General features: G+C 70.5%; 56 protein-coding genes and 2 pseudogenes (2 of these 58 running past the window's edge). 32 read left to right on the top strand and 26 right to left on the bottom strand.

All coding sequences use genetic code 11. The annotated features are described in order from the left end of the window. On the bottom strand, positions 1-488 hold the 5' portion of the coding sequence (locus ACZ7M7_RS21435) for a hypothetical protein (RefSeq protein WP_472119175.1). 115 nt of this gene lie to the left of the window's left edge; 488 of the gene's 603 nt are visible here — the first part of the coding sequence; it begins with the start codon at positions 486-488; its stop codon lies off the left edge, out of view. A gap of 578 nt (positions 489-1,066) precedes the next feature. On the opposite strand from ACZ7M7_RS21435, the gene ACZ7M7_RS21430 reads away from it, so the two are divergent. Then, positions 1,067-2,584, top strand: coding sequence for a glutamate-cysteine ligase family protein (locus ACZ7M7_RS21430; RefSeq protein ID WP_472119172.1), 1,518 nt, complete (start codon positions 1,067-1,069; stop codon positions 2,582-2,584). A 41-nt stretch (positions 2,585-2,625) separates the two neighbouring features. Here ACZ7M7_RS21430 and ACZ7M7_RS21425 read toward each other — a convergent pair whose 3' ends face one another. Next, complete coding sequence (locus tag ACZ7M7_RS21425) at positions 2,626-4,419, bottom strand: substrate-binding and VWA domain-containing protein (RefSeq protein WP_472119169.1); 1,794 nt, start codon at positions 4,417-4,419, stop codon at positions 2,626-2,628. A gap of 194 nt (positions 4,420-4,613) precedes the next feature. Between ACZ7M7_RS21425 and ACZ7M7_RS21420 the strand changes: the two genes are divergently transcribed. Further along, the gene (locus ACZ7M7_RS21420) at positions 4,614-5,414 is read left to right on the top strand and encodes a CPBP family intramembrane glutamic endopeptidase (protein WP_472119166.1); all 801 of its coding nucleotides are present in this window, start codon (positions 4,614-4,616) and stop codon (positions 5,412-5,414) included. Positions 5,415-5,523: 109 nt separating this feature from the next. On the opposite strand, the gene ACZ7M7_RS21415 is transcribed toward ACZ7M7_RS21420, so the two are convergent. Beyond that, entirely contained in the window at positions 5,524-6,333 is an 810-nt protein-coding gene (locus ACZ7M7_RS21415) for a PhzF family phenazine biosynthesis protein (protein ID WP_472119163.1), read from the bottom strand. 209 nt (positions 6,334-6,542) lie between these two features. Here ACZ7M7_RS21415 and ACZ7M7_RS21410 point away from each other — a divergent pair, with 209 nt between their 5' ends. Next, positions 6,543-7,169, top strand: coding sequence for a PadR family transcriptional regulator (locus ACZ7M7_RS21410; RefSeq protein WP_472119160.1), 627 nt, complete (start codon positions 6,543-6,545; stop codon positions 7,167-7,169). A gap of 106 nt (positions 7,170-7,275) precedes the next feature. On the opposite strand, the gene ACZ7M7_RS21405 is transcribed toward ACZ7M7_RS21410, so the two are convergent. Next, a complete protein-coding gene (locus ACZ7M7_RS21405; RefSeq protein WP_383599614.1) occupies positions 7,276-7,707 on the bottom strand; it encodes a type II toxin-antitoxin system Rv0910 family toxin in 432 nt (143 codons plus the stop codon). Positions 7,708-7,976: 269 nt separating this feature from the next. Between ACZ7M7_RS21405 and ACZ7M7_RS21400 the strand changes: the two genes are divergently transcribed. The 3 genes from ACZ7M7_RS21400 to ACZ7M7_RS21390 all read left to right on the top strand — a co-directional run bounded on the left by ACZ7M7_RS21400 (position 7,977) and on the right by ACZ7M7_RS21390 (position 10,777). After that, positions 7,977-8,537: a peptidase gene (locus ACZ7M7_RS21400; protein WP_472119157.1), complete on the top strand. Its 561-nt coding sequence runs from the start codon at positions 7,977-7,979 to the stop codon at positions 8,535-8,537. 111 nt (positions 8,538-8,648) lie between these two features. Then, complete coding sequence (locus tag ACZ7M7_RS21395; protein WP_383599608.1) at positions 8,649-9,641, top strand: EamA family transporter; 993 nt, start codon at positions 8,649-8,651, stop codon at positions 9,639-9,641. Between the two features lie 179 nt (positions 9,642-9,820). After that, complete coding sequence (locus ACZ7M7_RS21390; protein ID WP_383599606.1) at positions 9,821-10,777, top strand: DMT family transporter; 957 nt, start codon at positions 9,821-9,823, stop codon at positions 10,775-10,777. Between the two features lie 71 nt (positions 10,778-10,848). Here ACZ7M7_RS21390 and ACZ7M7_RS21385 read toward each other — a convergent pair whose 3' ends face one another. Together ACZ7M7_RS21385 and ACZ7M7_RS21380 are read right to left on the bottom strand one after the other, a co-directional pair. Beyond that, complete coding sequence (locus ACZ7M7_RS21385) at positions 10,849-11,481, bottom strand: FMN-binding negative transcriptional regulator (RefSeq protein WP_472119153.1); 633 nt, start codon at positions 11,479-11,481, stop codon at positions 10,849-10,851. Beyond that, the gene (locus tag ACZ7M7_RS21380; RefSeq protein ID WP_472119150.1) at positions 11,481-12,164 is read right to left on the bottom strand and encodes a pyridoxamine 5'-phosphate oxidase family protein; all 684 of its coding nucleotides are present in this window, start codon (positions 12,162-12,164) and stop codon (positions 11,481-11,483) included. The genes ACZ7M7_RS21385 and ACZ7M7_RS21380 overlap by 1 nt, the downstream gene beginning before the upstream one ends. Positions 12,165-12,223: 59 nt before the next feature. On the opposite strand from ACZ7M7_RS21380, the gene ACZ7M7_RS21375 reads away from it, so the two are divergent. Beyond that, a complete protein-coding gene (locus ACZ7M7_RS21375) occupies positions 12,224-13,555 on the top strand; it encodes an aminotransferase class I/II-fold pyridoxal phosphate-dependent enzyme (RefSeq protein ID WP_472119147.1) in 1,332 nt (443 codons plus the stop codon). Between the two features lie 25 nt (positions 13,556-13,580). On the opposite strand, the gene ACZ7M7_RS21370 is transcribed toward ACZ7M7_RS21375, so the two are convergent. Beyond that, on the bottom strand, positions 13,581-14,630 hold the full coding sequence (locus ACZ7M7_RS21370; protein WP_472119144.1) for a DMT family transporter: 1,050 nt from the start codon (positions 14,628-14,630) through the stop codon (positions 13,581-13,583). A gap of 74 nt (positions 14,631-14,704) precedes the next feature. On the opposite strand from ACZ7M7_RS21370, the gene ACZ7M7_RS21365 reads away from it, so the two are divergent. Further along, positions 14,705-15,613 (top strand): LysR family transcriptional regulator, encoded by a 909-nt coding sequence (locus ACZ7M7_RS21365; RefSeq protein WP_472119141.1) that lies wholly within the window; start codon positions 14,705-14,707, stop codon positions 15,611-15,613. Positions 15,614-15,625: 12 nt separating this feature from the next. On the opposite strand, the gene ACZ7M7_RS21360 is transcribed toward ACZ7M7_RS21365, so the two are convergent. After that, the gene (locus ACZ7M7_RS21360) at positions 15,626-16,087 is read right to left on the bottom strand and encodes a pyridoxamine 5'-phosphate oxidase family protein (protein WP_383599588.1); all 462 of its coding nucleotides are present in this window, start codon (positions 16,085-16,087) and stop codon (positions 15,626-15,628) included. Positions 16,088-16,222: 135 nt separating this feature from the next. Here ACZ7M7_RS21360 and ACZ7M7_RS21355 point away from each other — a divergent pair, with 135 nt between their 5' ends. Next, positions 16,223-16,873, top strand: coding sequence for a cysteine hydrolase family protein (locus ACZ7M7_RS21355; protein WP_427842079.1), 651 nt, complete (start codon positions 16,223-16,225; stop codon positions 16,871-16,873). Here the strand turns inward: ACZ7M7_RS21355 and ACZ7M7_RS21350 are convergent. Next, on the bottom strand, positions 16,860-17,345 hold the full coding sequence (locus ACZ7M7_RS21350) for a Rieske (2Fe-2S) protein (protein WP_472119137.1): 486 nt from the start codon (positions 17,343-17,345) through the stop codon (positions 16,860-16,862). The genes ACZ7M7_RS21355 and ACZ7M7_RS21350 overlap by 14 nt on opposite strands. 220 nt (positions 17,346-17,565) lie before the next feature. Between ACZ7M7_RS21350 and ACZ7M7_RS21345 the strand changes: the two genes are divergently transcribed. Together ACZ7M7_RS21345 and ACZ7M7_RS21340 are read left to right on the top strand one after the other, a co-directional pair. After that, complete coding sequence (locus ACZ7M7_RS21345) at positions 17,566-18,330, top strand: HipA family kinase (RefSeq protein WP_451165715.1); 765 nt, start codon at positions 17,566-17,568, stop codon at positions 18,328-18,330. Then, entirely contained in the window at positions 18,327-18,743 is a 417-nt protein-coding gene (locus ACZ7M7_RS21340; RefSeq protein WP_472119134.1) for a DUF3037 domain-containing protein, read from the top strand. The genes ACZ7M7_RS21345 and ACZ7M7_RS21340 overlap by 4 nt, the downstream gene beginning before the upstream one ends. A gap of 35 nt (positions 18,744-18,778) precedes the next feature. On the opposite strand, the gene ACZ7M7_RS21335 is transcribed toward ACZ7M7_RS21340, so the two are convergent. Next, positions 18,779-19,342 carry an excalibur calcium-binding protein gene (locus tag ACZ7M7_RS21335; protein ID WP_472119132.1) on the bottom strand — a complete coding sequence of 188 codons (564 nt, stop codon included), beginning with the start codon at positions 19,340-19,342 and terminating at the stop codon, positions 18,779-18,781. A 297-nt stretch (positions 19,343-19,639) separates the two neighbouring features. Between ACZ7M7_RS21335 and fabG the strand changes: the two genes are divergently transcribed. The 5 genes from fabG to ACZ7M7_RS21310 all read left to right on the top strand — a co-directional run bounded on the left by fabG (position 19,640) and on the right by ACZ7M7_RS21310 (position 24,366). After that, on the top strand, positions 19,640-20,401 hold the full coding sequence (gene fabG / locus ACZ7M7_RS21330) for a 3-oxoacyl-ACP reductase FabG (protein WP_328429133.1): 762 nt from the start codon (positions 19,640-19,642) through the stop codon (positions 20,399-20,401). Between the two features lie 19 nt (positions 20,402-20,420). After that, positions 20,421-21,182: an SDR family oxidoreductase gene (locus tag ACZ7M7_RS21325; RefSeq protein WP_383599571.1), complete on the top strand. Its 762-nt coding sequence runs from the start codon at positions 20,421-20,423 to the stop codon at positions 21,180-21,182. 202 nt (positions 21,183-21,384) lie between these two features. Continuing rightward, positions 21,385-22,965 (top strand): ABC transporter substrate-binding protein, encoded by a 1,581-nt coding sequence (locus ACZ7M7_RS21320; protein ID WP_472119129.1) that lies wholly within the window; start codon positions 21,385-21,387, stop codon positions 22,963-22,965. A gap of 120 nt (positions 22,966-23,085) precedes the next feature. Continuing rightward, entirely contained in the window at positions 23,086-23,769 is a 684-nt protein-coding gene (gene ung, locus ACZ7M7_RS21315; protein ID WP_383599566.1) for a uracil-DNA glycosylase, read from the top strand. A gap of 120 nt (positions 23,770-23,889) precedes the next feature. Further along, positions 23,890-24,366, top strand: a complete 477-nt coding sequence (locus ACZ7M7_RS21310) for a hypothetical protein (RefSeq protein ID WP_383599564.1) — start codon at positions 23,890-23,892, stop codon at positions 24,364-24,366. A 112-nt stretch (positions 24,367-24,478) separates the two neighbouring features. Here ACZ7M7_RS21310 and ACZ7M7_RS21305 read toward each other — a convergent pair whose 3' ends face one another. The 3 genes from ACZ7M7_RS21305 to ACZ7M7_RS21295 form a co-directional block, all read right to left on the bottom strand. Continuing rightward, positions 24,479-24,979 (bottom strand): hypothetical protein, encoded by a 501-nt coding sequence (locus tag ACZ7M7_RS21305; protein ID WP_472119126.1) that lies wholly within the window; start codon positions 24,977-24,979, stop codon positions 24,479-24,481. A gap of 112 nt (positions 24,980-25,091) precedes the next feature. Further along, a complete protein-coding gene (locus tag ACZ7M7_RS21300; RefSeq protein WP_472119122.1) occupies positions 25,092-25,601 on the bottom strand; it encodes a DinB family protein in 510 nt (169 codons plus the stop codon). Between the two features lie 57 nt (positions 25,602-25,658). Continuing rightward, entirely contained in the window at positions 25,659-26,249 is a 591-nt protein-coding gene (locus ACZ7M7_RS21295; protein WP_383599555.1) for a TetR/AcrR family transcriptional regulator, read from the bottom strand. A gap of 104 nt (positions 26,250-26,353) precedes the next feature. On the opposite strand from ACZ7M7_RS21295, the gene ACZ7M7_RS21290 reads away from it, so the two are divergent. Both ACZ7M7_RS21290 and ACZ7M7_RS21285 read left to right on the top strand, forming a co-directional pair. Continuing rightward, complete coding sequence (locus ACZ7M7_RS21290; RefSeq protein WP_472119119.1) at positions 26,354-27,580, top strand: FAD-dependent monooxygenase; 1,227 nt, start codon at positions 26,354-26,356, stop codon at positions 27,578-27,580. After that, positions 27,552-28,457, top strand: coding sequence for a Gfo/Idh/MocA family protein (locus tag ACZ7M7_RS21285; RefSeq protein ID WP_472119116.1), 906 nt, complete (start codon positions 27,552-27,554; stop codon positions 28,455-28,457). The genes ACZ7M7_RS21290 and ACZ7M7_RS21285 overlap by 29 nt, the downstream gene beginning before the upstream one ends. Here the strand turns inward: ACZ7M7_RS21285 and lnt are convergent. Both lnt and ACZ7M7_RS21275 read right to left on the bottom strand, forming a co-directional pair. Continuing rightward, positions 28,381-29,961, bottom strand: a complete 1,581-nt coding sequence (gene lnt, locus ACZ7M7_RS21280; RefSeq protein WP_451165731.1) for an apolipoprotein N-acyltransferase — start codon at positions 29,959-29,961, stop codon at positions 28,381-28,383. The two genes, ACZ7M7_RS21285 and lnt, sit on opposite strands and share 77 nt — an antisense overlap. A 109-nt stretch (positions 29,962-30,070) precedes the next feature. Continuing rightward, positions 30,071-30,556 carry a nuclear transport factor 2 family protein gene (locus ACZ7M7_RS21275; protein ID WP_383629302.1) on the bottom strand — a complete coding sequence of 162 codons (486 nt, stop codon included), beginning with the start codon at positions 30,554-30,556 and terminating at the stop codon, positions 30,071-30,073. 92 nt (positions 30,557-30,648) lie between these two features. Here ACZ7M7_RS21275 and ACZ7M7_RS21270 point away from each other — a divergent pair. Then, positions 30,649-30,830, top strand: a pseudogene (locus tag ACZ7M7_RS21270) (DUF4291 family protein); the annotation flags it as partial. Positions 30,831-31,028: 198 nt separating this feature from the next. On the opposite strand, the gene ACZ7M7_RS21265 reads toward ACZ7M7_RS21270, so the two are convergent. Beyond that, positions 31,029-33,638: a tetratricopeptide repeat protein gene (locus ACZ7M7_RS21265; protein ID WP_472119113.1), complete on the bottom strand. Its 2,610-nt coding sequence runs from the start codon at positions 33,636-33,638 to the stop codon at positions 31,029-31,031. A gap of 675 nt (positions 33,639-34,313) precedes the next feature. Between ACZ7M7_RS21265 and ACZ7M7_RS21260 the strand changes: the two genes are divergently transcribed. Continuing rightward, positions 34,314-34,586 (top strand): hypothetical protein, encoded by a 273-nt coding sequence (locus ACZ7M7_RS21260; protein ID WP_451165735.1) that lies wholly within the window; start codon positions 34,314-34,316, stop codon positions 34,584-34,586. Between the two features lie 120 nt (positions 34,587-34,706). Here ACZ7M7_RS21260 and ACZ7M7_RS21255 read toward each other — a convergent pair whose 3' ends face one another. Then, positions 34,707-35,906 carry a hypothetical protein gene (locus tag ACZ7M7_RS21255; RefSeq protein ID WP_472119110.1) on the bottom strand — a complete coding sequence of 400 codons (1,200 nt, stop codon included), beginning with the start codon at positions 35,904-35,906 and terminating at the stop codon, positions 34,707-34,709. Positions 35,907-36,147: 241 nt separating this feature from the next. On the opposite strand from ACZ7M7_RS21255, the pseudogene ACZ7M7_RS21250 reads away from it, so the two are divergent. Next, positions 36,148-36,594 (top strand): annotated as a pseudogene (locus ACZ7M7_RS21250) (DUF4291 domain-containing protein); the annotation flags it as partial. 55 nt (positions 36,595-36,649) lie between these two features. Here the strand turns inward: ACZ7M7_RS21250 and ACZ7M7_RS21245 are convergent. The 4 genes from ACZ7M7_RS21245 to ACZ7M7_RS21230 form a co-directional block, all read right to left on the bottom strand. Then, on the bottom strand, positions 36,650-36,829 hold the full coding sequence (locus ACZ7M7_RS21245; RefSeq protein WP_328883049.1) for a hypothetical protein: 180 nt from the start codon (positions 36,827-36,829) through the stop codon (positions 36,650-36,652). A 135-nt stretch (positions 36,830-36,964) separates the two neighbouring features. Next, the gene (locus tag ACZ7M7_RS21240; protein WP_472119107.1) at positions 36,965-37,483 is read right to left on the bottom strand and encodes a DUF1877 family protein; all 519 of its coding nucleotides are present in this window, start codon (positions 37,481-37,483) and stop codon (positions 36,965-36,967) included. Between the two features lie 14 nt (positions 37,484-37,497). Next, a complete protein-coding gene (locus tag ACZ7M7_RS21235; protein WP_383599533.1) occupies positions 37,498-38,373 on the bottom strand; it encodes an undecaprenyl-diphosphate phosphatase in 876 nt (291 codons plus the stop codon). 150 nt (positions 38,374-38,523) lie between these two features. Next, on the bottom strand, positions 38,524-38,994 hold the full coding sequence (locus tag ACZ7M7_RS21230; RefSeq protein ID WP_472119104.1) for a winged helix-turn-helix transcriptional regulator: 471 nt from the start codon (positions 38,992-38,994) through the stop codon (positions 38,524-38,526). 140 nt (positions 38,995-39,134) lie between these two features. Between ACZ7M7_RS21230 and ACZ7M7_RS21225 the strand changes: the two genes are divergently transcribed. Further along, positions 39,135-40,304 (top strand): thiolase family protein, encoded by a 1,170-nt coding sequence (locus ACZ7M7_RS21225; protein ID WP_383599527.1) that lies wholly within the window; start codon positions 39,135-39,137, stop codon positions 40,302-40,304. Positions 40,305-40,329: 25 nt separating this feature from the next. On the opposite strand, the gene ACZ7M7_RS21220 is transcribed toward ACZ7M7_RS21225, so the two are convergent. Beyond that, complete coding sequence (locus tag ACZ7M7_RS21220; protein WP_472119101.1) at positions 40,330-41,124, bottom strand: TVP38/TMEM64 family protein; 795 nt, start codon at positions 41,122-41,124, stop codon at positions 40,330-40,332. Between the two features lie 49 nt (positions 41,125-41,173). Here ACZ7M7_RS21220 and ACZ7M7_RS21215 point away from each other — a divergent pair, with 49 nt between their 5' ends. The 3 genes from ACZ7M7_RS21215 to ACZ7M7_RS21205 all read left to right on the top strand — a co-directional run bounded on the left by ACZ7M7_RS21215 (position 41,174) and on the right by ACZ7M7_RS21205 (position 44,317). Further along, positions 41,174-41,896, top strand: coding sequence for a DNA alkylation repair protein (locus ACZ7M7_RS21215; RefSeq protein WP_472119098.1), 723 nt, complete (start codon positions 41,174-41,176; stop codon positions 41,894-41,896). A 288-nt stretch (positions 41,897-42,184) separates the two neighbouring features. Next, positions 42,185-43,354: an elongation factor Tu gene (tuf, locus tag ACZ7M7_RS21210; protein ID WP_451165748.1), complete on the top strand. Its 1,170-nt coding sequence runs from the start codon at positions 42,185-42,187 to the stop codon at positions 43,352-43,354. 117 nt (positions 43,355-43,471) lie between these two features. Further along, positions 43,472-44,317, top strand: coding sequence for a spermidine synthase (locus ACZ7M7_RS21205; protein ID WP_383599515.1), 846 nt, complete (start codon positions 43,472-43,474; stop codon positions 44,315-44,317). Here the strand turns inward: ACZ7M7_RS21205 and ACZ7M7_RS21200 are convergent. Beyond that, the gene (locus tag ACZ7M7_RS21200; RefSeq protein WP_472119094.1) at positions 44,279-45,580 is read right to left on the bottom strand and encodes an MFS transporter; all 1,302 of its coding nucleotides are present in this window, start codon (positions 45,578-45,580) and stop codon (positions 44,279-44,281) included. The two genes, ACZ7M7_RS21205 and ACZ7M7_RS21200, sit on opposite strands and share 39 nt — an antisense overlap. A gap of 199 nt (positions 45,581-45,779) precedes the next feature. Between ACZ7M7_RS21200 and ACZ7M7_RS21195 the strand changes: the two genes are divergently transcribed. The 4 genes from ACZ7M7_RS21195 (at position 45,780) to ACZ7M7_RS21180 (ending at position 50,925) form a co-directional block, all read left to right on the top strand. Continuing rightward, positions 45,780-46,217, top strand: a complete 438-nt coding sequence (locus ACZ7M7_RS21195; RefSeq protein WP_472119290.1) for a DUF4442 domain-containing protein — start codon at positions 45,780-45,782, stop codon at positions 46,215-46,217. A 388-nt stretch (positions 46,218-46,605) separates the two neighbouring features. After that, on the top strand, positions 46,606-48,474 hold the full coding sequence (locus ACZ7M7_RS21190) for an RICIN domain-containing protein (RefSeq protein ID WP_472119091.1): 1,869 nt from the start codon (positions 46,606-46,608) through the stop codon (positions 48,472-48,474). A 174-nt stretch (positions 48,475-48,648) separates the two neighbouring features. Beyond that, a complete protein-coding gene (locus tag ACZ7M7_RS21185) occupies positions 48,649-50,208 on the top strand; it encodes a carboxylesterase/lipase family protein (protein ID WP_472119088.1) in 1,560 nt (519 codons plus the stop codon). Positions 50,209-50,280: 72 nt separating this feature from the next. Further along, positions 50,281-50,925: a DedA family protein gene (locus tag ACZ7M7_RS21180; protein WP_472119085.1), complete on the top strand. Its 645-nt coding sequence runs from the start codon at positions 50,281-50,283 to the stop codon at positions 50,923-50,925. A 67-nt stretch (positions 50,926-50,992) separates the two neighbouring features. Here the strand turns inward: ACZ7M7_RS21180 and ACZ7M7_RS21175 are convergent, their stop codons facing one another. Then, positions 50,993-51,523, bottom strand: a complete 531-nt coding sequence (locus tag ACZ7M7_RS21175) for a gamma carbonic anhydrase family protein (RefSeq protein WP_369269695.1) — start codon at positions 51,521-51,523, stop codon at positions 50,993-50,995. A gap of 115 nt (positions 51,524-51,638) precedes the next feature. On the opposite strand from ACZ7M7_RS21175, the gene ACZ7M7_RS21170 reads away from it, so the two are divergent. Further along, positions 51,639-52,493 (top strand): acyltransferase, encoded by an 855-nt coding sequence (locus ACZ7M7_RS21170; RefSeq protein ID WP_383599501.1) that lies wholly within the window; start codon positions 51,639-51,641, stop codon positions 52,491-52,493. 1 nt (position 52,494) lies between these two features. Here ACZ7M7_RS21170 and ACZ7M7_RS21165 read toward each other — a convergent pair whose 3' ends face one another. After that, complete coding sequence (locus ACZ7M7_RS21165) at positions 52,495-53,352, bottom strand: EamA family transporter (protein WP_383599498.1); 858 nt, start codon at positions 53,350-53,352, stop codon at positions 52,495-52,497. Positions 53,353-53,459: 107 nt separating this feature from the next. Here ACZ7M7_RS21165 and ACZ7M7_RS21160 point away from each other — a divergent pair, with 107 nt between their 5' ends. Both ACZ7M7_RS21160 and ACZ7M7_RS21155 read left to right on the top strand, forming a co-directional pair. Continuing rightward, positions 53,460-54,032: a helix-turn-helix domain-containing protein gene (locus ACZ7M7_RS21160; protein WP_383599496.1), complete on the top strand. Its 573-nt coding sequence runs from the start codon at positions 53,460-53,462 to the stop codon at positions 54,030-54,032. Positions 54,033-54,096: 64 nt separating this feature from the next. Then, complete coding sequence (locus tag ACZ7M7_RS21155; RefSeq protein ID WP_427842106.1) at positions 54,097-54,654, top strand: YbaK/EbsC family protein; 558 nt, start codon at positions 54,097-54,099, stop codon at positions 54,652-54,654. 10 nt (positions 54,655-54,664) lie between these two features. Here ACZ7M7_RS21155 and ACZ7M7_RS21150 read toward each other — a convergent pair whose 3' ends face one another. Continuing rightward, positions 54,665-54,923 carry the 3' portion of a cation diffusion facilitator family transporter gene (locus ACZ7M7_RS21150; RefSeq protein ID WP_472119080.1) on the bottom strand. 845 nt of this gene lie beyond the right edge of the window, so 259 of the gene's 1,104 nt are visible here — the last part of the coding sequence; the start codon falls outside the window, past its right edge; it ends in the stop codon at positions 54,665-54,667.

Below are 54,923 nucleotides of genomic sequence, written 5' to 3'. Positions count from 1 at the left end.
GGCGGGGCGGGGGCCAGCGGCACCAGGAGGTCCGTGGCGGCCGGGTGGCCGGTGGTGGCGTCCGCGGTGCAGTCGCCGTGCAGCCAGAGGGTGAGCATGTAGAGGCCGGGGAACGACAGCAGGCGCGGCTGGTAGGGCTGTGCGATCGTCTCGGCCTGGCGCAACGCCCGTTCGGTGGAGGCGATGTACGGGCCCTCGAAGAAGTGCGAGAAGGTCCAGCCGTCCGGGGTCAGCCGGGTCTCGGCCGCCGCCACCGCTCGTTCGCCGCACCGGATCAGGAAGCGCCAGCCGGCCAGCCGGGTCGCGGTCACGCCTGCCGGGGTGATTTCGTCCACGACGTGCACGGGCAGCGGGAGTTCGGGTGTGGCGGGGCCCTGGGCGGCGCGCAGGGAGGGCGTTCGGGCCTCGCGGACCGCGGTGGGCGAGCCGAGTGCGGTCAGGACGGAGCGAAGTGCGGGCGCGGGAGCCGGGGGAACATGCAGCGGCATGGTGGGTCGCCTCTCATTGACAGGCACGGTGGCGCGAGGGCGTGGCGGGGGCGGACGGCGCTGTCTGCTCACGGAGGTCAGAGAGGCGGGGGCCGGGGTCTGGGAGCGCGAGGGGGGATAGCGAGGCCTGCCGTACGTCACCTGACGGCAGGTCCCTGGACCGTGGGCGCCAACCCTCTGCCTTGATTGCGGAGTTTATACGACGAGTGTTCAGACGATGTTTCATCTAGCCGCTTTTGGTGCACCCGGCAAGGGCCCAATCGGCCGGTGATTTGCGGGAATCATCCCGATTGCCGACCGGCCAAACGTCCATGACCTCGAAAAATACCCCGGGTGCGGTCGGCCAATTCTCGTCGGCGTTTTTCACGACTTCCTTGAGCCGTCCGCAACTGCATAGTGCCCCATGCCCGGTGAATGTGCCGCCGGTCACGTCCGACAGAGTAGCGGCCGCCGGGGCGCCGCGGGACGTTATCGATCGCTTCCGCTGGGCATCATCCCACCTGACCCGGGACCGGCGGTCGGATCCAGGGTCCGCCGAGCGGGCCTCACAGCCCGGCCATCCGAGGAGGGAAGCGTCGATGGGGGAGAAGGTCGTGGCAGGTCGGTTCGATCTGTCCGATCGCCAGCACTACCGCGAGAAGTTGCGGCAGTGTCTGACGGGCCTGGAGCGGCTGCTGGAGGAGAAGCGGTTCGACCGCCCCAAGAACCTCATGGGGCTGGAGATCGAATTGAATCTCGCCGGCGCCGACGGCATGCCGAAAATGTTGAACATGCAGGTACTGGAGCGGATCGCGAGCCGCGATTTCCAAACAGAACTCGCCATGTTCAATCTGGAAGTCAACATCGCCCCGCACCGGCTTCAGGAGCGGGTATTCGACCGGCTGGCCGAAGAACTTCGTACGTCGCTGGCATATGCCGACCGAAAAGCGGGTGAGCTCGACGCGGGAATCGTGATGATCGGCATTCTGCCGACGCTGGACCGGGACGACCTGGTCTCCTCGAACCTTTCCGCCGTCGACCGCTACACCCTGCTCAACGACCAGATCGTGGCCGCCCGCGGTGAGGAGTTCACGCTCGACATCGACGGTGTGGAGCGCCTGACGTGCACCTCGGGCTCCATCGCCCCGGAAGCCGCCTGCACCTCCGTGCAGCTGCACCTCCAGGTCACCCCAGGGCGCTTCGCCGACGTCTGGAACGCGGCCCAGGCGGTCGCCGCCGCACAGGTCGCCGTGGGCGCCAACTCGCCGTTCCTCTTCGGGCGCGAGCTGTGGCGGGAGTCGCGGCCGCCGCTCTTCCAGCAGTCCACCGACACCCGCCCGCCCGAGCTCCAGGCCCAGGGCGTGCGGCCCCGCACCTGGTTCGGGGAGCGGTGGATCTCCTCGGCGTACGACCTCTTCGAGGAGAACCTGCGGTTCTTCCCGGCCCTGCTGCCGATCTGCGACGACGAGGACCCCCTCGAGGTCCTGAACGCCGGCGGCACACCGTCGCTCGCCGAACTCGTCCTGCACAACGGCACCGTGTACCGCTGGAACCGGCCGGTCTACGGCATCGCCGACGGCGTTCCGCACCTGCGTGTGGAGAACCGTGTGCTGCCCGCCGGGCCGACCGTCACGGACGTCGTCGCCAACGCGGCCTTCTACTACGGCGTCGTCCGCGCCCTGGCCGAGGAGTCGCGGCCCGTGTGGACCCGGCTGCCCTTCGAGGCGGCGGCCGCCAACTTCGACGAGGCGTGCAGACACGGCATCGACGCGCGGCTGCGCTGGCCCCGGCGGGGGCGCTACGGCGGGACGACCGAGGTCGACGCGGTGAGCCTCGTACGCGACGAACTGCTGCCGCTCGCCGAGGCCGGACTGGACGCGTGGGGCGTCGAGCCGGCCGACCGGGACTTCTACCTGGGCGTCATCGAGGAGCGCTGCCGCAGGCGCACGAACGGCGCGTCCTGGCAGGCGGCCACCTTCCACCGGGCCCTGGAGTCCGGCCTGTCCAGAGAGGCGGCCCTGGCGGCGACGACGCGCCGGTACCGCGAGTTGATGCACCGCGGGGACCCGGTGCACACGTGGCCGGTGGGGTTGCCGGAGCCGGTGCCGTTGCGGTGACGGCCTTGAGGGGACGGGCGCGGTTGGCGGGGGTCGGCCTCTCACCTGCTGGGGGCGCCCGGTGACGCCGCCCCCACGATGGCCTTCAGGATCACCGAGTGGATCTGGGACGGGTCGGTCACCTCGTGGCCCGAGCCTCCCGTCGCCCTGGCGATGCGGTCGGCCTCCTCGCGGTCCGCGTCGGGGCCGACGGCGATCATGATCAGGGGGACCGGGCGCTCGGGGTTGGTGAGGCGTTCCAGGCGGGTGACGAGGTCGGCGCGCGCGATGCTGCCCGGGTCCTCGTTCCGGCCGTCGGTGAGGACGACCAGGGCGTTGAACCTGCCCTTGGCGTAGGAGTCGGTCGCCGCCCGGTAGGCGGCGAGCGTGGTGTCGTACAGACCGGTCGCCCCGTCCGGCACCGGCTCCAGGTCGCCGAACGCCGTCGACAGCCTTTCGCGTTGCGCGCCGCCACCGTTCCCGTCGCCGAGCCGCTCGGTCGGCACCAGGACGCGGTAGTCCTTGTCGCCGTCCAGCTCGGTGGCGAAGTCCCACAGGCCGATCTCGTCGTCCGCCGTGAACGTGGCGAGAGCCTGCAGCAGCGACGCCTTGGTGACGTCCATCCGCGACTGCTCGGTGCCCGGCACCGGCTCGGCCATGGACGCGGAGGCGTCCACGACCGTGGTGATCCGCGCACTCTGCACGGTGATCGTCCACACGCCGAGCGTCTCCTGGACCGCGACCGCCGAGGCCGGCCGGCCCGCCGGCTCCGCGTACGGCTGGGGACTGCTGCCGCCTGCCCGGGTGACCAGCGCGTCGGGCGGCGCCGCGTCGTCGGACGTCCGGAAGCCGTGCCGCTCCAGCAGCCGCCGCTGTCGAGCGTCGCCGAGGTAGCTCATGAACCGGATCGCGGCCCGGCTCTCGTCGGTCGTCAGCCCTGTCTGGTCGCGGAGGGCGTACGGGTAGTCGAGGCGGGGCGAGCCGTCCTTCGGATAGAAGAAGTCCAGGCTGCTGCCGCCGTCCGCCCCGGAGTTGTACATGTGCGCCGCCTGTTCGCTGACGACCAGCGCCTGGTTGCGTTTCGGGTTGCCCAGTTCGGTGCCCGAGGAGTCGCGCGGCAGGGTCTCCAGCACCTGGCCGTCACTGTCGGAGACGCGCTGCGACAGCGCCTTCATCATCGCCGCGGCCTGCGTGTCCCCGCTTTCGCCCGCGCCGGCCGCCGTGCTCAGCTGCGTGAGGGCGAGCAGTCCGCTCGCGCTGCGCGCGGGGTCGGCCGCGCCGAGCCGGAGCGAATCGTCGCGCAGGCGGGCGCCGGCCAGCTCCAGCCAGCTGTACGTCTTCCTCGGCCACCCCAGCGACTTGGCGGCCGCGGGCACCATCGCCACCCCGACCGGGGTGGAGGCGACATGGCCCACCGTGGAGATCGCGGCCGCGCCGCCGTCCGCCGTGAGCCGCTGGAGCCACAGCTCCGAGTCCGGCACCCACACCTCGGCGTCGGGGTCCTCGCCCGCCAGGAGCGTGTCCGCGACCTCGTACGACTCGCGAGCGCTCACCGTCACGGCGACGCACCGCCCGTCCGAGGTGAGGTCGGCCTCCCTGGCCTGTTTCGCCGCCGTTTGCAAGGCGGGGGCCAGGTCGGGGGAGGCGGCCAGGGTCAGCCGCACCGGGTCGTCCTGGCAGGAGGAGCCGAAGGAGAACAGCCCGCCGCCGACTGCGGCGGCCGTACCGCCGGCGACGGTGAGGACGAGGGCGGTCGCGATGACCACCGTGCGGCGGCGTGCGCCTCGACGGAGGCCGCGTCGACGGGGGTCGCTGCCGCCCGCCCCATACTGATCGGGCAAGCTGTGACGTCCCATGACGGTGGTGCCCCTCCCTGTTGCCCTGCTGAACCACGTGCCGGAGTCCGGCCGTATGGCAGGCAAAGGGGCGGTACGCCCCGTACGGCGCCCGTCCCCCCAACGGCCTGTCGCGCACGGTCTTCGTAAGTGCATTCGAGACCCTAGCGGGATGGCGATGAGGATGAGGCGGGATTACTCAACTGGAGGCAGGTGTGCAGGGCGAGGCAGGCCCCGTGGCCGATTCTTTTCCGCATGAGCGGCCCTCGCGGCGGATCTTCCGTGATGAGACGCTGCTCGTTCTGGGGCTGTCGCTCGGTGCGAGTGGTGTGTCCGCGCTGATCAGTTTTGTCGGCTCGGTCACCAAACCGGGAGGCCTCAAGGATCAGGCGGCCACGCTCAACGCCTCGGCCGCGCCGGGCCGTCCCTGGCTGGATCTCGCCTGGCAGCTGTTCGGGATCACGACCGCCCTGATCCCCGTCGCGCTCGTCGCGCACTTCCTGATGCGCGAGGGGCGGAGCCTGCGCACCCTCGGCTTCGACCGCACCCGCCCCTGGCCGGACCTCGGCCGTGGCGCGGGCATCGCGGCCGTGATCGGCAGCACCGGAATCGCCTTCTACCTGGCCGCGCGCGGACTCGGCTTCAACCTCACCGTGGTGCCCGAGGCGCTGCCCGACGTGTGGTGGAAGTACCCGGTGCTCATCCTCTCGGCGATGCAGAACGCGATCGTCGAGGAGGTCATCGTCGTCGGGTATCTGCTGCGCCGACTGGACCAGTTGGGCTGGACGCCCGGCGCCTCGCTGATGGCCAGTTCCGTACTGCGCGGCTCGTACCACCTCTACCAGGGCATCGGCGGCTTCCTCGGCAACATGGCGATGGGCGTGGTGTTCGTCTACCTGTACCGGCGCTGGGGCCGGGTGGGCCCGCTGGTGGTGGCCCATTCCCTGCTCGACATCGGGGCGTTCGTGGGGTACGCGGTCCTGGCCGGGAAGGTGGGGTGGCTGCCTACGGCGTGACGCCGGTCGGCAGTCGCCAGGAGCGTGCCGAAGGGGGCGTACGAGATCGTCGTACGCCCCCTTCGGCATGCCCGGCCGGTCTGCTCGCCGCGCGGACCGGCCGACGCGTCTAGGCGATCAGCTCCCCGTCGATCACGGTCACCGCGCGGCCGCTCAGCAGCGTGCGGTCGCCGCGCAGTTCCGTGCAGACGTGGCCGGAGCGGCGGGAGGCCTGCAGGCCGGTGAGGTCCGTGCGTCCGAGGCGTGCGGACCAGAAGGGCGCGAGGGCCGTGTGGGCGCTGCCGGTGACGGGGTCCTCGTCGATGCCGACGTTCGGGAAGAAGCAGCGGGAGACGTAGTCGTGGCCGCGGGTGGGGTCCTCGGCGCGGGCGGTGGCGATGATGCCGCGCTCGGAGTAGGCGCCCAGGGCCTTGAGGTCGGGGCGCAGCGAGTGGACCGTCTTCTCGTCGGCGACCTCGAGGAGCAGGTCGCCGACGTTCGGGCCGGTGTCGAAGGCGACGAGCGGATCGGTGCCCAGCGCCTGTGCGACCCCGTCCGGTACCTCGACCGGTGTGAGCGGGGCCGTCGGGAAGTCGAGCGTGATGGAGCCGTCCTCGCGGGGCGTGGCGACGAGGACGCCACTGCGGGTGGCGAACCGTACGGGTCCCTCGTGGACGCCGGTGCTGTGCAGTACGTGGGCCGTGGCGAGCGTGGCGTGCCCGCACATCGCCACCTCGGCGACGGGCGTGAACCACCGCAGCGCCCAGTCCGCCTCCCCGCCCTCCTCCAACGGGTGCGCGAACGCCGTCTCGGCGTGATTGACCTCCATGGCCACGTTCTGAAGCCGGCCGTCCTCCGGGAAGGCGTCCAGGAGGAGGACCCCGGCCGGGTTGCCGCCGAAGGGGCGGTCGGTGAAGGCGTCGACGATTCGAATCCGCATGCCGCGACGGTAGAGGGCGTGCGGAGAGGGCGGCCAAGGCCAATTCGTGGGTGCTGGACCGATTTGGGGGCGGGTGGCCCATGTGCCGCACCTCAGCGCCCCTCAGTGCCGGCGCCGCCCGCGCATCTCCCTCCACCCTTGCTTAACGGACTCTTCCGATATATCGTTGAGGCATCGCGACAGATCAACGATGGAATGGAGTGATTGCGATGCGTTCCCATGGATTCGAGCGTGGACACGGTGGACACGGTCATCACGGCCGAGGTGGCTTCGAGGGGCTTCGCGGCGCCTTCGGGCCGTTCGGGCCCGGTGGTCCTGGCGGCCCCGGTTTCGGTGGGCCCGGATTCGGGCCCGGCCCCTGGGGGCCGAGGGGAGGTCGAGGCGGACCTCGAGGGAGGGCGCGGCGCGGCGACGTGCGCGCGTCGATCCTCGCCCTGCTGAAGGACCGCCCCATGCACGGCTACGAGATGATCCAGGAGATCGCCGAGCGCAGCGGCGGGGCGTGGAAGCCCAGTCCCGGCTCGGTGTACCCCACCCTCCAGATGCTGGAGGACGAGGGCCTGATCGCCAGCGAGAGTGAGGGCGGCAAGAAGCTGTTCGCGCTCACGGAGGCGGGCCGCGAGGCGGCCGAGGCCGGGCCCGAGGCGCCCTGGGAGGAAGCCTCCCGCGGTGTCGACTGGGAGGCCCTCGGCGAGATCCGCCAGGCCGGTTTCGGTCTGATGGAGGCCTTCGGTCAGGTCTGGAAGACGGGCAGCAAGGAGCAGCGCGAGAAGGCGCTGACCGTCATCAACGACGCCCGCAAGCGGCTGTACCTGATCCTCGCCGACGAGGACTGACGTACGGCGACCGGCGTGCGGCGACTGACGTACGGCCTCCCCGCCGTCGGTGAAGGCGCCCCGTGGAGTGATCCGCGGGGCGCCTTCGTGCGCGCGGCGAGGGTCTTCAGGCCACCAGTCCCGCCAGCTTCCGCAGCGACTCGTTCAGGGCTGCCGTCGCCGAATCCTTGAGCTTGCCCGCCATCAACGACACCGCCGCGCCCGTGAACTCCCCGTCGATGCGCACGGCCGTGGCGCTGTCGCCGTCCGGGGTCAGTGTGTAGCGGGTGGCCACGGTCACCGCCATCGGGCCCTTGCCGCGAATGGCGAGCACTCGTGCCGGCTCCAGTTCCTCGATGGTCCACTCGACCTCGGCCGGGAACCCCATCAGCTTCATGTTCTCCTGGAAGGTCCCGCCCACTTCGAGGGCCGCGGGGCCGCCGCCCGGGAAGCTGGTGTGGGTGGCGTTCCACTGGCTCCACGACGACCAGTCCGTCAGCTGCGCCCAGACCTTTTCGGCCGGTGCCTCGATGCGTGCCTCCGCGCTGACTTCGGCCATGCGACCACCCCTTCGTCTCGGGCTACGGTGTCGCGGAACGTAGCTGTGGGGCGTGGAACATTCAATACTGATGAACCGTCAGAAAATGTGGAGACGCCGGACAGGTCGACCGAGGCGCACGGCAAGGCGGCGCGCGCCCACCAGGGTCGTTCGGCCTGATCTCATCCGTAAGGAGGAGATTCCAGCCGCCCGAGTCCACTCTGTGTGGGACGCGCAAATGCTTCCCCTCGGGGATGACTCGGCTCGAAGTGGTTGATGAGGTAGGGGATGTGCAACCCCGTATCCCCCGGCAGTCGGCCCAGGAGCAGGACTGCCGGCGCCCGGACGCCGCGGCGGACGATGCCAGGCTCAGCGAGCAGCTGGCAGCGGTGATCTCCGGCGCCCGCCGCCGGGCGGTCAGGGACGGGGACCGGCAGATCGACACGGCCCATCTGCTGCACTCGCTCCTCGAGCACGACCGGGATGTGTACGCCGTATTCGGCGAAGGACCCCAGATCGCGCGCCTCCTCGGCTACCTCGTCCAACGCACCATCGGCTACGGCCTGCGCTGGCAGGGCAGCGTCGAGGACTCCGGGCGCGTACCCGTGGCCATGGAGGGTGAGGGGTTCTCCCCGCTGGCCGCGAGCGCGATGGAGAACGCCTGCCGACGTGCCACCTCGCGCGGCGACACACAGGCCCGCGGCATCGACCTCCTCGCGGCGATCGTCGTGGACCCGCAGGCACGCGCCGTCGAGGTGCTCGCCCGCGCCGGAATCGACGCGAACGCCCTGCGCGCCCGCATCGAGGACCACCGGGACGAATACGTCGGCGGCACCGAAACCGCCCGCTAGACCCACCCACCCCCTGACTCCTTCGCGAGGCGGCCCCGCCGTCCACTCGTTGAGACAGGTGTCATTGGGGGTGACGCTCATGTCATCCCCTGTCATCATGTGCCGGTGCGTATGTCTGAAAACAGTCAGGCCGGCCGCGGCAAGGGCGTCGGGCTCGGTCTGGCGCTCGGTTCCGCGGTCGCCTTCGGAGGGTCCGGTGTCGCAGCCAAGCCACTGATCGAGGCGGGGCTCGACCCGCTGCACGTCGTGTGGCTACGGGTCGCCGGCGCGGCCCTCGTGATGCTGCCGCTCGCCGTGCGCCACCGCGCGCTGCTGCGCCGCCGCCCCGCCCTGCTCGCCGGGTTCGGACTGCTCGGCGTGGCCGGTGTGCAGGCCTTCTACTTCGCCTCGATATCCCGTATCCCGGTCGGGGTCGCGCTGCTCGTCGAGTACCTCGCCCCCGCCCTCGTCCTCGGCTGGGTGCGGTTCGTGCAGCGGCGGCCGGTCACGCCCGCCGCCGCGGTCGGGGTCGTCCTCGCGGTCGGCGGGCTGGCCTGTGTCGTCGAGATCTGGTCCGGGCTGAGCTTCGACGCGCTCGGACTGCTCCTCGCTCTCGGCGCCGCCTGCTGCCAGGTCGGCTACTTCGTCCTGTCCGACCAGGGCAGCGACTCCGGCGCCGACGCCCCCGACCCGCTCGGCGTGATCGCCTACGGCCTCCTCATCGGCGCCGGCGTGCTCACCGTGGTCGCCCGCCCCTGGACGATGGACTGGTCCGTGCTCGGCGGCACCGCGCACATGGACGGCACCCCGGTCGCGGCCGTCCTGCTGCTGTCCTGGATCGTCCTGGTCGCCACGGTCATTGCGTACGTCACCGGAGTTGTCTCCGTACGCCGGCTCTCGCCGCAGGTCGCCGGCGTCGTCGCGTGCCTCGAAGCGGTCATCGCGACCGTCCTGGCCTGGTTCCTGCTCGGTGAGCACCTCTCCGCGCCGCAGATCATCGGTGGAGCGGTTGTCCTGGCCGGTGCGTTCATCGCGCAATCGTCGGCGCCCGCGAAGGGTTCCCCGGAGCCGGTGGCGAGCGGCGGTCCGGAAAGGGATTTGTCGGCCCGCGAGCCGGCCGCATAGGGTGCCGATCATGCACTCCACGGCACTCGTTCTTCCGCCTCCGGCCGCCTGAGGCGGGCCCTCCGGATCGCCTGCCCGGCGTCACGCCGGGTGGAACGGTGCTGCCCGCAGACGAAGTCCACGGATCCCGCCGAGCCGGGCTCCTTCCAGCACTTGTGCATGTCTGCGGAGAAAAACTCGTGTCGAACACCGCTGTCTCCGGCCTGCCCATCGGGCGTGGCCTTCTCTATCTGATCGTCGCCGGTGCCGCCTGGGGCACCGCGGGCGCCGCCGCCTCCCTGGTCTACCGCGCCAGTGACATGGGACCGGTCGCCCTCTCCTTCTGGCGCTGTGCGATCGGGTTCGTGCTGCTGCTGGCCGTCCGTCTCCTGCGGCCGCGCGTGCGTGTGCAGGCGCAGGTGCGGTCCGTCGCACCCGAGCCCTTCGGCCGCAAGGCGCTGCGGGCCGGGGCCACGGGCGTCGGGCTCGCCGTGTTCCAGACGGCGTACTTCGCTGCCGTCGACGTCACCGGACTCGCGGTGGGCACGGTCGTCACCCTCGGCGCCGGCCCCGTGTTCATCGCGCTCGGCGCCCGGCTGACGCTGGGGGAGCGGCTCGGCCGTGGCGGCGTCGCGGCCGTGGCCGGTGCGCTCATCGGGCTCGCGGTGCTGGCCCTGGGCGGCGAGGGGGCGACCGTACGGCCGTGGGGCGTGCTGCTCGCGCTCGTGGCCGCGGCCGGGTACTCCGTGATGACCCTGCTGACAAGGAAGTGGGGCCGCGACGGCGGAGCGGACGCCGCCAGTACGTCCGTGCGGTCCTTCGCGGTCACCAGCCTGTGCCTGCTGCCGTTCGCCCTCGCCGAGGGACTCGTGCCGCACACGGCCGAACCCGTGCAGCTGGGCTGGCTGCTCGCGTACATCGCGGCCGTCCCCACCGCCCTCGCGTACGCCCTCTACTTCGCGGGCGCCGCCGCCGTACGGTCGGCCACCGTGTCCGTGATCATGCTGCTGGAGCCGGTCAGCGCGGCGGTGCTCGCCGTCCTCCTGCTCGGCGAACACCTGACGGCACCGACCCTCACCGGCACCCTGCTGATGCTCGGCTCCGTCACAGGGCTGGCGGTGGCGGAGGCGAGGGGCGCGCGGCGGCTGCCGGCGTGAGCGCAAGGGGCCCCGCACCGCCCGGTGCGGGGCCCCTTGGGCCGGCGGAGGGTCGTTGAGCGCCCGTTCGCTCAGGCCGGGCGGCGACGCAGTATGTGCTCGCGAGCCGCCGCGTCACCCGGACCGGCCCGTTCCGTCAGCTTCGCGGCGATCCGGTCCTGCACCTGCGCCGTGCGCCTGCCCGCGTACTTGAACTTCGCGCGGACGCCGGTGACTTCGAGCCGCAGCCCGCGGACACCGGACAACAGCCTGCCGAACGGTGCCTCGCCGACCGCCACCACCGCCGAGCCTCCCTCCGGCTGGAAGTGACCGACCTGGCGGTTGAGCAGCTCGGCCTTCTCGGCCGGGTCGTCCACGACATGGGCCCGGCAGCGGAGTTGGACCGCCGCGTAGAAGCTGGTCGGTTCGCCGTGCTCGGGCGGCGCGTCCGGTGCCGCCTGCCACGGCCCGGGCACATACGCGTAGTCGTCCACCACGCTCAGCACGACCTCGGGGTGCGCCAGCAGCGCGGGCCACATCGGGTTGGGGCGGGCCAGGTGGGTGACGACCTCGCCGCGCTCGGCGTGGTACGCGAAGTGCAGTGGCTGGGCGAACGGCGGCTCGCCGTCCGGGCCGTTGACGACGAGGTGCCCGAAGTCGTGGACGGCCAGCCACCGCTGCCACTCGGTGTCGTCGCGAGGCGCGTCCCAGGGGTGTATCAGCATCACGGCGCCCTGAGGTAGTCGGGGAGTTCGGTGCCGGGAGCCAGGTCGGGGTCGTCGACGGGCGCGTCGTAGCCCTTGCGCAGGGGGACGACGCCGGCCCAGTGGGGGAGGGCGAGGTCCTCGGGCTCGTCGTTCACGCCACCCGTGCGGAGCTTGGCGGAGACCTCGCCGAGGTCGAGGCGGATGACGGCGGTGGCGGCCAGTTCCTTCTTGTTGGCGGGCCGGGAGTCTTGGGACCGGCCCGCCACGACGTGGTCGACGAGCGCGTCGAGGGCGGTCCGCTTCTCCTGCGGGTCCGTCACGTCGTACGCGGTGCCGTGCACCACGACGGACCGGTAGTTGATCGAGTGGTGGAAGGCCGAGCGGGCCAGGATCAGCGCGTCGACATGCGTGACCGTCAGGCACACCGGCAGGCCCGGGTCGGCCCGGCCGGTCATCCGCAGCGGGCGCGAACCCGTCGAGCCATGGACGTAGAGCGTCTCGCCGACCCGGGCGAACAGCGTGGGCAGCACGACCGGTGCGCCGTCGCGGACGAAGCCGAGGTGGCAGACGTAGGCCTCGTCGAGTATCGCGTGCACGAGCTCCTTGTCGTACGAGGCCCGGTCCGGGGAGCGTGTGGGGACCGTGCGGTCGGTCGCCGGATAGGCGGCGGGCTGCTGCGTCGGCTGTGTGGTCCCCTGCATGTCGGTCTCCCTTGCGATGTGTCTTGCGATCTCTATTGCACTAGTGCATAATCTGCTTTGTGCTAGGAGGATATCGGATCGAAGGGCGTCGCGCAGCTGACATTGCGTCGAGCGTCGAGCGTGCGGTGGGTGCCGGTGACCTGGAGCCGGGTCAAGTCCTGCCACCCATGCGGGAGTTGGCGGTGGAGCTGGGCGTCAATCCCAATACCGTCGCGGCCGCCTACCGGATCCTGCGGGAGCGCGGGGTCATCGAGACGGCCGGGCGCCGGGGCAGCCGGGTGCGGCCCAAGCCGGTCACAACCGGACGCGAGTCCATCCGGGTGGACGTCCCGGAGGGCGTACGGAACGTGGCCGGAGGCAACCCGGACCCTGCACTGCTGCCGCTCCTGGCCAAGGCGTTCGCCGGGGCCGCCGAGCACAACGACCGGGAGCCCGTCATGTACGGGGACGCGGCCGTGGAACCGGAGCTGGCGCGCAGTGCGCGGGCCGCATTCGACGCCGACGGCGTCCCGGACGGGCCGATCGCCGTCGCCTCCGGCTCGCTGGACGTGATCGAACGGGTCCTCGCGGCCCATCTCAAGCCCGGCGACACCGTCGCCGTCGAGGACCCCGGCTGGGGCAGCCTGCTCGACCTCGCGCCGGCCGTCGGACTGCGGACGGCCCCCGTCGGCGTGGACGACGAGGGCCCGCTGCCGGACGACGTGCGCCGGGCCTTGGAGGCGGGGGCGCGCGCCCTGATCGTCACCGACCGGGCGCAGAACCCGACGGGCGCGGTCGTGACCGCCGCACGCGCGCGTGCCCTGCGCTCCGTACTCACGGACCACCCGGACGTCCTGCTCATCGAGGACGACCACGGGCACGGCATCGTCGACCTGCCCCTGCACGCCCTCGCCGGCACCACCCGCAGCTGGGCCTTCGTCCGCTCGGCCGCCAAGGCCTACGGCCCCGACCTGCGGCTCGCCGTCTTCACCGGCGACCCCGTCACCGTCGACCGGGTACGCGGCCGCCAGCGCCTCGGTCCCGGCTGGGTGAGCCGCCTCGGCCAGCGGGCTCTGGTGCGGCTGTGGGCCGAGGGCGCCGTCGACCCCAAGAGGGTGGCAGCGGCGTACGCCGCACGGCGCGACGCGCTGATCGCCGCACTGGCGGAGCGGGGGATCGCGGCGCACGGCCGCAGCGGTCTGAACGTGTGGGTCCCGGTACCCGACGAGACGGGTGCGGTGGCCCGACTGCTGCACGCCGGCTGGGCGGTGGCACCGGGCGCACGATTCCGCATCAGCGCTCCACCCGGAATCCGCATCACGGTCGCGACGCTCGCCCCGGACGAGGTCACCCCGCTGGCGAACGCGGTGGCGACGGCGGTGGCGTCGACGCCGGCGAGGGGCTACGCATGACACGGCCGGGCCCGGCCGACCTCCTTCAGGTGCCCCGCTTCACCTGAGTGAGGGCCGCCCCCACAAGAACGATCACCGCCCCGACCGGTGTGGTCCAGGTCAACGACTCGCCGAGCACGGCAACACCGGCCACCGTGGCGATGACAGGAATGAAGTACGTCACCATTTGGGCCGTGGTCGGCCCGACCTCCGCGACGAGCCCGTACTGAATCAGAACCGCGAGCCCCGTCCCGAGTGCCCCCAGCGCCACGATCGCGAGCAGGGGCAGCATCGGAAAGCTGGTCGGCACGGAGGTGAACACCGGCGTCACAATGGCAAGTTGCACTGCGGCCAGCAGCAACTGCGCACCGGTGAGCGACAGATGGGACTCGCCTGAGCCGGCCAGCGTACGCCGGATGTATATCCAGCCGATCGGGTAGCTCAAGGAGGCCAGCAGAGCCATCGCCGTCCCCGTGGCATCCAGTCCGTGAAAGCCCTGCCACGCCCCGAGCACGGTCAGAACGCCCAGGAAGCCGACGCCGAGCCCGGCGACCCTGACCCGAGTCGGCCGGTCCTCCGAGAGGGCGACCAGGGACAGGGCCATGCCCCACAGCGGCGAGGTCGCGTTGCAGATGCCCGCGAGTGTGGACGGGATCGTCAGCTCGGAATACGCGAACAGGGAGAAAGGCAACGCGTTGAGCAGGAACGCGGCGACCGCCAGATGCCGCCAGGTCCGTATCCCCCGCGGCAACCGCTCCCGCTTCACCGCCATCGCGACCGCGAGCACCGCCGTGCCGAACACCAGTCGGCCCAGCGTGACCTGGAAGGGGGCGTAGCCGTCGGTGCCCACCTTGATGAGCAGGAAGCTGAAGCCCCAGATCAGGGACAGCGCGGCGAAGCGCAGCCGCCAGTCGAGGCGGGGGCGCGGCGCGGCCTCGGCCGGTTCGCGGGAGCCGGGGGAGGCGGGGCCGGTCGAGACGGAGTCAGTGGAAGCGGGGCTGGTGGAGACGGGGCCGGTGGAGACGGGGCCGGTGGAGACGGGGCCGGTGGAGACGGGGCCGGTGGGGACCGAGCCGGTGGAGGAGGCGATGCTCATGGAAGCAACGATCCGCCACACAATCTCGTAGCACAATCGAGTTTTTAGGTGCAGTATCTCGTAGTATTGCTTACATGTTGAACCTGGAGCGCCTGCGCACCCTGGACGCCCTCGCCCGGCACGGCTCGGTCAGCGGTGCCGCCGAGGGCCTGCACATCACGACATCGGCCGTATCGCAGCAGATGTCCAAGCTGGAGCGGGAGGTCGGCCAGCAGCTCCTCGCCAAGAACGGCCGGGGTGTGCGGCTCACGGACGCCGGGCGGCTGCTCGCCGAGCATGCGGCCCGCATTCTGTCGCAGGTCGAGCTCGCCCAGTCCGATCTGGAGGCACAGCGCGGCCAGGTGGTCGGTGAGCTGCGGCTGGTCGCGTTCCCCACCGCACTGCGGGGCCTTTTCCCCGCCGCGCTCACCACGCTGCGGGCCGGCCACCCGGCGCTGCGCCTGCGGTCGAGGGAGCTGGAGCCCGAGGACGGAGTCGCCGCGGTGATCCGGGGGGACGCGGACGTGGCCGTCGTCCTGGACTGGTATAACAAGCCGCTGCCCATGCCGGACGGGCTCGCCAAGGCCGCGATCCTCGACGACCGCGTGGAGATCGCCATGCCCGAGGGGCACCCGCTCGCCGACCGGCGGGAGGTCGACCTGGAGGACTTCGCGGACGACGAGTGGGTCGCCTGGCCCGAGGGCGAGTTCTGTCACGAGTGGTTGGTCTACACGCTGCGCACCAAGGGCATCGAGCCCCGTATCGCCCATCGCGCGGAGGAGCATCACACCCAACTCGCCCTGGTCTCCTCCGGGTTGGGCGTCTGCGTCGCGCCCCGGCTGGGCCGTGACCCGATGCCGCCCGGGGTGCGGGCCGTGCCCGTGCGCCATCGGGTCCACCGGTACGTGTACGCGGTGTGGCGCGCGGACGCAGACCGCCGCCCGTCGATCCGGGCGGCGGTGGAGGCCCTGCAGGCGGCGGCCGAGAAGATCGCCGGAGACTGAAGGTCCCTGGCGCTACCCCAGTTTCCGGAAGTCCCAGGACACGATCTTCTGAGGCGTCAGCCGCATCCAGGCGTGTCTGCCGTCGTGCGGCATCTCGTCGAGACCGAAGTTCTTGCGCGCGAACAGCGTCTCGGGGACGTCGAGTTCGGCGCGCAGCTCGCCGACGCGCGGGATCTCGCCCACGAACTCGACGGTGCCGGACAGCTCCACCCCGCGCAGCTGCTCGTACTGCTCACCCGTGTCGATCACGACGGCGATCCGCGGATCGCGGCGCAGCTCGGTCCACCGCTTGCTGCGGACCACCGAGTACAGCCACAGCGAGTTGCCGTCCCAGGCGAACCACAGCGCGCTGACGTGCGGGAAGCCGTCGGCGGACACTGTGGCGACCCGGCAGGTGCGCTGCGTGGCGAGGAACTCGTCCAGCTCACCGGGCGTCATCATGATCTTCCGGCCCCGGCGTTGAGTGACGGTCATGCGGCCCCCTCTTCTCTCACGTCGTGCCAGAGGAGAGATCCTCTGACATCACGTCAGAAAAGGATGAGTCGTCTTCCGTCCACAAGCAATGGTGGCTACGCTCGCCCGCCCACGCCGTCGGTCACAGGGGGAACCATGCCGTCGCCCGCAGAGCTCAGTGAACTCCTCGACCCCGCGACCACCGTCCTGCTCACCGTCGAATGCCAGCAGGGCGTCGTCGGACCGGACAGTGCGCTGCCCGAACTCGCCAAGGAGGCCCGCTCCTCGGGCGCCCTCGGCAACGTCGCCCGGCTGGTCGCCGCCGCCCACGAGAGCGGCGTCCAGGTGATCCACGCGATCGCCGAACGCCGCCCCGACGGCCGCGGGGCCAACCACAACGCCCGCCTCTTCCGCGCCGCCGAACGGCTCCCCGTCCAGCAGCTCTCCGGCACGACGGCAGTCCGTGTGGCGGCGCCGATCGAGGTCACCGAGGAGGACCTCGTCGTACGACGCCTGCACGGCCTGTCCCCGATCCAGGGCACCGACGTCGACGCACTGCTGCGCAACCTCGGCTGCCGCACGCTCGTCGTCACCGGTGTCTCGGCCAACGTCGCGATCCCCAACACCGTCTTCGACGCGGTGAACCGGGGGTACGTCGTGGTCGTGCCACGGGACGCCATCGCCGGGGTGCCCTCCGACTACACCGCGGCGATGATCCGCCACACCCTCGCATTGGTCGCCACGGTCGCGACCACGGACGAGGTACTGGGCGGCCTCAAGCGTCCGTCCCGGGTCAGGCGAGCGTGATCGAGTCTCCCGACACGCTGATCTGTTTGGCGGCCAGCGGCTGGGTCGCGGGGCCCTTCTTCACGCTGCCGTCGAGAACGGAGAACTGGCTGCCGTGACAGGCGCAGGAGAGGGTGTCCTCCTTGAGGTCCGTCATCGGGCAGTTCTGGTGGGTGCAGATCGTGGAGAAGGCCTTGTAGTCGCCCGTCGCGGGCTGCGAGACCACGACCTTCTCGTCGCTGAAGACCTTGCCACCGCCCTCCGGGATGTCGGCGGTCTTCGCGAGCGCCGCACCGCCCGCCCCGGCCCCGCCGGACGAGCCGCCCGCTTCGGTGGTCGCGCCGGCACCGGCGCCCTGTTCGGTGGACGAGCCGGACGCGTCGTCGTCCGATCCGCACGCGGTCAGCGCAACGGCGAGCCCCGCCGCGCCGACCGCCGCCACGACGGTACGGCGGCTCGGACCCGACACGGGCTGAACTGATTCGCTGGTCATGCTGACGTTCCTTCCGGTCATTCGTGATCTGCCGAGAGGTACGGTCCATTCGGACCGGCTGTTCAGACGCTGTCGAAATCCTGACCCGGTCCCGACTGGGCGTGGGTAAAGCGGAGCTGTCGGTTCCCTGTCGGGGGCTGTCGGTTTGCTGTCGACGCGGCGGCGCACCACACCCACGGGCCGCCCCCGGACGCCGTCCCCGCGCCAGTAACCTGGGGCGATGCTCAAGGAAGTCATCGCGACCCGCTACATCACGCCGCTGCGTGAGGGCGGCTCGCTGCCGGGACTCGTCGAGGCCGACGACTTCGGGACGTACGTCATGAAGTTCACCGGCGCCGGACAGGGCCGCAAGACGCTCATCGCGGAGGTCGTCTGCGGTGAACTCGCCCGCAGGCTGGGCTTCCGGGTGCCCCGGCTGGTGACGGTGGAGCTCGACACGGTGCTCGGGCTCGGCGAACCCGACCAGCAGGTACAGGAGTTGCTCAGGTCCAGCGGCGGCACCAATCTCGGCATGGACTTCCTCTCCGGCGCGCTCGGCTTCGACCCCCTCGCCTTCGAGGTGAGCTCCGAGGACGCCGGCCGAGTCGTCTGGTTCGACGCCCTCGTCAACAACGTGGACCGGTCCTGGCGCAACCCCAACCTGCTGATGTGGCAGGGCGAACTGTGGCTCATCGACCACGGCGCGACCATGATCTGGCAGCACAACTGGCCCGGCGCACAGGCCTCGGCGGAGCGCCCGTACGACGCCTCCGACCACGCCCTCGCCCGCTTCGCCCCCGACGTGCGGGCAGCCGCCGCCGAGTTGGCGCCGCTGGTCACCGAGGATTTGCTGACCGAGGTGACCGCCGAGATCCCGGACGCCTGGCTTGCCGCCGAGCCCGGCTTCGACACCGCGGACGACCTCAGGCGGGCCTACGCGCGCCCGTTGCTGGCACGGGCAGCCGTCGTCCACGAGCGCGTCAACGGAATCGAGGGGACCAAGTGAGCGACCGCCACTTCATCAAGCCGGGCCAGGGCGGCGACCGCGACGTCTTCGAGTACGCCGTCCTGCGCGTCGTACCCCGCGTCGAGCGCGGCGAGTGCATCAACGCCGGAGTGCTCGTGTACTGCCGGGCGAAGTCCTACGTCGCTGCCCGGACCCACCTGGACGAGACCAGGCTGCGCGCGCTGGACCCCGATGCCGACGTCGCCGGGGTGCGGGCCGCACTGCGTGCCGTCGAGGGCGTCTGCGCGGGCGACGACGCGGCGGGGCAGGCCGCGGGCGACGACCCGGGGCGACGCTTTCGCTGGCTGATCGCGCCCCGCTCGACGGTCGTGCAGCCCGGACCCGTACACACGGGGCTGACCGCCGATCCGGCGGCCGAGACGGAGCGACTGCTGGACCTGCTGGTGCGGTGACCGCCCCCGGGTCGGCACCGCACGCGCGCCCGGCGTCAGCCCCTGCGCCGCTTCAGCACGTAGCCGGCGGCGAGCGCGGAGCCCGTGACGAAGGCCAGGCCGACAGCGATGTCCCAGCCACCGGGGCCGGACGTCGTGGCGCCGCCGACCCCGCCTCGCGTGCCGCGGGTCGGGGTGGCGGTGGCACGAGGAGCGGCAGGTGTGGCGGTGGCACGAGGAGTCGCAGGCGGGACAGGAGCGGCCGAGGTGGCCGGTGTGGCAGGAGTGATGGCCGCGGCTGGAGTCTCGGGCGTCACGGGCGCCGAGGGGCGGTTCCTGGGGCGCGTCGTGGACGAGGTGAGGCCCCCGTCGTCCCCGTTGCCGCCGCGGTCCCCGTTGCCACCGCGGCGGGGCAGCGTCTCACAGGCGATCCCGTCGTTCCGTCCCTCATCCTCGTCGAGCCGATGAGGATCGTTGCGGTCCGAGTCGAAGAGAGCCTGCGCGTCCTCCTGGTAGGTGAAACTGCGGCAGTCCAGTTCCTGTGCGTGAGCGGGTTCGGCGAACGGCACAATCGCGGCGATCACGAACAGCGTGCCGACGGCACCGGTGCGACGGCGCATGGAGCGCCTCCTTTCCGGCCATCGATGACTTCGCGCTTCGACGCTAGGTGCCCTTGCGCTCGGCGGCTCGCAGCCGTAGGCCGTTCGGGTGTGCACGGCGGGACACGGCCGAGCGGGGACCATGGCTGGGTACGCCCGGTTCGCGCCGGTCGTACGGGGAATCGATCACACGCAGCCGGTCGGCCGTTGACACCGGGTGCCAGGGCTTCTAGCGTCACGTCTGCTGAAGGTACTAAGCGGTCGCTCACCATCGGGCGCGCCGCACGAGCCGCATCTCGAGGGCGAGGAGAACCAGCAATGTCCACCACTGAGCAGCGGGTCGCCGTGGTTACCGGCGGAGCGCGTGGCATCGGTGCCGCCACCGCCGTACGACTGGCCGCAGAGGGCCGCGCGGTCGCCGTGATCGACCTCGACGAGGCCGCCTGTAAGGACACCGTGGAGAAGATCACCGCGGCCGGCGGCAAGGCCATCGCGGTCGGCTGCGACGTCTCCGACGAGGCACAGGTCGAGGCGGCCGTCGCGCGGATCGCCGAGGAGCTCGGCGCTCCGACGATCCTGGTCAACAACGCGGGTGTGCTCCGCGACAACCTGCTGTTCAAGATGAGCGTCGCCGACTGGGACACCGTCATGAACGTGCACCTGCGCGGCGCCTTCCTGATGTCCAAGGCCTGCCAGAAGCACATGGTCGACGCGGGCTTCGGCCGGATCGTCAACCTCTCCTCGTCCTCCGCGCTCGGCAACCGCGGCCAGGTCAACTACTCGGCGGCCAAGGCCGGTCTCCAGGGCTTCACCAAGACCCTCGCCAAGGAGCTCGGCAAGTTCGGCGTCACCGCCAACTCCGTCGCCCCCGGCTTCATCGCCACCGAGATGACCAAGGCCACCGCCGACCGCGTCGGCATGGGCTTCGAGGACTTCAAGGCCGCCGCCGCCACCCAGATCCCGGTCGCGCGGGTCGGCGAGCCGGACGACATCGCCAACGCCATCGCCTTCTTCACGGGCGAGGCGGCCGGATTCGTCTCCGGCCAGGTGCTGTACGTCGCCGGCGGACCGCTCGACTAGGGACTGGGAAGACACGGACATGACTGAACTGCCTGAACTCTCCGGCAAGGTCGCCCTCATCACGGGCGCCAGCCGAGGCATCGGCTACGGCGTCGCCGAGGCGCTCGTCGCGCGCGGCGACCGCGTGTGCATCACCGGCCGCAACGAGGACGCCCTCAAGGAGGCCGTCGAGCAGCTCGGCGCCGACCGCGCCATCTACGTGGCCGGCAAGGCGCACGACGAGGCCCACCAGGCCGTCGCCGTCGAGCGCACCATGGAGGCCTTCGGACGCGTCGATCACCTGATCAACAACGCCGGCACGAACCCGGTGTTCGGGCCGATCGCCGACCTCGACCTGGGAGTCGCACGCAAGGTCTTCGAGACCAACGTGATCTCGGCGCTCGGCTTCGCGCAGAAGACCTGGCACGCCTGGCAGAAGGACAACGGCGGCGCGATCGTCAACATCGCCTCCGTGGCGGGCATCGCGCCTTCGCCGTTCATCGCGGCCTACGGCGTCAGCAAGGCCGCGCTGATCAACCTGACCCAGCAGCTGGCGCACGAGTTCGCGCCCAAGGTGCGGGTCAATGCGATCGCCCCGGCCGTGGTGAAGACCAAGTTCGCGCAGGCCCTGTACGAGGGCCGGGAGGCGGAGGCCGCCGCGGCCTACCCGCTGGGCCGGCTCGGCGTGCCCTCCGACATCGGTGGCGCCGCCGCGTTCCTCACCTCGGACCAGTCCGACTGGGTCACCGGGCAGACGCTGGTCGTCGACGGCGGCATCTTCCTCAACGCCGGCGTCAGCTGACGCCGGCGGTGGGCGCCTGCGCGGCGAGGTCGACGAACGCGCGGGCGCCCACCTCGTGGGGGCGTGAACAGGGAGAGCGCCGTGGTTTCCTGCCACTGACATACCCGCTGATCAAGGGCTTGCCAGGGCGGAGGTCCAAGCGGCCGAACACTGCGGTATGGTCTGGCCACCCTTGTGATATGCCCGATCGAGGATGGTGCGCGTGTTCAAGCGGGACAGATACCTCCGCCAGCTGGCGGCGGTCACGGCCATAGGCATGGTCGCCGGTTGTGGTGTCTTCTCCTCGGACTCGTCCGAAAGTGAGAGTCCGATTGTTGTGGGGACCACCAGTGCCCCGAGCACGCTGGATCCGGCGGCCGCCTGGGACAGTTCCTGGGAGCTGTTCCGCAATGTCTTCCAGACCCTGTTGAACTACAGCCCCGGCGCGCCCGAGCCCGAGCCCGACGCTGCCGAGAGCTGCAGGTTCACGGACACCTCGACCACGGTCTACAGCTGCACGCTGCGCGAGGGTCTGAAGTTCTCCGACGGACGGGACCTGGACGCTCAGGCCGTCAAGTACTCCATCGACCGGATCAAGAAGATCAAGGTCAACGGCGGCCCTGTGGGACTGCTGGGGAGCCTCTCCCGGGTCCAGGTGAAGGGCGACCGCGAGGTCGTCTTCCACCTCAACGAGCCCGACGCCACCTTCCCGTTCGTACTGTCCACGCCCGCGATGTCCATCGTGAACCCCGACGAGTACACCGCGGACAAGCTCCGCGAGGACGGAAAGATCGGTGGCTCGGGGCCGTACAGCCTCTCCTCCTACCAGGACGGCGAGCGGGCCGAGCTCGTCAGCAACGACAACTACAAGGGAATCGCGGACCGCAAGAACAACGGCGTCACCATCCGCTACTTCAAGCAGTCGTCCGACATGGTCGACGCCCTGAAGGACAAGCAGATCGACGTCATCTACCGCGGACTGCCCGCCTCCGAAACCGTGGACATCCAGGTGAAGGGCAAGGACGAGGGGCTCCAGCTCGTCGAGAACTCCACGACCGAGATCAGTTACCTGGTGTTCAACCCCAAGGACCCATGGGCCAAGAGGCCCGAGGTCCGCAAGGCGATCGCCCAGGTCATCGACCGACCGCTGCTCGCCCACAAGATCTACAAGGACACCGTCGAACCGCTGTACTCCATGATCCCCCGGGGTCTGGTCGGCCACACCACGAGCTTCTTCGACAGCTTCGGGAACCCCAACCCCGACAAGGCCAAGAAGATCCTCACCGAGGCAGGCATCACCGATCCGGTCCCGCTCCAGCTCTGGTACACCAGCGACCGTTACGGCTCGCAGACCAAGCCCGCGTTCGAGGAGCTGAAGCGGCAGCTGGAGGAGTCCGGACTGTTCACCGTCACCCTCAAGAGCCGCCCCTGGAAGACGTACGTGCAGGGCTACCAGAACGGTGAATACCCGGTGTTCGGGCGTGGCTGGTTCCCTGACTTCGCCGACGCCGACAACTTCGTCGCGCCCTTCGTGGGCCAGGAGAACGCACTCGGCACTCCCTACCTGGCGCCCAAGATCACCGAGACGCTGCTGCCCGAGTCGCGCCGCAAGAGCGACCGCGGCGCCGTGGCCAAGGAGTTCGAGGAGGCCCAGCAGATCGTCGTGGAGGACGCGCGACTTCTGCCGCTGTGGCAGGGCAAGCAGTTCGTGGCCGCGAGCGAGGAGATCTCCGGCGCGGAGCAGTCCATCGACCCCGCGACGATGATGACGATGTGGACGCTGTCCCGGAAGACCAGCTGGTAGCGCGATTGTCAGTGGGCGCCTGTAGGTTCTGTGCTCGGAAGGGGGCCGCGCTCCGGCGCGGCCGTCCGCGGGGCGCACATGGTGCGACCCTGAAGTGAGCGCACACCGGAGGAAGTTGACGTGACCGACATCGCCATGCTGCCCGAGTCCTGGCGCGGGGTTCTGGGCGACGAGCTTCAGCAGCCCTACTTCAAGGAGCTGACCGAGTTCGTCGAGGAGGAGCGGGCGAAGGGTCCCGTCCACCCGCCGCGCGACGAGGTCTTCGCCGCGCTGGACGCGACGCCGTACGAGCAGGTGAAGGTCCTGATCCTCGGCCAGGACCCCTACCACGGCGAGGGCCAGGGCCACGGTCTGTGCTTCTCGGTGCGCCCCGGCGTGAAGACGCCGCCGTCGCTGCGCAACATCTACAAGGAGATGAAGGAGGAGCTCGGCCTCCCCGTCCCCGACAACGGCTATCTGATGCCCTGGGCCCAGCAGGGCGTCCTGCTGCTCAACGCGGTGCTGACGGTCCGCGGCGGCGAGGCCAACTCGCACAAGGGCAAGGGCTGGGAGAAGTTCACCGACGCGGTGATCCGGGCCGTGGCCCACCGGCCCGACCCCGCGGTGTTCGTGCTGTGGGGCAACTACGCGCAGAAGAAGCTCCCGCTCATCGACGAGACGCGGCACGTGGTCGTCAAGGGCGCGCATCCCTCGCCGCTGTCCGCGAAGAAGTTCTTCGGCTCCCGCCCGTTCACGCAGATCGATGAAGCGGTGGCCCGGCAGGGGCACGACCCCATCGACTGGCGCATCCCCGACCTGGGCTGAGCCGCGGCCGGGCCGGTCCCGCCCCGGACCGGCCCGGTGCCGTACGGAGCGGCCTGACCGGGTTTGCCGGTGGGGGCCGTTAGCGTCGAGGGATCAGCCGACGAGGGTCCGGAGGACGCGGTGGCGGAGCGACAGGAGCGTACGGCGCCCGATGCCGTGCTGACGCGGATCGGGCAGGTCGTCATGCTGCATCACGCGGGGGACCGCGAAGAGGCCCGGCGCCGGCTGCTGGACCTGTGGACGGAGCTCGGCGAGGACGGCGACCCGCTGCACCGCTGCACCCTGGCGCACTACCTGGCCGACACACAGGACGACCCTTCGGACGAACTGGCATGGGATCTGCGGGCGTTGACCGAGGCCGAGGGGGCCGGTGCCGGTGCAGGCGACGGCCGTGACGCGCCGGCCGTCCGGGCGCTGTATCCCTCGCTGCACCTGAACCTGGCCGCCGACTATGTGAAGCTCGACCGCGCCGAGGCCGCCCGCGTCCATCTGCGCCGGGCACGGGGAGCGGCGGGGGCGTTGGCGGACGACAGGTACGGGGACGGGGTGCGGGCGGAGATCAGGCGGCTGGAGGTGCGGCTGGGGGAGGGGCCGTAGCGGCAGAACGGGAGAGGGGACGCCGTAGCGGTGCAGCAGGGGGAGGCCCGGGGGCCGGTAGCACCAAGGCGGGCGGCGGATGTCCGCTCACCCGCCTCCGCTCACCCGCCGCTCAATGGCCGTACGTCTGCTCGCAGATCCTCGACTCCGGGCTGTCGGCCCGCCAGCCGCCGTACTGCTTGCCCAGCGCACAGACGTTCGTGTTCTTCGGGACCGCCGGGCGGGTCGAATCCGGCACCTTGGGGATCTTGACCGGTGGCACCTTCGGAACCTTGGGAGCCGGGCGGCGGGGCTCCTGGTGCGCGGGGCGGGGGTGGGGGTGCGAGTCAGGGGCCGGTGGTGTGTGCGCCGTGGGCGGGGAGACGGGCGACGCGGAGTGCGCGGCGGACGACGTGGAGGTCGGGCGGCGGGACGGGCCGATGAACGCCAGGGCTTCGCGGGCCGGTGCCTGCACGATCTCGGGGTCCCTGTGTCCGCTCGGGCGCGGCGCCGACGGCCGGGACGGTGCCGTCGGCGCGTCAGACGTCGGCGGGCGCTCGACCGTCGTACAGCCGGAGAGGGCCGAGACGGCCATGGTGACCAGGAGCGTTGCGGTGGTCGTCGTTCGATGCACCCGCGCAACTCTGCTGGGTCCGGCGGCCGTTGGGACAGTGGACGAGCGAACCTTGCTTCCTACGGGTGATCTCTGACCCCGTAAGGGCGGCCCGCTCCCGCCGCCGCTGACGTCAGTCGCCGGTGGCGCCGTCGACGCGCTCGCGGAGCAGGTCGGCGTGGCCGTTGTGGCGGGCGTACTCCTCGATCATGTGGGTGATGATCCAGCGCAGATTGAAGGGCTCGCCCCTCCGGCTCCTGCCCTTGGAGATGTCGTCCAGACCGAAGGCGGCCGCATTGCGGCGGGCGTTTTCGATCTCCGTCTGCCAAGTCGTGTGCGCCTCGTCCCAGGTGTCGGCGTCGGTGAAGTGGAAGTCGCCGTCCGGGTCGTCCTCGCCGCAGTAGAGCACCCCGAGGTCCTCGTCCAGGAGGATCTCGTGGAACCAGAACCGCTCCACCTCCGCCATGTGCCGCACCAGCCCCATCAGGGTCAGCTCGGACGGCTCCACGGAGGCGGTCCTGAGCTGGGCGTCGGTCAGGCCTTCGCACTTCCAGGCGAGGGTCTGCCGGTGGTAGTCCAGCCAGCCCTCCAGCATGGTGCGTTCGTCGGCGGTGGTGTCGGGCTCATGGCGTTCGATGGTCATGCCCGCATCGTTTCTCAACTCGATCCGTTTGACCAGGAGTTATCACGGTCAGGCGGCTCACCGCCCGAACATCCCGTCGAGTAGTTCGCGCAGGCTCGCCCGCACCTCCGCCAGACCCGGCGCCTGCGAGCCGAAGGACCCGGCGACGCAGCTGAACATCAGCCCGTCCGCCCAGGCGACCAGTGACAGCACATGCCGGGCCGGGTCCGTCGACCCCATTGCGCTCACCAGGGTGGTGAGCTGGTCACGGAAGCGGGCGCCGGTCGCGTCGAAGTAGGCGCGCAGCTCGGGGCGGCGCGTGGCCTCCAGGGCCAGTTCGTAGCGGGCCAGCGTCAGTTCGCGGTTGCGGGTCAGGGCGCGGTGCGTCGCCAGGGCCAGGCCGTCGACCAGAGAGTCGAGGCCTCCGCGCGGGTCGGGCAGCTCCTCCAGCGCCAGTACCCGCGCCTCGCGGTCGGCGAGCCTGCGCACCGCCAGTTCCAGGAGCGCCTGCCGGGTACGCGCCAGATTGGACGTCGAGCCCTGGGGAAGCCCGGCCGTCTCGTCGACCGCCCGGTGCGTCAGCCCGCGCATCCCGCGCTCGGCGAGCAGTGCGAGGGCGGTGTCGGCGACGAGATCGGAGCGCGCGGCGCGTGGGGTGTGCTCGGACATGGAGATCAACCTACCTCTCGCACTACGTCTGTAGTGCATCGCACTACAGCTGTAGTACAGTCGACGCACCGGGGCACTACATCTGTAGTCACGCAGGAGGAGCCATGGCACAGTCCAAGCGGGCCGTCGTGATCGGCGGCGGCATCGGAGGCCTGACAGCGGCCGCCGCGCTGCACCAAAGCGGCTGGGACGTCACCGTGCTGGAGCGGGCCCCGTCCCTGGAGCCGGTCGGTGCGGCCATCTCCCTCGCTCCCAACTCCCTGCGCGCGCTGGACGTCCTCGGCCTCGGCGACGAGATCCGCGACCTGGCCGCCTGGCAGGGCGACGGGGGAGTGCGCACACCGTCGGGACGCTGGCTCTCCCGCACCGACGCCGACGCAGTCGCCGCACGCTTCGGCGGCCCCCTCGTCCTCCTCCACCGGGCCACCCTCATCAACAGTCTCGCCGCGCTCCTCCCGTCCGGAGCCGTCCGCCCCGGGGTCGCCGCGACCGTGACCGACCCCGGCGACGTCCACCGTCCGGCGCGCGTGGCGACCTCGGACGACGAGATGGAGGCCGACCTCGTGGTGGCCGCCGACGGCATCCGGTCCGGCGTCCGCCCCGTGCTCTTCCCGGACCATCCCGGCACCGTCTACTCCGGTTTCACCACATGGCGGGTCGTGGTCCCGGTGCCCGGCGCGCAGTTCGCCTCGCACGAGTCCTGGGGCCGGGGCCGCATCTGGGGCTCGCACCCGCTCAAGGACGGCCGCGTCTACGCCTACGCCGCCGCGATCACGCCCGCCGCAGGGCGCGCTCCCGACGACGAGAAGGCCGAACTGCTGCGCCGCTACGGCGACTGGCACGACCCGATCCCCGCGATCCTCGCCGCCGCCCGCCCCGAGGACGTCCTGCGCCACGACGTCCACCACATCGCCGAGGCACTGCCCGCCTACCACCGCGGGCGGGTCGCCCTGGTCGGGGACGCCGCGCACGCCATGCCGCCGATGCTCGGGCAGGGCGGCAACCAGGCCATCGAGGACGCCGTGGTCCTCGCCCACCACTGCGGCGACCTCGCCGCCTACACGGCAGCCCGCCTCCCGCGTACTACCGCGCTCGCCCGCCAGGCCGTCCAGGTCGCCCGGCTCAACCTGATGACCGGCCGCGCCGCGATCGCCGTACGGAACACCGCGCTCGCGGGCCTGTCCAAGGTCGCGCCCGCGCTGTTCCTGCGGAGCTTCGAGGCGATCGCCGACTGGGGGCCGCCGCAGCAGCCGTATGCTTCCAGGCAGACCCCGGCAGACAAACAGTTGAGGAGAACACCCCGTGAAGGTCGGCTGCATCGGACTCGGTGACATCGCGCAGAAGGCCTACCTGCCGGTGCTGGGTGTGCAGCCCGGGGTCGAACTGCACCTGCAGACCCGTACGCCCGCGACGCTCGCCCGGGTCGCGGACGGCCTCCATCTGCCGGCTGAGCGGCGGCACACGGACCTCGACTCGCTCCTCGCCCAGGGCCTCGACGCCGCGTTCGTGCACGCGCCCACCGTCGTGCATCCGGAGATCGTGACCCGGTTGCTGGAGGCGGGGGTGCCGACCTACGTCGACAAGCCGCTCGCCTATCAACTCGCCGACTCCGAACGGCTGGTGGCGCTCGCCGAGCGGCGGAACGTGAGCCTCGTCGTCGGCTTCAACCGGCGCTACGCCCCCGGATACGCGCAGTGCGCCGACCATCCGCGCGAGCTGATCCTGATGCAGAAGAACCGGATCGGGCTGCCGGAAGAGCCGCGCTCGATGATCCTGGACGACTTCATCCACGTCGTGGACACGCTCCGCTTCCTCGCCCCCGGCCCGGTCGACGACGTGACCGTGCGCGCCCGCGTCGAGAGCGGGCTGCTGCACCATGTCGTGCTGCAGCTCTCCGGGGACGGCTTCACCGCGCTCGGCGTGATGAACCGGCTCAGCGGCTCGGCCGAGGAGATCCTCGAGGTGTCCGGGCAGGACACCAAGCGTCAGGTGCTCAACCTCGCCGAGGTCGTCGACCACAAGGGCCAGCCGACCGTGCGGCGGCGCGGCGACTGGGTGCCGGTGGCCCGGCAGCGCGGCATCGAGCAGGTGGTGCTCGCCTTCCTCGACGCCGTGCGTGCGGGAAAGGTGCTCAGCGCCCGGGACGCGCTGGCGACCCATGAGCTGTGCGAGCGGGTCGTACGCGCGGTTCAGGAGCAGGGCGCCTGAACCGGGGCCGCAGGGTCCGAACGCCCTCGGTCGCGGCCCACGCTGCCATGATCAGCAGCGCCGCCTGCAGCGGCCAGTCGCCGAAGCGGACGTACGGTGTGACACCGCCGGCCAACGGAACCTCGTAGACCGTACTGGTGCTCTCGCTCGTCCCCAGCCAGGAACCCACGCGCTGCCCGCTGGGGCCGTACACGGCGGAGACGCCGGTCAGCGTCGCGTGCACCATCGGCCGGCCGGTCTCTGCGGCGCGCAGTGCGGCGAGCGAGGCGTGCTGCTCCGGGGCCCAGCTCTGCTGGAACGTCGAGGTCGCCGACTGGGCGATCAGCACTTCGGCGCCGCGGTCGACGAGATTGCGGCTCATGTCGGAGAACGCGGACTCGAAGCAGACCATCGGGCCGATGCGCAGTCCGTGCCCGGCGTCCATCACGACCTGCTCGGTGCCGCGCCGGCGGTCCTCGGCGGCAGCCTTGCCGACGGAGGTGGCCCAGCCCAGCATCGAGCGCAGCGGTATGTACTCCCCGAAGGGCACCAGCCGCATCTTGTCGTAGCGGGCGCCGGTCGGGCCGTCCGGGCCGACGAGGATCGAGCTCTTGTAGATGCCGGGCCGGTCGGAGCGCTGCGCGTCCACGTTGACCAGGATGTTCGCGCCCGTCTCGCGGGAAAGTGCCGCGAGCCGGCGCGCGAAGTCGGGGCGGTCGTCGAGGTCGTAGCCGACGCTGCTCTCGCCCCAGACGACCAGGTCCACGCCCTGGCCGGCCAGCTCGCGGGTGAGTTGCTCCTCCCGGTCGAAACGCCGGTCCGGCTTGTTCGCGCCCTGGATGACGCCCGGCTGCACCACGGCTATCCGGACCCCGTCCTCGACGTCCGGGCGCGGCGACCACACCCAGGCGGCCGAGGCGGCGACACCCGTGGCGAGCAGCCCGGCGAGCGCGGGGATCCGGCACCTGCGCAGCACCACCAGCACGGCGACCGCGACATTGACGGCCACGATCAGGAAGCTGATCAGCCACACGCCGCCCACCGAGGCGACCCGCAGCGCGGGTTCCACCTCCCACTGACTGGAGCCCAGCACGCCCCACGGCCCGCCGAGCCCCTGCCAGGAGCGGACGAGCTCGATCAGCAGCCAGCCGGACGGCAGCACGACGAGGGCCGCGGCGACCCGCCCCGGGGACGGCCGCGCGGCCAGGAAGCGGCGCACCAGCCAGCCCCAGGGGGCCCACAGCGCGCCCAGCAGGGCGGCGATGACGAACGTGAAGACATGCAGATTCGGCAGCAGCCAGTGGTGCATCGCCAGCATGAAGCCGAAGCCGCCCCACCAGCCGTCCTGCAGCGCCCGCCGTCCGGTCGGGGCGGAGCGCAGCATCGCGATCCACGGCACCAGCGCGACGTACGCGAACCACCACCACGACGGCTCCGGGAAGGCCAGCACGGGCAGTGCGCCGACCAGAACGGCGGTGATCGAACGCCGCCACGGGGAGGTGAGCCAGTGGTTGATCGTCTTCATGCATCGCCTCCTACCCCGTGGTCCTTCCAGTGTGCGGCCAGGCACTGACAGTGGGACAGTGGGCGTCCGCTCAGGTGATCACGCCCGGTGACCATGCCCGCTGATCACGTCAGGTGGTGACGGCCGGCGCGGTCCGGTCGGGCAGCCGGCGCCACTTCTCCTGTACGACCACCTCGTGCAGCCGCCAGCCGTCATCCGTGCGCAGCAACCCGAAGGCGTAGCGGCCGCCGCACACGAAGTCGGGGGCAGAGGAGCCTTCGCCGGTCGCGGCGAACCGCATCGGATTGATGTAGTCGGCCTGCACCCTGGCCACGTCGCCGATGTCCTGGTCCAGGATCCCGAAGCGCACCCTGCGGTTGACGATCAGGTGCTGCCGCATCGAGAACAGCCCCAGGCTCTCCGCGAGCCACGTGGCGACGCTCCCGGCATCCCCCTCGATCCCGCCCGCCGACCGGTAGTCCGCGCGTCCATCCGGTGTGAACAGCCTCCGGTACGCCTCCCAGTCCCCGTCGTCCACGGCCACCGCGTACTCGGTGACCATTCCGTCGACTGCCAGCCGGTCCCTCAGGGTGGCGAGCTCCACACGCTGCGTCATCGGCTCAGTGTTGGGCATGAGGTGCACGGAGCCAAGGGGGCGTGCAGCGATATTCGCTGGATGGGGATGCGGCCGGGGGCGAAGCCGCCCCCGTGAATGATCAGAACGACCGGCCCGCCGAGCACGAACCCAGGTTCTGTGGCGCGCCCGGCACACAGAGTCCACAGTCACCGTCGATCAGGCCCACCGACCCGAGATCGGCCGGGCCGCGGCGGAGGGTGGGCGCTTTCCCGCTTCCTGGAGCCGCGACCGCATGACGTGGGTCATCAAGCCGCGTTCATAACCTTCATCCGGTGCAGCAGCATCTGTACACGTCGCCGCTTCTTTCGCGATGACGGCTACCCATCTCGTTCAGGTTGACCATCACGGCGATGAGAGCAGTACGGGCGGCAGAGCTCGTACGTCGTACGGGATGGCTCGGTCACGTATCGCGGCGAGCAGTTGCGTGGTGCCTTCCTTCAAAACCTCGGAGTCAAGTCGGCTTCGTTGTCTCTTGCCGCCAGTGGAGGAGGTCCTCTCGAGTTTTGCCAGTGTCAGGGTGGCGAGGACCGAGGATTCGCAACATGTCAGAGAGAAGCAGTTCCAGTTCGCTGACCGCCATCAAAGGATCTCCAGCCATACCGCGCCAGTGGGCAAGATCGCGTCGGCTCGTCAGGGTCTGAGGGTGGTCAGAGCCAAACCTTCGGCGTGGATCACTCAACGACCGTTCCAAGGTGGCTACTGCTGCAATTGGATATCCGGCCGCTCCTTGGCAACTTGCGAGCCATTGCCAGGCGTACGGTATGGCCGGGTCAGCAGGATCCAGGACTCTTCCCATGCGGGCAATGAGCTGTTCGAGATCGTTGGCACCTGTGGCTGGATCCCCGGCCCGACCCCGCCAGAGGGCGAGCGGCGCTGCTGCGTCCCCCAGGGTACGACTGTGGTCGGGACCGAACAGTGTGATGTAGTCCCTCAAGAGCTCCTCGAACAATGTGACCGCAGCGGCTGAATCTCCGGCTTCTCCTGTGAAGAACGCGATGTTGTGCCGAATTTTCAGGATGCGTACCTGGTCGTATCGGCTCGTTTGTAGATGGTTGCACAGGATGTCTTGTAATTCGGTTACGGCTCTGGCGGGTTCTCCGCCCTTCGCTCTCCAAAAGGCGAGGTCCTGACGGACGGTCACCGCGTCGGGGTGCTCCGCCCCCAGCACGCGTACGGAGTCTTCGAGGAGTTCCTCATACGCCTGAATGGTCCCGGATGCGTCACCTGCGGCGCCGCGCCATCGAGCCAGTTCGTAGCGGGTCAGCAGCGTTTCAGGAGCATCGGGCCCCAAAACTCCTTGCTGAACAGGCAATAGGCATTCCAGAGCGCTGATGGCGGTAGTCAGATTTCCCGTCAATCCCTGCCAATGCGCTAGCCGGTGGCGGGGTAGGAGTGCGTCCGGGTGATGAGGGCTGAGGTGATGGGCCGCGTCAGTAACCATGCGCTGCCAGTACGCGAGCGCCTCGGTGAGCTGTCCTGATGCGCCGAGCCTGGTCCCGGCATGGAACAGAACAGAGTGCGCGTCGGGGTGCCAAAGAGCCTGTTCAGCGGCCCCGTAGAGAGCTGTGACATTGGCTTGGAGCGCTTGAGTCAAGACAGAGTCCCGCTCAACCTCGGGCCACGCAGCCATGAGGGCATCAGCTGCAGTGCGGGCATAGGCAGCGTGCTGATCGGCGGTGAGCGTGTCACGGGCAGCACGCTGGATGAGTTGGTGGACACGCACGGCCAAATGTGGCGTATCGGGAGCGTGGTTGCCAAGGTGAAGGCGATGGAGAGCACGCAGGGCGCGCACAGCTTCCCGATGTGAAACAAGTGTCGGCTCTGCGGCACCGCTATCGCGAGTTCGGCTCCTGTGCTTGGTGAGATGAGTGAGCGCAGGCTGGCTGGTCAGGACGGTCTGAGGAATTCCGTTGGCGTCCAGCAATGCACAGAGGTGAAGCATGGGACGGGCTAGGCCGACGGGCTGGAGGCTGTCAGCACGATCAATGGAAAGCGACCAGGACGCAGCAAGAGGAAGATCTTGGTCGTCGGGCAGCCTGTCGGGAGCAGTATCGACCAGCTTGGTGGTCCGATGGGTGAACAACTCTCGATATGCGGCCACGCTCTCGCCTGAGTCAGAAAGGTAGGCAGCGGCTTGCGAAAGAGCCAACGGAAGATGACCGAGGTCGTTAGTCAGTGCGATGAGATGCTGGACGGGCTCGCTGCGGTTGTGCGCGGCCAGGGACTCGGTGAGGTAACCGACAGCCTCAGCCTCGGTGAAGAGGCCGACCTCGACTAAACGACGGCCTCCCCCTGTCAGAGCGGCATCGCGACGACGGGTGGTGATCAGCGTCCGGCCCAGCGGGCTTGCGGGCGGCCATAGCCCTCTCAGGTCATCAGGATCACCAACATCGTCCAAGACGATAAGCCACCGGCATGGCTTCGCTTCGGCCTTGGGTGTCAACCAAGCCAGAAACGTCCCCGCGGCTTGCTCGGGGGCATCGGGGCCGGCTTGGCACAGCTCAACACCAGCTTGGGCATACCTCGTCACAATGGCCGAGCGACTACTCGCCGTGATCCACACCAGCACGTCCAGGCTGCCGTCAGCCCAGGCGGTTCGCGCATAGTCGGCGGCAAGCTGAGTCTTGCCAACCCCACCCATCCCAGCCAACACCCTGCCGGCCGGGTGTTGGTGCAGCACAGCGGTATAGCCGTCTCCTACGGCGGCTCGCAGGCGGACCATTTCAGCACGGTGTTGGTAAGACTGCGCCCTGGGCGGGATGACACCAACCTGGTGCGGCCACGCCGCAGGATGGCAAGACCCCTGCTGATGCACGATGATTAGCTGCTCAGCGCTGACCTGGTGCAGGTAACCGGTGATGGCCAGGCCGCCCGCCGCCGCGGTGGCATCGCCGGTTGCAGACACCTGCACCCCAGCAGCGCTCTGATCCGGGGGTGGTCCACGGTAACCAGTCACCGCCGTTGCCCCAGTGTCGCCTGTCGCCGCGCCGGTCTCCGCCACCACCACATGTGCCTCGATGATGTCCCCAAAACCCGCTGCGCGCTGGTCTCCCCCGCCCACTCAACAGTCCCCCTTTACCTCCTCTGCGAGTGCTTAGCTATAGTCGATACCGCTGACTGCATTGCTCCCCTCGCCGGTGGCGGTAGCGTTTCCGGTCTTTTGCACCTTCGCGGTTCCGCCGGTGGGTGCCTGTCGACGCCTGATACCCGACACGGCTGTCGCTCCACCACTAGCGTCAGCCTGCCCCGTTCGAACTGCCGAGTCGTGCGGACGATTGCTTGAGGGCTGGAACAGCGTCCAGACCATAGCGGCGATGGCAACGGCGGCCTGGATGGTAGCCCCGACCAACTGACCGGCGCCGACGCCGCCCAGTAGCCAGACTGCTGGCGTTGATGCGATTGCAGCCGCGGCCACGATGACGACTGTGATCTTCAAAGGGCGAGACATGTCGCCCTCCCTCCCCGATCCATTGGGCAGCGTGGTCCACTATGCCGTGCATCGCGAGCTCGCGCTGCCAACAATCCACTACATGGGGCCAGTTCCGGCAAGGGTGTGCTTGTCATGCCGATGAGCCCTACAACGCGCCTCGTCGTCCCGCGCCTCAAGCCACGGACAGTCGCTCCCTGCTGCGGTCGTGATGTGCCATCTGCAGCCCAACACGGAGCTGATGAGGCCGTGCTGCACCCGACTGGAGAAGCGTACGCAGGGTGACGGTGACACGGAGCTGATGAAACTGTGCTGCGTTCAGCTTTCAACGCCGGTGTCTTCGACGACATCCTGCTCATCTGGCAGGCCAAGACCGCCGGCATGGATACCGACTGCTCGATCGACATCGATTTGCTGTGCGGTAGCGGACTGGCCACGACCAAGGAGTACCTGACGAGCCGGGACTCACCCAAAGCCGACGTGGCACTGCAACGTTTGATCAGCCGTGAAGACGCCGGCGATTTCGAGGGCTTCACCGTCGAAGGACACTCCACTTGGTACGCCGAGTACTACATGCCCTGATGTGAGCCCCCGATGCGGTGACATCCCTCGGCTCGGGTCGGGAAATGTCCGAGGGGCTGCGGATCAAGGCAAGCGCGGCGGCGGCCCGGAGTGGGTTCCACCGCTCGCGTCGGACGGTGGTCAGTCCAGGCTTCGGGCCCGACGGCGGCGCACGATGACGAGCATGCCCGCCCCCGTGACCACCGCCGCGGCAGCCACGCTCGTGATCGGCAGCGCCGAGGACCCGGTCTCTGCCAGATTGCCGCCATTCGCCGTGGTCCCGTCGGCGCCGGTCGACGACGCCCCGCCGGCCGACCCGCCGGCAGATCCGCCCGAGCCACCGGTCGAGCTGCCCGGCGAGCCGGTCGGCCCTCCACCCGTGACGTCCAGCGTGATGTCGGCCTTGTCGTTGGACTTGTCGGGGTCGGACGGCCGCGCCTCGGTGCTCAGCGCCACCGAGCCCCTGGCGTGCGCCACCCGCTTGTCGATCTTCAGCTGGAAGGTGTAGGTCTCTCGGCCGCCCTCGTTGAGAGCCCGCTGACTCATGCCGCACTCGTACGCCTCACCCTTGGCCTTGCAGAAACCGGGGGTCTTGACCACCGACGTTCCGGCGGGCGGCGTGATCATGACCCTTGCGGACCGCTCGCCCACCTTGGCCATGACCCAGGCGGGCCCGGCGTTGGTGAACTCCGCCTTCATCGGCACCGCTTCACCGACGCGCCCCCTCAACGCGGCACCCGTCACCTGGTAGTCGGCCGTGTTGACGGAGGTGACGGGCACAATGACGACTCGCGCGGACCCTTCGCCCGTGGCTTGTGCCTCGACCAGTTTCACTGCCGGTGCGGTTCCCGCCACCGGAAGAGTGCCGTTCTCGTCCGCGCCCGGATCGTTTTCATCGACACGCAGAAGCAGCTCGTCGTTGAACGCGCGGTCCAGGGCCTTGGCACGAAGAGGCCTCTCGGGCGTGTAGACGACGCCCGGCTCCACCGCCTGGTCGAACCCGCATACCGCGGTCCATCTCTCGGGCATCTCGTCGTAGGACCGGACCTGCTGTGTTCGGCAGTTGGAGGGAACCTCCGCGAAATCGAGCCCCCAGGTGACGGCGTAGGTGACCCACACCTTCTCGGCGGCTTCGGTGCCCTTGTTCCCCACGGTGACCGGCAGATCGAAGCTGCTTCCCGGTTGCACTCCGCCGATCGGCGCGATGCCGCCAATGACCAATTCTGGTGCGGCTTCATCGGCGAAGGCGGCGGGAGCCGCGGCCAGCGCGATCAGGCCGGCGGCGCCGAGGGCGGCAACGGCGGCACGGGAGGCGCGACGGTTGTGCGGGGGCATCGGCATGGAGAGAACCTCTGTCGGAACGCGGGCAAACGGACGGTGTCTTCCGGGAGAACATCGCTTCGCTCGCTAGACTCCCGCCGGTCCCGAACAGTTGCACGTCCGGTGCCGCCTCCGCCCTGCGATTGCACCCTCCGCACGCCGTGAGTCCCGCTCCGAAGTCGGCATCGGCTCCGGGAGCCGATGCCGGCATGCGAGCGGCGACAGACCGGGTTGTGACCCGTAAAGGGTCTGTGAACACGCCTTGACGTGGATCAAGCCGTCGTTCCCTCTGGATGATGTACCGCTGCGGCTGGGCAGCAAAGGAGCACCAGGGGACCGTCCTCGCCGTCTACATCAGCCGTGAGGGCTTCGAGTGGGCGCTGCGTCACGCGTGTCTCTCGCACTACGTGTCGGCGCTGCACGGCGACCGGGACGCCTGGAAGCGGCAGTTGAGGGCCGCGCCCGCGCGTGCAGTGGGATCCGGAGCGCGATCTGCGCCTCAACCCTTTGCCGTACCGGTCCTTGCAGCTGGGGCTCGGAGGGGAGGCGACGGCACGGTACGCGGACGAATGGATCCTCGGCATCGAGGATGTGACGCCGCTCGCCAGGGATATGCAAGCGCGTGTGCGGGCGGGTGAACTGGAGCGTGCGGCCGAGCTGTTGCCGAACGAGCGGCCGTACCCGTTGGGTGGACGTCATGGCGCACCTGGCCACCTGGACGCGGCCGAGCGTCAACCGGCGCTGCTCGCCCGGGATTCCCTGCTTCAGGCCGCCTCGATGACCGCACCGCGGATCGCGGCCGCCCACTCGACCACCAGCAGCTCGTACTCCGCGCGCTCCTGAGCTGACAGCGAGCCGCCCGCGCGCAGCCACAGGGCACGAATTTCCTCGTTCACCTCGGCAGCAGACCGCACGGAACCAGGGCCTAAGGAATGGGGGGACATGGAGGCAAGCCTAGGGGCAAGGACTGACAGTGCGCTACCGAACGGCTACGCAGAACGTATGTGATTGGTCACGGATTTCGGGGTGGGGGTTTCGATGAGCGTCCGCGCCGACTCACGGGTCAGCAGGTCGGACGGTCAGTCGATCCACACGACCAGGCATTGCCCGCGCCGCGTTGCGCCGCCGTAGAACTCCCGCATCGCGGTGAAGTGCTCGACAAGAAAGGCCCGTACGTCACCGGCGAATTCAGGGCCGAAGCCGCACGCGACGGCAGCGTCCTCGGGGTGGGGCGGCAGGTCGGTCAGGAGGTGGTCCAGGTCGACGGCGTAGAGGGCGCGGGCGATCTCCGCGACTGCGGCAGCGGCGAGGAGGCGGGGCGGCCCCTCGATGCCGTCGTACACCTCGTCGTGGTCGAGGAAGCCGATGTCCCCGCCGGGGTCCCCGGAGACGGCCCGGTCGAGCAGTGCGATCAGGTCCGCGTCGGTTCCCGTCGCGCGGCAGTACCGGATGAGGCCCCAGATCGCCCAGTCCGTGTCGAGCAGATCGCCCGGCGGTGGATCCCAACCCGGCGCTGCCCCCGGCGAGTCGAGTGCCGAGATGCGGCAGCGTTCAAGGTAGGCCGGGGTGACGCGGGCGAACTGCTGGGTGAGCGCCAAGAACGGCGTGCTCGTCAGCCCGCCGACTCCGCCGCATGCGGGCTCAGTACGCCCGCCGAGACCAGGACGATGATGACGATGCCGAGTGCGATGCGGTACCAGACGAACGGCATGAAGCTCTTGGTCGAGATGAACTTCATGAACCAGGCGATGACGGCGTAGCCGGTCACGAAGGCGATCACCGTCGCGAAGATCGTCGGGCCCCAGGACACGTGGTCGTTCTCCATCGCGTCCTTGAGCTCGAACAGGCCGGAGGCGAGGACGGCCGGGATGGCGAGGAGGAAGGAGTAGCGGGCCGCGGACTCGCGGGAGTAGCCCATGAAGAGGCCGCCGCTGATGGTGGCGCCGGAGCGGGAGACTCCGGGGATGAGTGCCGCGGACTGGCACAGGCCGAAGATCAGGCCGTCCTTCACGTTCAGTTCCTCAAGGCCCTTGCGCTGCTTTGCCGCGCGATGCCGGCCGCCCGACTCGTCGCGTGCCGCCAGCCGGTCCGCGATGCCGATGATGATGCCGACGACGATCAGCATGGTCGCCGTGATGCGCAGGTCGCGGAAGGGGCCCTCGATCTGGTCCTTGAGCGTCAGACCCAGCACACCGATCGGGATCGAGCCGACGATCACCAGCCAGCCCATCTGGGCGTCGTGGTCGCGCCGCATCTCCTTGTTGGTCAGCGACCGCAGCCACGCCGAGATGATCCGCCCGATGTCCTTGCGGAAGTAGATCAGTACCGCGATCTCCGTGCCGATCTGAGTGATCGCCGTGAAGGCCGCACCGGGGTCCTCCCATCCCGAGAACGCCGCGGTCAGGCGCAGGTGCGCGCTGGAGGACACGGGGAGGAACTCGGTCAGCCCCTGGACGAGTCCGAGGATGAGCGATTCAAACCAAGACATGAAGTTACGGAGTCCAAGTGCTGGTCGCGGCAAGGGATCAAGGGGGACACCGCGTCGGCGGCGCAGTGATCGCAGGTGTCGAGGGGCAGCGTAGCGCCCCTCGAAGAAGGCTCCGGCACAGGGGCCTCGCTCCGGCGGGAGCGAGAGGCCTCAGGATGCCGTCGGTCCCGTCACCGTCCATCCGGGCGCCTGGGGGTGGGCCGTGAGGTCCTCGTGGTGCACCGCGCCGCCACAGGCCCGGCAGGTGACCACCGCGACCAGTTCGTTTCCGCAGGTGTGCTCGATCACCATGGGGCGGTCGTCGGCCGTGCGCAGGTGGCGGTCGCCCCACGCCATGAGGGTCATCAGGACCGGCTCCAGCTCCAGCCCCGCCGGCGTGGGCCGGTACTCGAACCGCTGCGGGCGCTCGCTGTAGGCCCGTTTGGTGAGGATGCCGGCGTCGACGAGGCGGCGCAGCCGGGTGGCCAGGATGTCGCGCGGGGCGCCGATGTTACGCACGAGCTGGTCGAAGCGGCCGTTGCCCAGGCAGACCTCGCGCAGGACGAGCAGCGAGTACTTCTCGCCGACGAGCGCCAGCGCGTCGGCGATCGAACAGGGGCGCGGGTCTTTGGTGGCGGCCATGCGGCTCAGTTTAGGGGGAGGGTTCGACTTTCCAACTTGAGGGTTTGATTTTCCAACTCTCCGGGCTATGGTGAGTTCGAATTTCCTACTCACTGGTAATCGCGCCGGTGATCGCCCCGGCGGCCAAGGAGGCCCGCACCATGCGTGACGCAGTCATCGTCGAAGCCGTACGCACCCCGATAGGCAAGGGCAAGCCGAACGGCGCCCTGGCGCACGTCCACCCCGTGGAACTCCTCTCCCACACCCTGCGCACCCTCGTCGAGCGCTCGGGCGTCGACCCGGCGCTGATCGACGACGTCATCGGCGGCACCGTCGACCAGGTCGGCGAGCAGGCCATGAACACCACCCGCTACGCGGCCCTGTCGGCAGGCTTCCCGGAGACGGTCCCGGCGACCACCGTGGACCGCCAGTGCGGCTCCTCCCAGCAGGCCGTGCACTTCGCCGCGCAAGGCGTCATCTCGGGCGCGTACGACATGGTCGTCGCGTGCGGGGTCGAGTCGATGAGCCGGGTGCCGATGTGGTCGAACGTGCCGCCCGGCAAGGACCCCTTCGGCCCCGGCATCGCCGAGCGCTACCCCGAGGGGCTCGTCCCGCAGGGCATCAGCGCCGAACTCATCGCGGCCAAGTGGTCGATCACGCGCGAGCAGATGGACGCGTTCGCCGTCTCCTCGCACCACAAGGCCGCCGCGGCCTGGGACAACGGCCTCTTCGACGCCGAGGTCGCGCCCCTGGAGGGCGTCTCGCGCGACGAATGCGTACGCCCCGGCAGTACCCCCGAGATCCTCGCCGGCCTCAAGCCCGCCTACCACGACCCGGTCTTCGCCGAGCGATTCCCGCAGATCGAGTGGAACGTCACCGCGGGCAACGCGAGCCCCATCAACGACGGCGCCTCAGCCGTGCTCATCACGTCCGGCGAGACGGCCGCCCGGCTCGGCCTGCGTCCCCTGGCCCGGCTGCACAGCTTCTCCGTCACCGGCTCCGACCCGGTCCTCATGCTCACCGGGGTGATACCGGCGACGGAGAAGGTGCTGCGCCGGGCGAACCTGTCCCTCGGCGACATCGACCTGTTCGAGGTCAACGAGGCCTTCTCCAGCGTGGTCCTCGCCTGGCGGCAGGAGACCGGCGCCGACCTCGCGAAGGTCAACGTGCACGGCGGCGCGATCGCGATCGGCCACCCGCTCGGCGCCAGCGGAACCCGTCTGACGACCACGCTGGTGCACGCGATGCGTGAGCGCGGCGCCCGCTACGCCCTGCAGACGATGTGCGAGGCGGGCGGCCTCGCCAACGCGATGATCCTGGAGTCGGTGTAGCCGCGCCCGCATCAGGCGAAACGGTTCAGCGGCCCCGCAGGTGGTGGCGCTTGCGCCACGCCACCACCGCGCCGGCCAGCGCCGGCAGCGCGATACAGGCGAGCGCGATCAGGAAGGCGGGCGACGTCGGCGTGGAGGCACGGGCGCCGGCCACGACGTACGCGGCGACGTTCGGGATCGACCCGATGGCCGTCGCGAGCAGGAACGGGACGTAGCCCATGCGGGAGACGGCGGCGGCGTAGTTCGCGGCCCAGAACGGCACACCGGGGAACAGCCGCACGGCCAGCATCGAGCGGAAACCGTGTCGGCTGAACTGGCCGTCCGCCGCCTTCAGCAACCGGCCGCGCAGCAGCGGGCGCAGCGCCTCCTGGCCGAGCAATCGGCCCAGCCCGAAGGCGAGCCCGGCCCCCAGCACCGTGCCCGCCATGGCCGCGCCGATGCCCCACTCGGAGCCGAAGAGCGCGCCCGCCGCGAGGTTCAACAGAGGCCGTGGCACGAACGCCACCGTGATCAGTCCGTACGCCACAGCGAACAACACCACCGCGGCCGGGCCCGCCACCTGGGGCGGCCAGCCGTCCGCCAGCAGCTTCTGTGGCTCGAAGAGCAGCACGGACGACGCCGCCGCCGCGAGCAGGACCAGGAGCAGGGACAGCCGGGACCACGGCGACAGCAGCGTTCTCGTGCAGCGCGCGGAGAAGCCCGCGGGCACGGGGACGGGAACAGGGACGGCTGCGGGGGCGGGTACTGCGAGCTCCGTGGCGGCGGCCGGGGAAGAGGCCTTGGCGGTGCCCCCAGAGCGGGTGGTGGCATCGTCGAGCATCCGGCGACACTAACCGACAAAGATGTGTGATCGCCGTATGGTTCGTCTCATGAGCGTCACAGGAGGGGGAACAACGGAAGTTCCCCGCAGTGGTCTGGCCGACACGGTCCTGGAGCGGCTCACCGCCGCATACGCCGCCGCCGCGGACCCTGAGCGCGCTGCCGCCGCCCGGGCGTACATGAAGGACGTCGCTCCGTTCCTCGGCATCCCCACCCCCGAGCGCCGCGCTCTCTCCCGCGCCGTCGTCAAGGGCACACCGCGCCCCGACGAGGCCGACTGCACCGCGATCGCCCTGCGCTGCTGGGAGCTGCCCGAGCGCGAGTACCACTACTTCGCCGTCGACTATCTGCGCCGGCACGTGGGGCGCTGCTCCTCCGGCTTCCTGCCGGTGACCCGGCACCTCGTCACGACCGTCTCCTGGTGGGACACCGTCGACGCACTGGCCGCGCACGTCGTCGGCGGCCTCGTCGCGGCCGATCCGAAGCTCACCGCCGACATGGACGCCTGGATCGCCGACGACGACCTGTGGGTCGCCCGCACCGCGCTCCTTCACCAGCTGCGCTACAAGGACCACACCGACACCTCACGCCTTTTCGCCTACTGCCTGCGTCAGTCCGGGCACACCGACTTCTTCATCCGCAAGGCCGTCGGCTGGTGCCTTCGCGAGTACGCCAAGACCGACCCGGAGGCCGTACGGGAGTTCCTGGCGCGGGAGCGGGGGAGGTTCGCGCCGCTGTCGGTGCGGGAGGCGCTGAAGAACATCGGGGCATAAGGCCCGAACTCCCCATCAGCGAAAAACCATTCGACGCCGGGCACTGCGTCGACGATGATCGACCTCATGTTCCGGCACGCCTTCGTCCTCGCAGCATCCGCAGTCGCGGATGCCACGAAGGCTGCCGTTCTGGTCCTCCTGACCGCCGTCGACGGCGCCCGAAGCTGACCCTCTCCGGATAGTCCGGCGGACCCCGCAGGGGGAGGGTCGGCAAGTCCTTGGGGTCCCCATCTCGCACGAGAGCTCTCGTAGGCGAGATCACCTTTGCAGAGACTTCGAGGTACAGCCATGTCCAAGACGGCATACGTGCGCACCAAACCGCATCTGAACATCGGCACGATGGGTCATGTCGACCACGGCAAGACCACGTTGACCGCCGCCATCACCAAGGTCCTCGCCGAGCGCGGGTCCTCCACGTTCGTTCCGTTCGACCGCATCGACCGGGCGCCGGAGGAGGCCGCGCGCGGCATCACCATCAACATCGCGCACGTCGAGTACGAGACCGACACCCGCCACTACGCGCACGTGGACATGCCGGGCCACGCCGACTACGTCAAGAACATGGTCACCGGCGCCGCGCAGCTGGACGGGGCGATCCTCGTCGTCTCCGCGCTCGACGGGATCATGCCGCAGACCGCCGAACACGTGCTGCTCGCCCGGCAGGTGGGCGTCGACCACATCGTGGTCGCGCTCAACAAGGCCGACGCGGGTGACGAGGAGCTCATCGACCTCGTCGAGCTAGAGGTCCGCGACCTGCTCACCGAACACGGCTACGGCGGCGACGCCGCGCCCGTCGTACGGGTGTCGGGCCTGAAGGCCCTGGAGGGGGACCCCAAGTGGACGGCGTCCGTCGAGGCGCTGCTGGACGCGGTGGACACGTACGTTCCGATGCCGGAGCGGTATGTGGACGCGCCGTTCCTGCTGTCCGTCGAGAACGTGCTCACGATCACCGGCCGGGGGACCGTGGTGACCGGCGCCGTGGAGCGGGGCACCGTGCGGGTCGGCGACCGGGTCGAAGTGCTCGGGGCCGGGCTGGAGAGCGTGGTCACCGGCCTGGAGACGTTCGGCAAGCCGATGGACGAGGCGCAGGCCGGGGACAACGTGGCGCTGTTGCTGCGCGGGGTTCCCCGGGACGCGGTGCGCAGGGGGCACGTGGTGGCCGCCCCGGGCAGTGTCGTTCCGCGCCGCCGTTTCGCCGCGCAGGTGTACGTGCTCTCGGCCCGTGAGGGCGGGCGTACGACTCCCGTCGTCACCGGGTACCGGCCGCAGTTCTACATCCGTACGGCGGATGTGGTGGGTGACATCGACCTCGGTGAGGCGGGTGTCGCGCGGCCCGGGGAGACGGTTGCGATGACCGTCGAGCTGGGGCGTGAGGTGCCGTTGGAGCCGGGGCTCGGGTTCGCCATCCGTGAGGGCGGCAGGACGGTCGGGGCGGGGACCGTGACCGCCGTCGTGTGAGGAGGGTTCGGTTCGTGGGGCACTGCGGGATCGTCGTGGCCGATCGCGCAGTGCCCCGCGTCCCTGGCAGGGGCGCTCCCGTGCACTTCTCCGGAGTCCTGCCGCCACAATGAGAAGGTGAACGAGTCCATACCCGTGACCCGGCCCGTCGACTACGGCACCGCCAAGCTGATGCCCGACGTCGATCGGAAGCGGGCCTGGTTGCTCACCGTCGACGGGGCTCCTCAGTCGTACGTCGATCTTGACGAGCCGACTTACCTGGAGTTCGAGTACGCCCGGCGGCTGGGGCATGTGCTCGACACCGTCGCCGAGGCGGGGCGGCCGCTGGACGTGCTGCATCTCGGGGGCGGCGCGCTCATGCTGCCCCGGTACGTGGCCGCGACCCGGCCCGGCTCCCGGCAGGACGTGGTCGAGGCCGACCGGGGCCTGCTGGAGCTGGTCGCCGAGCATCTGCCGGTTCCGGACGGGGTCGGCATCCGGCTGCACGCCGGGGACGCCCGGGAGTGGCTCGAGGCCGCCGCGGACGACTCGGCCGACGTGCTGGTCGCCGATGTCTTCGGCGGGTCTCGGGTGCCGGCGCACCTGACGTCGGTCGCGTACGTCCGTCAGGCCGAGCGGGTTCTGCGGGAAGGCGGCGTCTATGTGGCGAACCTCGCCGATGCCGCGCCCTTCGCCTTCCTGCGGTCCCAGCTCGCCACCTACGGCACGGTGTTCGAGGAGCTGGCGCTGATCGCCGAACCGGGTGTGCTGCGCGGCAGGCGGTTCGGCAACGCGGTGCTCGTCGCCGCGCACCGGCCCTTCGACACGGCTGCCTTGGCCCGCCTCTCCGCCTCCGACGCCTTTGCGGCGAGGGTCGAACACGGGCCCGGCCTGCGCGAGTTCATCGGCGGGGCACGGCCGGTGCGGGACGAGGACGCCGTACCGTCACCCGAGCCCCCGGACGGGGCTTTCAGCATCGGCTGAGCCGAGGTGTCCGCTCGCGGTCACCTGCTTGGTACGACGCCGGAGGTTCCGTACGTCCGGTACGCACAGGACCGCCGCCGTGACGACCACGACCAGCGCGGCGCAGCCCCACAGCGCGGACGTGCGCCCGACCGCCGTCTCCGCCGGGCCGGCCAGTGCCGTCGCCAGCGGGACCAGCGCGACCGAGCCGAACCAGTCGTACGCGGCGACCCGGGACAGCTTCTCCTCCGGTATCTCCTGATGGAGCGCCGTCATCCAGGAGACGCCGAACACCTCCAGCGTCACGCCGGTGAGGAACATCACCGCGCACAGCACGCTGATCGGCGCGGGAATGGCGAGCGCTGCGGAGGGGAGGGCGAGCGGGAAGACGCACAGGGTGCCGGCGAGGAGCAGGCGGCGTGGCTTCCAGCGGGTCATGAGCAGGGCGCCGGCGACCGTGCCCGCGCCGAAGAAGCCCAGCGCCAGGCCCCACGGGCCCGCCCCGCCCAGGTGGTCCCGGGCGACCAGCGGGCCGTAGACCGCGTCGGCCGCGGCGACGACCGCGTTCGCGATGGAGAACTGGACGACGACAGCCCACAGCCAGGGCCGCCCGGCGAACTCCCGCCATCCGTCCCGCAGATCGGAGAGCATGCCGCCGCCCGGCGCGCGCTGCGGAATGTGACTCACGTCGAGGAACGCCCGCATGGATCCGGCGACGGCGAACGCCGCCGCGTCCGCCGCCAGCACCCAGCCGGGCCCGATCGCGGCCACCATGGCACCGCCGAGGGCGGCACCGCCGACCGCCGCCCCCTGCATGGCCATCCGGAACACGGCGAACGCCCGGCTCGCCTGCTCGCCCTGGACCGACGACAGCAGCATGCCCTCGGCCGCCGGGCTGAAGAACGCCTGCCCGGTGCCGCCGAGGGCGGTCAGCAGCATCATCTGCCACAGCTGGGCCTCGCCGGCGAGGACTAGCACGGCGAAGGCGGCTTGGGAGACACAGTTGAGGGCGTTGGCCGCGACCATCACACGGTGCCGCGGGACCCGGTCCGCGACGGCGCCGCCGATCAGCAGGAAGAGCACCAGGGGCAGGGTGCGGGAAGCGGCCACCAGGCCCACGTCGCCGCCGTCGCCGCCGGCCTCCAGTACCGCGAACGCCGCGGCGATCAGCGCGCCATGACTGCCGAGGTTCGTGACGAACGCCGAGGCGGTCAGCAGGCTGTAGTTGCGGCCGGCCCAGGCGGGGCGACGGGAACGGCGGCGGGGATCGGCGGCGGAGGTCACCGGCCGACTATCGCCGCCCGGCCCTCGATTTGCCAAACGAAGTGCAGGTCACGGGTCGGATGCACCGCTTCGCCCCGAACGCCGTCCGCGGCCCGTCACCTCCACCGTCCCCTTACATCGACCACCTATCTGTTGCGTCACACGCCCTGTCCCCCGGAGCCTACTCGTGGGTAACATGACCGTCATGAGCGCAGACCAGATGTCGATCGGCGAGATGCTCGCCGCCACCGTGCCCATGGCCCGGACCCTGAACCTCGAGTTCCTGGAGACCACGCCGGACAAGGCCGTGGTGGCTCTGCCGGACCAAAGTGAGTACCACAACCACGTGGGCGGGCCGCACGCCGGCGCCATGTTCACGCTCGGGGAGTCCGCCAGCGGGGCGATCGTGCTGGCCGCGTTCGGCGACCAGCTCTCGCGCGCCGTTCCGCTCGCCGTCAGCGCCGAGATCGCCTACAAGAAGCTCGCCATGGGCGCCGTCACCGCCACCGCGACGCTGGGCCGTCCGGCCGCCGACGTCGTCGCGGAGCTGGATGCGGGGGAGCGCCCCGAGTTCCCCGTGGCCATCGAGATCCAGCGCGGTGACGGAGCCGTCACCGGGGAGATGACCGTCGTCTGGACGCTGCGTCCGAACGGCTGAGTCTGCCGTAGGACCACGAAGAGGGGCCCCGCCGTACGTGCGGGGTCCCTCTTCTGTGTCCTGGTCGATCGGCGGCTCTCATGTCGCCGGTCGATGCGGAGTTGAAGATTCCGTGGACCAAGTGTCCTTGGCTGCACACAACTAGGCGCACAACTCGGCGGCGCTATCGAATGCGGGTGCGGATACCGCCGGTAACTATTCTGAATTTCTCGCCTTTTGAACGTCAGTCACTCGAACTTCTTGTTTCCTGTACGTCGCTTGTGCGAAAGTGAGCGGCCCGATAGCCGGTCCACAGGTGACGCGGCCTAGGTACGCACCAATCAGGCACCTGCTTTCCGACGGACGTGCATTCCCCATGCCGTCCTGAGGCCGGGAAGGAAATGGTTCAGTGCAATCCCCTCACCCCCCACGACCGCCCTACCCGCCACGTCCCGGGGCGAGCCCCTCGGAGTCCGACCGCGATCTCGTCGCGAACCTCGGCAAGGCCGGCACGAACGCCCATGCCGTCGCGCTGCTGATGGCCCGGCACTGGCGTGCCACCTACGACTACGCGGCCATCTGCCTGGTGTCCACGGAGAGTTCGGCCTCCATGGTGGCCGCCGCCGCGTTCCATCGCGTGCTCGGCCGGCCGGGCGGCGGCGCGCTGCGCCCCCAACTGCTCACCGCTGTAAGGGATCTGGTGAAGGAGTGGGCGGCAGACGGCCAAATTTCCGCTCTGTTGCCGGAACTCGGCAAACCCACGGGTGGCCGCGGGCTGCGTGCGGCGCGGTCCGTGACGCCCGAAAGGCGGCACATCGCCGAACGCGCTTTCCGTGCCCTGTCCGGGGCCTCGCAATGCCTTCTCTGGCACACCGAGGTCGAGGCGGAACCGATAACCATACCCGCTGGTCTGCTGGGGGTGGACGCGGCCACGGCATCGGCCGCACTGGAGGGAGTGCGCGAGCAATTCAGGAGTGGCTGCGTGCGCGCCCACGGCGAACTCGCGCCCACCCGGGAATGCCGTTACTACAACCGTCTCCTGGATGTCCCCATTCGCCGGGGCGGTGCCCTGCTGCCCGATGTCCAGCAGCATCTGACGGAATGCCGCTACTGCCGTCACGCCGCAGAGCAGCTCAGCCACTTCGAGGGCGGCCTCGAAGTGCTGCTCGCCGAGACCGTGCTCGGCTGGGGCGCCCGGCGCTACCTCGACTCCCGGCCCAGGCGGGGCGGCTCGGCGCCGACGCCGTTGGATGGCCCGCGTCACGGCGGGCGGCACCGTCCGGAGCGCCTGGCTCCGCCGCGTGTCCGTCCGAAGGCCGTCGCCATGGGGGTCGGTCTCACCGCTCTCGCGCTGCTCGTGACGGTGCTCGCCGCCAAGGGCTGGACCGAGGAGAGCGGCGTCCCCGACCCGGGTGCCACCTGGGGCGCGCCCAGCGGCAGGACCGTCCACCCGGGCGCGGTGTCCCCGCCCTCGTCCGGCGGCTCACCGTCGGCCGCCTCGGCCGAGGCCCCGGTCGAGATCGCTCAGGGCAGGCTCCGCAATCTCGACCGGGGCCTGTGCCTGGACCTCCGCGACGGCGAGGTCCGCTCCGGTACCCGGGCCGAGCTGGCGGAGTGCTCGTCCGCTGCTTCCCAGCAGTGGTCGTACCGGGACAACGGCCTGCTGGGCAGCGCCGCCGACCCCACCCTGTGCCTCGACTCCGACGCCGACGAGGGCACAGTCGTCCTGGCGGACTGCCTCGCGCACGCCGGTGAGGTGCGCTACGACCTCACCGTCCACGGCGAGCTTCTGCCACGCCGGTCCGAGGGGCTGGCCGTCGCGTCCGGTGAGGGCGTGAGCGTGGTGGTCGCCGAACGGGACGGGTCCGAGGCGCAGCGCTGGATGCTCGACGGCGGTCTCGCGGACGCACGCGGAGAGAGATCCGGGTCCGAGAAGACACAGAAAAAGAGAGGGGAGAAGCCGGAGGCGAAGAAGGGGCAGGAGAACGGGGAGAACGGGGCACCCGCGCGGCCCGACGCCCCCACGGAACCCGGGAACGGGTCGCCGGGCGACACCGTCCCCCAGCCACCCGACGCGGAGTCTCCCCGCGATGGCCGGGACCTGCCCGAGGGGGACCCGCAGTCGCACTACGAGACGCGATACGTCCAGGACGACTCCGGCAGCGAAGAGCCCGCCACCGCGGTCGACGCCGTCGTGGCCCTCCCGGCCAAGGTGCCGGCCACGGTCTCCACGGTCGTGGGCGCGGCCGGCGCGACGCTCGACTCCGCCCTTCGCTAGGCCTCCGTCAGGTCAGGGGTCACCCCGCCGGGGTGACCCCTTCATCGTTCCCTGCGTCATTCGGCCGTTTCCTGTGCACCTTGTTGACACGAGTAACTGACGCTCGTAGTTTTCCCGCCGCGCCCAGCAGCCCCACTTGAACCTTCGACAGTGGACAAATGTGGAGGTGGACCGGTGTTACGTCGTATGTCCGTCGCGCTGATGGCCCTGGCGGCCGCGCTCGTTACGCCCGCGCCCGCGCAAGCCGCCGCCGACCCGCCTGCCGTCCGCACGGACGCGGGCCGGGTGCGGGGCGAGAACACCGCCGAGGGAAGACAGTTCCTCGGCATCCCGTACGCCGAGCCGCCCGTCGGGAAGCTCCGCTGGCGGGAGCCGCGTCCCGTCCGGCCCTGGCAAGGAGTGCGTACGGCACGGGACTTCGGCAACACGTGTGTGCAAAGCGCGAGTTGGGACCCGGGCTATGAGCAGCCCAGCCATACCGAGGACTGTCTCGACCTCAATGTGTACGTCCCCGACGGCGCCGCCCGTCGCGCCGTCCTGGTCTGGTTCCACGGCGGAGGGCTCACCGCCGGGGCCGGTCGGGACGTCGTCCCCGACACCTTCGCCCGCCGGACCGGCACCGTCGTCGTGACCGTGAACTACCGCCTCGGGGCGATGGGCTTCCTCGCCACGACCGGGCTCGACGGCGAGGCGCGCGACGGCGTCTCCGGCAACTTCGGCATGCTCGACCAGCAGGCCGCTCTGCGCTGGGTGCACGCCAACATCGGCCGCTTCGGCGGCGATCCGGCCCGCGTGACCATCGCGGGCGAGTCGGCGGGCGGCCGCTCGGTCTGCACCCAGCTCGCCTCGCCGACGGCGAAGGGGCTGTTCCGGGCCGGGATCATCCAGAGCGGGGCGTACGGCGACTGCGGTGCCCGTCCGCACGGTACGGCCGTGGCGCAGGGTGCCGCCTTCGCGCAGCAGCTCGGCTGTGCCGACCTGGCCTGTCTGCGCGCCAAGCCGGCTGCCGAGGTCCTGGCCGCTCAGAGCGCGTTCGACTGGGCACCGGTGGTCGGCGGCGACTTCCTGCCGAGGCAGCCCGAGGAGGCGTTCGCGCGCGGAGCCTCCGCAGGTGTGCCGGTCATGAACGGGGCCAACCAGGACGAGGGCCGGCTGTTCGCCTTCGCCCGGTTCGACCTGAGCGGAACCCCGCTCACCGCCGAGCGGTACCCGGCCGTCATGCGGGAGGACTACGGCGAGGAGGCCCTCGCGCGCTACCCGCTGTCCGCCCACCCCTCGCCGACCCTCGCGTACGCCACCGCCCAGGGCGACCAGCTGTTCGCCTGCCCGGCACTCCGCCTCGACGGCACCCTCGCCGGACGCGGCAAGGTCTACGCGTACGAGTTCGCCGACCGCACCTCCCCGCCCTTCGCCTCCCTGCGCAACCTCGGCACGGACTTCGACTTCGGCGCGACCCACGTCAACGAGGTGCAGTACCTCTTCAAACACTTCGGCCTGCTGTCACCGCTGAACGCCGAGCAGCGGACACTGGCGCGGCAGATGATCCAGTACTGGGGCTCCTTCGTCCGCGACGGAGTGCCGCGCGCCACAGGACAGCCCGCGATGCCGGCCCGGCCCGGGACGGTGCTGTCCCTGCGCACCTCGTCCGCCGGCGGGAACGCGCCGAGCACCACTGTGCACCGTGAGCACCAGTGCAACCTGTGGGACGCCGAGAGCGTCACTCAGAGCGGGTAGGCTGCCCCGGCGCACGCTCACGACCGAGCGTGCGCCGGGAACGCAGGGTGCACGACATGGGAGGAAGCGGCGTTGCACGTCCAGGAATGGCTCGAAACGGTGCCCCCGCTCGCCATCTATCTGCTGGTCGGCGTGGTCATCGGTCTGGAGAGCCTGGGCATCCCGCTGCCCGGCGAGATCATCCTGGTCTCCTCGGCGCTGCTCGCCTCACAGCACGGTGAGATCGACCCCTTCGTGCTGGGCGCCTGCGCGACCGCGGGCGCGATCATCGGTGACTCCATCGGCTACGCGATCGGCCGCAGGGGCGGTCGCCCGCTGCTGGCGTGGCTGGGGGCGAAATTCCCCAAGCACTTCAGCGAGGGCCATATCGCCACCGCCGAGCGCTCCTTCCAGAAGTGGGGCATGTGGGCCGTCTTCTTCGGCCGCTTCGTCGCCCTTCTGCGCATCTTCGCCGGCCCCCTCGCGGGCGTCCTGCGGATGCCGTACTGGAAGTTCCTGATCGCCAACGTCTTCGGCGGCATCCTCTGGGCGGGCGGCACGACCGCGGTCATCTACTACGTCGGAGTGGTCGCCGAGTCCTGGCTGAAGCGCTTCTCGTGGCTGGGCCTGGTGGCGGCGGTCCTGATCGGCGTGACGTCGATGCTGATCATCAAGCGCAAGGCCAAGAAGGCCCAGCCGGCCCACCGAGAGCCGGAACCCATGGCCGCCGGCGACTGAAGCGCCCCTGCAGGGGCGCGGGGAACCGCGCGAGCAGGCCACACGAACCCGCAGATCGCGTACGTCCCTACGCCCCGTGCTCTTCCCGGTGAGCCTTCGCCAACTCCGCATACATGGTTCCGTTGAGCGTGACGCCCTGACGCTCTTCCTCCGTCAGCTCCCGCTTCACCTTCGCCGGAACCCCCGCGACCAGGGACCCGGGCGGCACCTGCATCCCCTGTGGGACCAGAGCCTGCGCGGCGACCAAGGACCCCGCCCCGATCACGGCACCGTTCAGGACGGTCGCCCCCATCCCGATCAGACAGTCGTCCTCGACGGTCGCGCCATGCACCACGGCGTTGTGCCCGACCGACACCCTCTCCCCGATGGTCACCGGGAACCCGGGGTCGGCATGCAACGTGCAGTTGTCCTGAACATTGGACTCGGCCCCGACCGAGATCCGCTCCACGTCACCCCGCACGACGGCGCCGTACCAGACGCTGGCCCCGGCCTCCAGCGTCACGTCCCCGATCACCGACGAGGTCGGCGCCACGAATGCAGCCTCGTCGATCTTCGGTTCCCGGCCCCCGATGCCCATGACCAGCGCCTTCTGCGTCATCGCCCTCTCCTCACCGCAAACGTCGTAGACACTGCGCACGGTACGCCACCCGGTAGGGCGAAGATCACAGGCCCTCGACCTCATAAGGGCCCGGCACGCTCAGTACGGTAAGCGGGTGCCCAAGCGCAAGAACACGTTCTCGTCCTGGCGGCGCAGCCTCACCCAGCGCGCCGTCCACGCGGGCTGGGCCTGGGTGCAGCGCACGGGTTCGGTGACGTCCGAGAACCCCGGCCGCTTCCACTTCGGTTCGATCGGCGAGGCCACCCGGCTGGCCTTCCCGCTCGGCACGGTCTTCGGCGAACCCTGGATCCACCTCGGCTCCCACTGCATCGTCGGCGAGCAGGTGACGCTGACGGCCGGTCTGATGCCCGACCTCGATCTCGGCCCGGAGCCGATCCTGCGGATCGGGGACGGCGTCGTGCTGGGCCGCGGCAGCCATGTCATCGCTGACACGACGGTCACCATCGGCAGCGACTGCTACTTCGGGCCGTACGTGTACGTCACGTCCACGAACCACTCGTACGACGATCCGCACGAGCCCATCGGCAAACAGTGGCCGCGGATGGAGCCGGTCGAGATCGGCCCGGGGTGCTGGATCGGTACCGGGGCCGTGATCCTTCCGGGGGCGCGGATCGGGCGGAACGTCGTGGTCGCGGCCGGCGCGGTGGTCCGGGGTGTGGTGCCCGACCACGCCGTCGTCGCGGGGGCGCCCGCCCGGGTCGTACGGCGCTGGACACCCGACGACGGCTGGCAGCCGCCGCTTCGGACCCCGGCGCCCGTGCCGATACCCGACGGGATCACCCCGGATCAGTTGCAGGCGCTGGCCGAGCTGGACGACGAGACGGTGGCGAAGCTGGCGGAGCTCGACGAGAAGGCGGCGGCGCAGCGGGACGGGCCGGACGAGAGGGCGGCTGCGAAGTCGGCCGAGCCGACGGTTGCCGAACTCGCCGATCTGGATGCGGAGTCCTGAGTCAGCCGGTCGCCAGCAGCAGCGTGCCCACCAGCGCGAGTCCGGCACCCGCCGCCTGCACTCCTCGCAACCGCTCCCTGAGGAAGCCGCGCGCGGCCAACGCCGTCACCACCGGGTAGAGCGAGGCGAGCACGGCGGCCACGGTGACCGGGCCGTGGTGGGCGGCGACGACATAGGTGCCGTTCGCCGCCACATCGGCGAGGCCGACGAAGGCGAGCGCCGGCAGGGCCCGCCAGGGGAAGGTGCCGTCCGGGAGCGCGGCGGCGCCCCGCCGCACGGAGGCGTACAGGGCGAGGCCGCCCGCCACCACGTTGACCACGCGCTGGACGAAGAGGGCGAGGAACAGGCCCGTGATGGTGGTCGACGCCTCCGCGATCAGCGCGAACACCGCGCCGAAGCCGAAAGCCGCGACCAGCGTGAGCAGGATGGCCTGCCGCTGCACGGGTGCGCCCCGCAGTTGCGGTCCGCCCGCGAGCACCACACCGAGCACGGCGACGGCGATCCCCGCGATCTGCATCAGTCCCGGCCGCTCGCCGAGGAAGAGGCCGACCCCGACCGGAACGGCCACGCCGACGGTGCCGAGCGGGGAGACCACGCCCATCGGGCCCAGCGCGAGCGCCTTGTAGAAGCAGAGCAGGGCGACCGGGCCCACCACTCCGGCGGCGACCGCGAACCAGAGCTGATCACCGGCCTCGCTCCAGGCGCCGGTGGCGACCACGATCACGCCGAGCACGGTCGCAGCGATCCCCTGCGAGATGACGACCACCGTCAGGGCCGGGGTACGTCGCGTCAGCAGTCCGCCGCCGAAGTCCGCCAGCCCCCACAGCAGGCTGGTGGCCAGGGCGAAGAGTGCTGTCACGAGTGCCTCGCAGTACAGTTCGGTGCACGATGGGGTGCAGCCCACCGTAGTACAGTCGGGTAAACCCTGTCATCCAGAATATTTGACTCCGTAACGTTGGACGGAATGTGTCGGACCTCGACCTGCTGACCCAGTCCCTGGCGCGCAACGTCAAGCGCTGGCGCACCGAGCGTGGCTTCACCCTGGACACCCTCGCCGCGCGTGCGGGGGTCAGCCGAGGCATGCTCATCCAGATCGAACAGGCCCGCACGAACCCGAGCCTCGGCACCGTGGCCAAGATCGGCGACGCGCTCGGGGTCAGCATCACGACCCTCCTCGACTACGAGCAGGGCCCGAAGGTGCGCATCGTCCCGCCCGAGCAGGTGGTCCGGCTGTGGCACACGGAAGCGGGCAGCTACAGCAGGCTCCTCGCCGGCACGGAGGCGCCCGGTCCGCTGGAGATGTGGGACTGGAAGCTGATGCCGGGCGAGAACAGCGGATCGGACCCGCATCCCGCCGGCACGGTCGAGATCGCCCATGTCACGACGGGCGAACTGACCCTGACCGTCGAGGGGGTGGAGTACCGCGTCACGGCCGGCTCCAGTGTCACCTTCGACGCCAACGCCCCGCACGGCTACGCCAATCAGGGCGACGTACCGATGCAGATGACGCTGACGGTCTCGGTCCCCCTGGTGCACTGATCGGTCCCGCTGGTGCACTGAGACGCCAGGCCGGAAGCCTCCGCGGTCCTGTTAGCGTGCGCTCATGGACGCACCCATCGGACACTTCGACACCGCCGCCCCCGCCCCGGACTGCCTCGACGAGCTGATTCGACCGGTCGCCGATGCCGTGCGCCAGTGGCACGGCAGCGTCCCCGCCGAACAGATCATCTACGTCGAGACCGATCCGCAGTGGGCCGACACCGCCGTGTTCGTGGAGCACTACGGACAGGAGCTCCTCGAGCAGTCCGCGAACTGCGTCGTCGTCGCGGGCAAGCGCGGCGGCGGGACGACACTGGCCGCGTGCGTCGTGCTGTCCACCACCCGGGTCGACGTCAACGGCGTGGTGCGCCGTCAACTGGGCGCCCGCAAGGCGTCGTTCGCCTCGATGGACACGGCGACCGGAGAGACCGGCATGGAGTACGGCGGCATCACCCCGATCGGGCTGCCCGACGGCTGGCCGGTGCTGGTGGACTCGGCCGTGCTCGACCTGCCGTACGTCCTGGTCGGCAGCGGCCGGCGGCGCGGCAAGCTGCTGGTGCCGGGGAAGGCGTTCGCCGAGCTGCCGGGGGCGGTCGTGCTGGAGGGGCTCGGCGTCGCCTGAGTACGCGGGTTCAGGCCGCGGTGTGGTGGGCGAGGGCGTGGTGCGGATCCGCCTCGCCCGGCACCGGTGCCGGGTCGGCGTGGACCAGGGCCGCCGTGAGCCGGGGTACGGCGTGCAGCAGCGCGTGTTCGGCGTCGACGGCGATGGCGTGCGCCTGCCGTACCGTCGCCTCGCCGTCCACCACGACCGCCACCTCGGCGCGCAGCCGGTGCCCGATCCAGCGCAACCGCAACTCGCCTACCCCGCACACGCCCTCGACCTCCCGCAGC

Source organism: Streptomyces sp. NPDC111606 (assembly GCF_055656945.1).
Note: the sequence above shows the minus strand (reverse complement) of the source record. Positions and strands in the feature narration are given on the sequence as shown.

Coding starts and splice junctions, on each gene's coding strand:
- ACZ7M7_RS21230 (WP_472119104.1), bottom strand. CDS start 38,994: ATGGCCGCCACCAAAGACCCGCGCCCCTGTTCGATCGCCGACGCGCTG.
- ACZ7M7_RS21380 (WP_472119150.1), bottom strand. CDS start 12,164: ATGCAGGGGACCACACAGCCGACGCAGCAGCCCGCCGCCTATCCGGCG.
- lnt (WP_451165731.1), bottom strand. CDS start 29,961: ATGAAGACGATCAACCACTGGCTCACCTCCCCGTGGCGGCGTTCGATC.
- ACZ7M7_RS21295 (WP_383599555.1), bottom strand. CDS start 26,249: ATGTCCGAGCACACCCCACGCGCCGCGCGCTCCGATCTCGTCGCCGAC.
- ACZ7M7_RS21350 (WP_472119137.1), bottom strand. CDS start 17,345: ATGACCAGCGAATCAGTTCAGCCCGTGTCGGGTCCGAGCCGCCGTACC.
- ACZ7M7_RS21410 (WP_472119160.1), top strand. CDS start 6,543: ATGCGTTCCCATGGATTCGAGCGTGGACACGGTGGACACGGTCATCAC.
- ACZ7M7_RS21425 (WP_472119169.1), bottom strand. CDS start 4,419: ATGGGACGTCACAGCTTGCCCGATCAGTATGGGGCGGGCGGCAGCGAC.
- ACZ7M7_RS21235 (WP_383599533.1), bottom strand. CDS start 38,373: ATGTCTTGGTTTGAATCGCTCATCCTCGGACTCGTCCAGGGGCTGACC.
- ACZ7M7_RS21175 (WP_369269695.1), bottom strand. CDS start 51,523: ATGACGCAGAAGGCGCTGGTCATGGGCATCGGGGGCCGGGAACCGAAG.
- ACZ7M7_RS21395 (WP_383599608.1), top strand. CDS start 8,649: ATGTCTGAAAACAGTCAGGCCGGCCGCGGCAAGGGCGTCGGGCTCGGT.
- ACZ7M7_RS21225 (WP_383599527.1), top strand. CDS start 39,135: ATGCGTGACGCAGTCATCGTCGAAGCCGTACGCACCCCGATAGGCAAG.
- ACZ7M7_RS21430 (WP_472119172.1), top strand. CDS start 1,067: ATGGGGGAGAAGGTCGTGGCAGGTCGGTTCGATCTGTCCGATCGCCAG.
- ACZ7M7_RS21245 (WP_328883049.1), bottom strand. CDS start 36,829: ATGTCCCCCCATTCCTTAGGCCCTGGTTCCGTGCGGTCTGCTGCCGAG.
- fabG (WP_328429133.1), top strand. CDS start 19,640: ATGTCCACCACTGAGCAGCGGGTCGCCGTGGTTACCGGCGGAGCGCGT.
- tuf (WP_451165748.1), top strand. CDS start 42,185: ATGTCCAAGACGGCATACGTGCGCACCAAACCGCATCTGAACATCGGC.
- ACZ7M7_RS21155 (WP_427842106.1), top strand. CDS start 54,097: ATGGACGCACCCATCGGACACTTCGACACCGCCGCCCCCGCCCCGGAC.
- ACZ7M7_RS21195 (WP_472119290.1), top strand. CDS start 45,780: ATGTCGATCGGCGAGATGCTCGCCGCCACCGTGCCCATGGCCCGGACC.
- ACZ7M7_RS21355 (WP_427842079.1), top strand. CDS start 16,223: ATGCCGTCGCCCGCAGAGCTCAGTGAACTCCTCGACCCCGCGACCACC.
- ACZ7M7_RS21405 (WP_383599614.1), bottom strand. CDS start 7,707: ATGGCCGAAGTCAGCGCGGAGGCACGCATCGAGGCACCGGCCGAAAAG.
- ACZ7M7_RS21360 (WP_383599588.1), bottom strand. CDS start 16,087: ATGACCGTCACTCAACGCCGGGGCCGGAAGATCATGATGACGCCCGGT.
- ACZ7M7_RS21220 (WP_472119101.1), bottom strand. CDS start 41,124: ATGCTCGACGATGCCACCACCCGCTCTGGGGGCACCGCCAAGGCCTCT.
- ACZ7M7_RS21325 (WP_383599571.1), top strand. CDS start 20,421: ATGACTGAACTGCCTGAACTCTCCGGCAAGGTCGCCCTCATCACGGGC.
- ACZ7M7_RS21335 (WP_472119132.1), bottom strand. CDS start 19,342: ATGCGCCGTCGCACCGGTGCCGTCGGCACGCTGTTCGTGATCGCCGCG.
- ACZ7M7_RS21290 (WP_472119119.1), top strand. CDS start 26,354: ATGGCACAGTCCAAGCGGGCCGTCGTGATCGGCGGCGGCATCGGAGGC.
- ACZ7M7_RS21365 (WP_472119141.1), top strand. CDS start 14,705: ATGTTGAACCTGGAGCGCCTGCGCACCCTGGACGCCCTCGCCCGGCAC.
- ACZ7M7_RS21300 (WP_472119122.1), bottom strand. CDS start 25,601: ATGACCATCGAACGCCATGAGCCCGACACCACCGCCGACGAACGCACC.
- ACZ7M7_RS21345 (WP_451165715.1), top strand. CDS start 17,566: ATGCTCAAGGAAGTCATCGCGACCCGCTACATCACGCCGCTGCGTGAG.
- ACZ7M7_RS21255 (WP_472119110.1), bottom strand. CDS start 35,906: ATGCCGATGCCCCCGCACAACCGTCGCGCCTCCCGTGCCGCCGTTGCC.
- ACZ7M7_RS21370 (WP_472119144.1), bottom strand. CDS start 14,630: ATGAGCATCGCCTCCTCCACCGGCTCGGTCCCCACCGGCCCCGTCTCC.
- ACZ7M7_RS21385 (WP_472119153.1), bottom strand. CDS start 11,481: ATGCTGATACACCCCTGGGACGCGCCTCGCGACGACACCGAGTGGCAG.
- ACZ7M7_RS21215 (WP_472119098.1), top strand. CDS start 41,174: ATGAGCGTCACAGGAGGGGGAACAACGGAAGTTCCCCGCAGTGGTCTG.
- ACZ7M7_RS21275 (WP_383629302.1), bottom strand. CDS start 30,556: ATGACGCAGCGTGTGGAGCTCGCCACCCTGAGGGACCGGCTGGCAGTC.
- ACZ7M7_RS21415 (WP_472119163.1), bottom strand. CDS start 6,333: ATGCGGATTCGAATCGTCGACGCCTTCACCGACCGCCCCTTCGGCGGC.